This is a genomic window from Candidatus Vallotiella hemipterorum (assembly GCF_910593725.1).
GTDB lineage: Bacteria > Pseudomonadota > Gammaproteobacteria > Burkholderiales > Burkholderiaceae > Mycetohabitans > Mycetohabitans hemipterorum.
Genome location: NZ_OU343031.1, coordinates 230,687 through 288,357, shown reverse-complemented (window position 1 = coordinate 288,357; position 57,671 = coordinate 230,687). Strand labels below are relative to the sequence as shown.

The 57,671-nt window shown below is 42.3% G+C and carries 32 protein-coding genes, 2 tRNA genes and 1 pseudogene; 15 read left to right on the top strand and 20 right to left on the bottom strand.

What is annotated here, in order from left to right:
* Positions 1 to 1,341: 1,341 nt before the first annotated feature.
* Both KW136_RS00960 and KW136_RS00955 read left to right on the top strand, forming a co-directional pair.
* Entirely contained in the window at positions 1,342 to 2,364 is a 1,023-nt protein-coding gene (locus tag KW136_RS00960) for a class 1 fructose-bisphosphatase (protein WP_216796532.1), read from the top strand.
* A 123-nt stretch (positions 2,365 to 2,487) separates the two neighbouring features.
* Positions 2,488 to 2,563: transfer RNA gene (locus KW136_RS00955), tRNA-Thr, on the top strand.
* A gap of 2,475 nt (positions 2,564 to 5,038) precedes the next feature.
* On the opposite strand, the gene htpG is transcribed toward KW136_RS00955, so the two are convergent.
* Positions 5,039 to 6,928, bottom strand: coding sequence for a molecular chaperone HtpG (gene htpG / locus KW136_RS00950; RefSeq protein WP_216796530.1), 1,890 nt, complete (start codon positions 6,926 to 6,928; stop codon positions 5,039 to 5,041).
* A 695-nt stretch (positions 6,929 to 7,623) separates the two neighbouring features.
* Here htpG and KW136_RS00945 point away from each other — a divergent pair.
* The gene (locus KW136_RS00945) at positions 7,624 to 8,082 is read left to right on the top strand and encodes a RidA family protein (RefSeq protein WP_216796528.1); all 459 of its coding nucleotides are present in this window, start codon (positions 7,624 to 7,626) and stop codon (positions 8,080 to 8,082) included.
* A 1,825-nt stretch (positions 8,083 to 9,907) separates the two neighbouring features.
* Here the strand turns inward: KW136_RS00945 and parC are convergent.
* From parC to KW136_RS00930, 3 genes are all read right to left on the bottom strand, one after another.
* Positions 9,908 to 12,229, bottom strand: a complete 2,322-nt coding sequence (gene parC, locus KW136_RS00940; RefSeq protein ID WP_216796526.1) for a DNA topoisomerase IV subunit A — start codon at positions 12,227 to 12,229, stop codon at positions 9,908 to 9,910.
* 78 nt (positions 12,230 to 12,307) lie between these two features.
* On the bottom strand, positions 12,308 to 14,296 hold the full coding sequence (locus tag KW136_RS00935; RefSeq protein WP_216796525.1) for a DNA topoisomerase IV subunit B: 1,989 nt from the start codon (positions 14,294 to 14,296) through the stop codon (positions 12,308 to 12,310).
* A gap of 128 nt (positions 14,297 to 14,424) precedes the next feature.
* Positions 14,425 to 16,395 (bottom strand): ATP-binding cassette domain-containing protein, encoded by a 1,971-nt coding sequence (locus KW136_RS00930; RefSeq protein ID WP_216796523.1) that lies wholly within the window; start codon positions 16,393 to 16,395, stop codon positions 14,425 to 14,427.
* Positions 16,396 to 16,886: 491 nt separating this feature from the next.
* Here KW136_RS00930 and KW136_RS00925 point away from each other — a divergent pair.
* From KW136_RS00925 to KW136_RS00915, 3 genes are all read left to right on the top strand, one after another.
* A tRNA-Arg gene (locus tag KW136_RS00925) sits at positions 16,887 to 16,961 on the top strand.
* A gap of 818 nt (positions 16,962 to 17,779) precedes the next feature.
* Positions 17,780 to 19,654: a glycosyltransferase gene (locus KW136_RS04200; protein ID WP_216796521.1), complete on the top strand. Its 1,875-nt coding sequence runs from the start codon at positions 17,780 to 17,782 to the stop codon at positions 19,652 to 19,654.
* A gap of 1,132 nt (positions 19,655 to 20,786) precedes the next feature.
* On the top strand, positions 20,787 to 21,050 hold the full coding sequence (locus KW136_RS00915) for a double-stranded DNA-specific endonuclease (protein WP_216796518.1): 264 nt from the start codon (positions 20,787 to 20,789) through the stop codon (positions 21,048 to 21,050).
* A gap of 2,863 nt (positions 21,051 to 23,913) precedes the next feature.
* On the opposite strand, the pseudogene KW136_RS00910 reads toward KW136_RS00915, so the two are convergent.
* The 3 genes and pseudogenes from KW136_RS00910 to zwf all read right to left on the bottom strand — a co-directional run.
* Positions 23,914 to 24,969, bottom strand: a pseudogene (locus KW136_RS00910) (glucokinase); the annotation flags it as partial.
* Positions 24,950 to 25,636, bottom strand: a complete 687-nt coding sequence (pgl, locus tag KW136_RS00905) for a 6-phosphogluconolactonase (RefSeq protein WP_216796516.1) — start codon at positions 25,634 to 25,636, stop codon at positions 24,950 to 24,952. The gene pgl and the pseudogene KW136_RS00910, both read right to left, overlap by 20 nt.
* Before the next feature lie 82 nt (positions 25,637 to 25,718).
* Entirely contained in the window at positions 25,719 to 27,176 is a 1,458-nt protein-coding gene (zwf, locus tag KW136_RS00900) for a glucose-6-phosphate dehydrogenase (protein ID WP_216797371.1), read from the bottom strand.
* 1,818 nt (positions 27,177 to 28,994) lie between these two features.
* On the opposite strand from zwf, the gene ribD reads away from it, so the two are divergent.
* The 7 genes from ribD to trmB all read left to right on the top strand — a co-directional run bounded on the left by ribD (position 28,995) and on the right by trmB (position 38,356).
* Positions 28,995 to 30,143 carry a bifunctional diaminohydroxyphosphoribosylaminopyrimidine deaminase/5-amino-6-(5-phosphoribosylamino)uracil reductase RibD gene (ribD, locus tag KW136_RS00895; protein ID WP_216796514.1) on the top strand — a complete coding sequence of 383 codons (1,149 nt, stop codon included), beginning with the start codon at positions 28,995 to 28,997 and terminating at the stop codon, positions 30,141 to 30,143.
* A 15-nt stretch (positions 30,144 to 30,158) separates the two neighbouring features.
* The gene (locus KW136_RS00890) at positions 30,159 to 30,779 is read left to right on the top strand and encodes a riboflavin synthase (protein ID WP_216796512.1); all 621 of its coding nucleotides are present in this window, start codon (positions 30,159 to 30,161) and stop codon (positions 30,777 to 30,779) included.
* Between the two features lie 2,077 nt (positions 30,780 to 32,856).
* Positions 32,857 to 33,969 (top strand): bifunctional 3,4-dihydroxy-2-butanone-4-phosphate synthase/GTP cyclohydrolase II, encoded by a 1,113-nt coding sequence (gene ribBA / locus KW136_RS00885; RefSeq protein ID WP_216796510.1) that lies wholly within the window; start codon positions 32,857 to 32,859, stop codon positions 33,967 to 33,969.
* Positions 33,970 to 34,102: 133 nt separating this feature from the next.
* Positions 34,103 to 34,618 carry a 6,7-dimethyl-8-ribityllumazine synthase gene (gene ribH / locus KW136_RS00880; RefSeq protein ID WP_216796508.1) on the top strand — a complete coding sequence of 172 codons (516 nt, stop codon included), beginning with the start codon at positions 34,103 to 34,105 and terminating at the stop codon, positions 34,616 to 34,618.
* Entirely contained in the window at positions 34,615 to 35,049 is a 435-nt protein-coding gene (gene nusB / locus KW136_RS00875) for a transcription antitermination factor NusB (protein WP_216796506.1), read from the top strand. Before ribH ends, nusB begins: the two co-directional genes overlap by 4 nt.
* 1,019 nt (positions 35,050 to 36,068) lie before the next feature.
* On the top strand, positions 36,069 to 36,632 hold the full coding sequence (locus tag KW136_RS00870) for a YggT family protein (protein ID WP_216796504.1): 564 nt from the start codon (positions 36,069 to 36,071) through the stop codon (positions 36,630 to 36,632).
* Positions 36,633 to 37,633: 1,001 nt separating this feature from the next.
* The gene (gene trmB, locus KW136_RS00865; RefSeq protein ID WP_216796502.1) at positions 37,634 to 38,356 is read left to right on the top strand and encodes a tRNA (guanosine(46)-N7)-methyltransferase TrmB; all 723 of its coding nucleotides are present in this window, start codon (positions 37,634 to 37,636) and stop codon (positions 38,354 to 38,356) included.
* On the opposite strand, the gene KW136_RS00860 is transcribed toward trmB, so the two are convergent.
* The 5 genes from KW136_RS00860 to KW136_RS00840 all read right to left on the bottom strand — a co-directional run bounded on the left by KW136_RS00860 (position 38,346) and on the right by KW136_RS00840 (position 44,148).
* Entirely contained in the window at positions 38,346 to 39,188 is an 843-nt protein-coding gene (locus KW136_RS00860) for an undecaprenyl-diphosphate phosphatase (RefSeq protein ID WP_216796500.1), read from the bottom strand. The genes trmB and KW136_RS00860 overlap by 11 nt on opposite strands.
* A gap of 166 nt (positions 39,189 to 39,354) precedes the next feature.
* Positions 39,355 to 40,692, bottom strand: a complete 1,338-nt coding sequence (waaA, locus tag KW136_RS00855) for a lipid IV(A) 3-deoxy-D-manno-octulosonic acid transferase (RefSeq protein WP_216796498.1) — start codon at positions 40,690 to 40,692, stop codon at positions 39,355 to 39,357.
* Positions 40,693 to 40,711: 19 nt separating this feature from the next.
* Positions 40,712 to 41,596, bottom strand: coding sequence for a Kdo hydroxylase KdoO (locus tag KW136_RS00850; protein ID WP_216796497.1), 885 nt, complete (start codon positions 41,594 to 41,596; stop codon positions 40,712 to 40,714).
* Positions 41,597 to 41,605: 9 nt separating this feature from the next.
* Positions 41,606 to 42,604 (bottom strand): lipopolysaccharide heptosyltransferase I, encoded by a 999-nt coding sequence (waaC, locus tag KW136_RS00845; RefSeq protein WP_216796496.1) that lies wholly within the window; start codon positions 42,602 to 42,604, stop codon positions 41,606 to 41,608.
* 161 nt (positions 42,605 to 42,765) lie between these two features.
* A complete protein-coding gene (locus KW136_RS00840; protein WP_216796495.1) occupies positions 42,766 to 44,148 on the bottom strand; it encodes a phosphomannomutase/phosphoglucomutase in 1,383 nt (460 codons plus the stop codon).
* A 1,142-nt stretch (positions 44,149 to 45,290) separates the two neighbouring features.
* Between KW136_RS00840 and galE the strand changes: the two genes are divergently transcribed.
* Positions 45,291 to 46,298 (top strand): UDP-glucose 4-epimerase GalE, encoded by a 1,008-nt coding sequence (gene galE, locus KW136_RS00835; RefSeq protein WP_216796494.1) that lies wholly within the window; start codon positions 45,291 to 45,293, stop codon positions 46,296 to 46,298.
* Between the two features lie 387 nt (positions 46,299 to 46,685).
* Complete coding sequence (locus tag KW136_RS00830; protein WP_216796492.1) at positions 46,686 to 47,984, top strand: O-antigen ligase family protein; 1,299 nt, start codon at positions 46,686 to 46,688, stop codon at positions 47,982 to 47,984.
* Positions 47,985 to 48,387: 403 nt separating this feature from the next.
* Here the strand turns inward: KW136_RS00830 and KW136_RS00825 are convergent, their stop codons facing one another.
* From KW136_RS00825 to rfbB, 8 genes are all read right to left on the bottom strand, one after another.
* Positions 48,388 to 50,253, bottom strand: coding sequence for a polysaccharide biosynthesis protein (locus KW136_RS00825; RefSeq protein ID WP_216797369.1), 1,866 nt, complete (start codon positions 50,251 to 50,253; stop codon positions 48,388 to 48,390).
* 13 nt (positions 50,254 to 50,266) lie between these two features.
* Positions 50,267 to 51,280, bottom strand: coding sequence for an MraY family glycosyltransferase (locus tag KW136_RS00820; RefSeq protein WP_216796490.1), 1,014 nt, complete (start codon positions 51,278 to 51,280; stop codon positions 50,267 to 50,269).
* Positions 51,268 to 52,251, bottom strand: a complete 984-nt coding sequence (locus tag KW136_RS00815) for an NAD-dependent epimerase/dehydratase family protein (protein ID WP_216796489.1) — start codon at positions 52,249 to 52,251, stop codon at positions 51,268 to 51,270. The genes KW136_RS00820 and KW136_RS00815 overlap by 13 nt, the downstream gene beginning before the upstream one ends.
* Positions 52,248 to 53,072, bottom strand: a complete 825-nt coding sequence (locus tag KW136_RS00810; protein WP_216796487.1) for a glycosyltransferase — start codon at positions 53,070 to 53,072, stop codon at positions 52,248 to 52,250. The genes KW136_RS00815 and KW136_RS00810 overlap by 4 nt, the downstream gene beginning before the upstream one ends.
* Positions 53,073 to 54,048: 976 nt before the next feature.
* Positions 54,049 to 54,972 carry a dTDP-4-dehydrorhamnose reductase gene (gene rfbD, locus KW136_RS00805; protein WP_216796485.1) on the bottom strand — a complete coding sequence of 308 codons (924 nt, stop codon included), beginning with the start codon at positions 54,970 to 54,972 and terminating at the stop codon, positions 54,049 to 54,051.
* Positions 54,969 to 55,520: a dTDP-4-dehydrorhamnose 3,5-epimerase gene (gene rfbC / locus KW136_RS00800; RefSeq protein ID WP_216796483.1), complete on the bottom strand. Its 552-nt coding sequence runs from the start codon at positions 55,518 to 55,520 to the stop codon at positions 54,969 to 54,971. The genes rfbD and rfbC overlap by 4 nt, the downstream gene beginning before the upstream one ends.
* A complete protein-coding gene (rfbA, locus tag KW136_RS00795; RefSeq protein ID WP_216796481.1) occupies positions 55,505 to 56,407 on the bottom strand; it encodes a glucose-1-phosphate thymidylyltransferase RfbA in 903 nt (300 codons plus the stop codon). Before rfbA ends, rfbC begins: the two co-directional genes overlap by 16 nt.
* Before the next feature lie 2 nt (positions 56,408 to 56,409).
* A complete protein-coding gene (rfbB, locus tag KW136_RS00790) occupies positions 56,410 to 57,486 on the bottom strand; it encodes a dTDP-glucose 4,6-dehydratase (RefSeq protein ID WP_216797368.1) in 1,077 nt (358 codons plus the stop codon).
* Between the last annotated feature and the right edge of the window lie 185 nt (positions 57,487 to 57,671).

Below are 57,671 nucleotides of genomic sequence, written 5' to 3'. Positions count from 1 at the left end.
ACTTTAAGGAATAAAACTCTTCACTAGCCTAACTAGGTGTGCTTACACATTCCGAATGCATATCAATAATGTAATCTACAAAATTCTTTGTTAAAATGTTACATATCAAGCTAGTCGGTATCGCCCAGTTTTAGCTATGTATTATGCTCAGTACAATCTAGATTGTACTGAGCATAATACAATTTATACACGCTTAAAATAACTTATACCAGTTACGGTTATCTCTTGTCACGGCATAAATAGAATGCACAGTACAGCAGCTGACATCTACAGATTTCTAGAGTACTTTATTGCTAGTCTCCTAGATTAAGTAAATTAAGATATAGGAATGTATAATTAAACTCATCTTATTCCAACATCTTATAACCTTATAAAACTAGTAGATCTAAAGAATATGTTTTAGGTTACCTATATATGTCCTAATACAGATATTAACATAATAGATTCAGTTTAGGGTCGAGCTAATTTATGGCATACGAATATTAATCTTCCTTCGCAGGGTCCGTGACACAGGCTAAAGGGTAACTAGATAAAGATATTGGGTTAATAATGCGGAGCTTGCCTAACTTTAAAATTAAAAAGATTTACTGCGGTCTTTATATGCATTTTTAGTTTCTCTATAAAAATAGAGATTTATTTATCTGTGAGACAACTAGCTATAGCTTCGTATTCTGGACCAGGCAGTCCAGCATTATTTAACACTATCGGTCCAGTATTTCCACTTATGTGACCCGCTCATTTATAAACCTAACGCATTTAGCAATAAAAGATTAACACTAATATAGTCATCAACGATTTTGTATTGTAGTTATTACTGTTGCACGGAGTAATCTATGCTTATATCATTAGGAGAACTAAGTTATTAACCCTATAAAGAGCTCTGTTATATAACGCCTTAACTATATCAACGATTGTAATCTAAGATAGGTACCACACAAATAGTAGTAGCATGCCTTGTAATTGCATCAATACAGCCTCTTATTGTAATTAGCTGATGTCTAACCTTCTTCTAAAATTTTCAGATCATATTCTGATCTAACGTAGGGTGATATATCTCAATATGGTAATGTAATATAGCGCGCAAGCGTAACGCTAAGCGAGCGCCCTTAAAATTAACTAAGGTAATCACTAACCTAGTTTATCAGGCAGAGCCACATGTCACTTATTTTATATCAATAATGTGCACGATTGGATCTACAAAACCGATCTCAAATCGGTCTGTTATAGTGGGTAGGCTTACCAGCGCGCTACACTACCCACAAGCATTCAGCTCCCTTGTAGATATTAGCATGGTGCTGAGGAGCAGTGAGCGCGCTACTAAACAGTATTTTTGGATTCATTATGGAAGCAACTCGACCCACATTCCCAAGTATAACTCTCACCCAACACTTGATTGAAGAGCAGAAAAAACATAATAATACTACAGCTGATCTTAGGTTATTGATCGAGGTTACGTCGCGCGCTTGTAAGCTTATTAGCTATCACGTTAGAAAAGGTGCGTTGGGTGAAGCATGTGGCAGCGCTAATAGCGAGAATATCCAGGGCGAGATACAGAAAAAACTTGATATCTTATCTAATAATATTCTACTTGAGGCTAATGCATGGGGCGGTAGTCTTTCTGCGATGGCATCAGAGGAAATGGAGGGCATTTATCTAATCCCTGACTGCTTTCCTAGGGGGAATTATTTATTACTCTTTGATCCGCTAGATGGCTCATCCAATATTGATGTCAACGTGTCAATCGGCACAATATTTTCAGTTCTGCGCTGCTTAGATGACCATACCCCAACTGAACAATCTTTTCTTCAAAGAGGCTCTTATCAAGTGGCCGCTGGCTATACTATATACGGGCCACAAACGTCGCTCGTTTTAACTACAGGCTACGGGGTCCACTGTTTCACTCTCGATCAAGAGATCGGCTCATGGATACTAACGCATCGCGATATGCGTATCCCGTGCGACACATGCGAGTACGCGATTAATGCGTCAAACCAGCGACACTGGCACGCACCAGTACAGCGTTATATTAACGAACTAGTGGATGGCATAGATTCTATCCGAAAAAAAGACTTTAATATGCGCTGGATCGCATCAATGGTCTCGGATGTACATCGTATTCTTCATCGTGGTGGTATTTTTATATATCCAGCCGATAATCGTACCCCGAACAAACACGGAAAGCTTCGTCTTATGTATGAAGCAAATCCGATGGCTTTTATCATCGAACAAGCAGGTGGCGCTGCAACTAATGGTAAGAAGCGGATTTTAGATATCCACCCTAAAAGTCTCCACGAGCGTGTCGCTGTATTCCTTGGCTCTAAGAATGAAGTTGATCGTGTAACACGATACCATCTTGAGGACTAAGTACACTATATAATTTAGCCCCTAAAGCAGATAGTACGCAGAAAAAAGCGGCTTATAAAGTTGCCTCAACCAATATAAGGTGTTGTCACTCTTCAAATCCATTCTTATAATGCCGTCTATATTGCCGGTGTAGCTCAGTTGGTAGAGCAGCGCATTCGTAATGCGAAGGTCGGAAGTTCAAGTCTTCTCTCCGGCACCATAAATTTAATGGTATACAAACGTCATTGCGTTATTACTATCCTCTCAGCGCCTAGACACAGTGGCTTCGCTAAAATTGAATTGATATCGTCTAGATCTTTATTCTAATGACTAAGAAAAATCTAGTTGCCGACTAAGTATAACAACCCAAAATTATTTTTTTGTTTGTCTTAGCAATATTAAGATAGCGACATTATGCATAGCACTTGAGAGATGAGGTGTAATTAGTATTACTAATTACGATTAGCAAAACCACTAATTACATTAATAGCTGAGTATTAGAGATATAAATATACTATATTTTATCTGAAATAAAGCTACAAAAATGCCTTACAGGAGCGCAACACCCTAATATTTTTATGCTGAAAATAGCCGTATATTTTATCTACTATTTAAGCTAGTCTTTGCTTTGAAGCAATCTCACTAGATTTATTGGCAATATAAATTTCTTAAAGCGAATTACGTGCTTACTATATCGTCTTTTTAAATTCAAGATAGTAAAAAATTTTAGATTTAGCTGTGTAAATTGCTTAATAATTTAAGTGCTACTCCTACTACTGTAGTAGTATAACGCTATTTATAAAAATATTTATGTAGAATATTATTAGAATTAAAAAACTTAGAACATATTTAATATTAAGATTTGGTTTTAACTGTAGTTAAGCCAGAATGATGTTTCTATTAATAATGATACTAATTAATATACTATCTAATAGTAGTGTATAGCTATCGTCACGTATACTCACGCAGTTCGGGGAACATATATATTCTCTGTATATTTAGAATATTCTCTAAATTAATAGCAGCAACAAATTTAATCAGATATACAAAGAACGTATACGGCAGCTTAAAACTAGTTAGGCAATAAATAATTAGCGTGTATAGATAGCCTATAGTAGTAAATCACTGAGCTTAAAATCTATATCAGAAGATTCGAAGTTATAAGCTAAGTGTTTTAGCTGTTTTAGTAACTCTTAGTATAAAAGATAACTCTATAACTTCAGATGGTAAACACCCCCCATGGAAAGCTGTTAAGGGCTATGCAGCGAGATGCGCTGTGGATTACTACCGCGTCGGCGCTCGTAAAATAAGGGGGCGTTAACTCAGTGACGAGCGCTGAAGCTATACATCCTTTTGATTACCTTCCCTCAATCAATTAGAAAATTTTATCTAATAGATAGCGTAAGTCCAGAAAGACTACATTAATATTATTCCCTCATATACCTTTAATAAGGTAATAATTTGCGAGTCGCGTACTATGGTAAATCGTATAATCGTATATGTTTTGCCAAAAATGAAGAAAGTATCTGAATAAGATAACTATTAATATATTAGGTAACCCCAAGACAGGCGCAGAATCTTTTATAAAAGGTAACAGGATCAAGCGTTAGACTAAATTTGGTCTGATTGCATTAGTTACCTGTATCTCGCTGATAGTACCGTAGTTCGCGTAATTATTTAAATCCTATGCATCGACCGGAAGTAAACGCGTGAATTACTAGATGGCAAGCTGCGCATACTTCGTTCAGCAACGATCACTACTGGATTTAATTCCACTAAATTAATATTCGCGTTCAGATTAAGTTTAATGCCGAAATATAGGTAGCAGACTTATCTTTCTCATAAAATATTTTGGCACAAAATACAGGCTTTATGTTACTCTGCTTAAGAGCAGGCCGCCTATACGTGGTCTATTTTCCTGTATTGTTTAGCATTATATGGCCTATAATAAGGGAATATTGCATTTTTTGGCGTACTTACTATTATCAATTTCCTAACTAACATTTTACCGCATATTAAACCTCCGCTCAAATCATAGCTCTAGTTTTTTAAGCTAGTTAGCGCTAATGAGATTAACAGAGATAAGTACTATTTTTTCTGCTAAAGCATGCATTTCTTCAGTAACGGTACACAGATATTCTTTACACTAAGAAGTTATCTAGCTTCGACTTTTAATGCTGTGAATCCGGACTCTACTTATAAAAATAAAGTATATCAACTATCTTACAGCTTTACTTCATAGTAATTTATATGCATTTATGCTCTGATTTATATATAAAACTATATAATTCAGGCTTGCTTAACATCAACTGCTAGCACTCATTCTAAAGATTTACTTATACCACTACTGAATAATATCTTGATCAATATCAATATCTTGATAGGAAAGCCACCCGGTATTAGAGAGATCGCATAAAGACCACTGACTATTAAACCTTAAAAACTATCTAGTTAATACGGCCCGCAGAAACATTTAGCTGTTATTAGCAGCAATCTAGTGAAAGAATCTTCTACGGCTATATTACTAAATTTAAGATTAAGCAGAGCTAGGACAGCATATAGGCACTATCTAAATACGTTAGCTAGCGAGTTTCTCGATGAAAATTTATATTGGAACTCGCTGCTAACTGTTATGGGTAATTTAAGCGCCGCACAACCTTTGGGACTTATTTATTAGGGGCCGCTTAAGCATACATTACTTACTAGATATCAATAGCATATTAGTTCGCCTGATGAAATTTGCCGGGTCATCGAGTGCCCCCCCTTCTGCGAGCAGCGCCTGATCGAATAGAAAATGGCACCAATCATCAAAGTCTGTTACTGCCGGAGACAACCGGTTAATTAGCGCATGCTCTGGGTTCACTTCAAGTATCGGATGAAAATCCGGAGCCTTTTGGCCTGCGGCTTTTAGCAGTCGTTGCAGGTAGCCACTCATTTCCCCTTCATCGACTACCAAGCAGCTTGGAGATTCAGTCAAGCGGAAAGTCAGACGTACATCCTTAGCTTTTTCCTTGAGTACATCTTTCATCCGATCGATTAATAGCTTTAGATCTTCACAAACTTTTTCCTGGGCATGTTTCTCTTCGTTATACAATGAACCCAGATCTAGATCACCACGAGCGACGCTAGCAAATGGCTTACCGTTAAATTCACGCAAAAATGACATCATCCATTCGTCAACGCGATCGGTTAATAAGAGTACTTCAATATCTTTCTTGACGAATACTTCTAAATGCGGACTATTACAAGCTCCACGATAACTATCGGCCGTCACATAATAGATTTTTGTCTGTTCAGGCTTCATCCGAGCGATGTAATCATCTAGCGACACACTCTGTTCGGCGCTATTGCTGCGCGTTGATGCGAAGCGAAGCAACTTAGTAATGCGCTCCCGGTTTGAGAAGTCTTCACCCAGGCCTTCCTTAAATACCTGGCCGAATTCACACCAGAACTTTGTATATTTTTGCTTGTTATCGGCGGCACTAGCTAGTTCTTCAAGCATTGATAGCACTCGCCTAGTTACACCATCACGGATCGTTTTTACATCATGGCTTTCTTGCAGAATTTCGCGAGATACGTTTAGCGGTAAATCGTTTGAATCTACAACACCCTTAATAAATCTCAGGTAATTAGGCAGCAACTGCTCGGCCTCATCCATAATGAATACGCGCTTTACATATAACTTTAAGCCGCCACGATGGCTACGATTCCACATATCAAACGTAGCGTGAGCTGGTATATATAGTAGCTGGATATATTCGTTACGTCCCTCAACTCGGTTATGTGTCCAGGCCAGTGGTGCCTCGTGATCGTGAGATAAATGCTCGTAGAAGCTTATGTATTGCTCATCGCTAATCTGGCTTTTAGATCGCGTCCAGATTGCGCAGGCTTGATTAATGGTCTCATCCTCATCCCTGATAACTATCTCACTTTTCTCAGCATCCCACTCCTCCTTTTTCATTAGGATTGGTAGACTAATATGGTCTGAGTATTTCTGTATTATAGACTTGAGACGGTGGGAGGAAAGAAGCTCATCTTCACTATCACGCAAATATAGTGTAATCGATGTACCGCGCTGGATACGTTTAATTTGCTCGATGCTAAATTCGCCGTCTCCAGTGCTTTCCCAGCGCACCCCATGATCAGCTGGCAAGCTAGCACGGCGAGATTCTACCGTCACGCGCTCCGCGACAATAAAGCCCGAATAGAAGCCGACACCGAACTGGCCAATGAGGGCTGCGTCTTTTTGCTGATCGCCAGATAACTTAGAAAAAAATTCTTTAGTTCCTGAGCGCGCGATTGTTCCTAAGTGTGAGATCGCCTCGTCACGACTCATGCCAATTCCGTTATCGTGAACCACGATTGTACGTCCAGCTTTATCGTATGAAATCCGGATGTGTAGGTTCGGGTCATCTTCATACAGCCCAGTATCGACAATTGCCTCGAAACGCAGCCTATCTGCTGCGTCGGACGCATTTGAAATCAGCTCTCGCAGGAAGATTTCCTTGTTGCTGTACAGCGAGTGAATCATTAGTTGTAGGAGCTGTTTGACTTCCGCCTGGAAGCTCATAGTTTCTTGTGCCATATTCCGAATCCTTTTATCAGGTTGACATCAACGGACACGAGGGCAGGTTTATTCGTGTTCCTGACAGTGGGGATAACCCAAGAGAAATTCAAGACTTGCCGGGGAACCCACATATAGAAGCATATATACTCCTAAAGAGTCTCTGAAATATTCTATATAAAGGCATATCAGACTCGCATATACTGATCTAGTATCGTTTATTAAGATATATATGCCCTCATGCGCTGCGCGATTCGCTATCTACCTGCCTAGCAACTGTAATCGCATGACAGCTTTTAGTAACCCTCGGTCATCAATTTTCTCTAATCTTTGAGAGCGCTCGTAGCGCACTCTTTTCTCTATAGAAAGCTATTAATTGAAGATAGACGTATCGTATTACTAGTTTTTCCAGGTTGCGCCCTAGTGGGGCTAATATTTAAGTGATACTGTCGACAATCATAAGCACAGTTCGACTTGTTGATATATAGTTTTCTGGGCGTCAATTAGGTAAAAACATTAAGGGATATATAGCACTAACTTAGTTATTGGAGGCGGTGTTATGAGAATTACGCACTGTGTCGTTTATATATTTATTCTCCGCTAAAATCGATAATAGCATTAAGGTTTATAGCTAGAGCATTCTACTAAGCCCAACTCTGATCTAGAGCCCCTTAAATCTAACACTTTATGTTTCTCTATATCTTTGGATATTTACCATGTTGAATGTATATAATCAGCTTAAAAAGCTTGATATAGCTCTGCCGGTGGCTAGCATACCAGTATCCGATTATGTTATGAGTGCACAGGCAGGAAAAACCGTGTTCTTGTCCGGTCATCTCGCCCAAAAGAATGGAGGAGTTTGGGTCGGTAAGCTGGGTGACACAATCAGTATAGAAGAGGGACGACGAGCGGCACGCAGCATTGCCATCGACCTGATTGCTACTCTGCATGCATACCTGAATAATCTAAACCGAGTCAAGCGTATCGTCAAGCTTATGAGCTTAGTTAATTCGACACCAAACTTCACTGAACAGCACTTAGTAACAAACGAAGCGTCGGAGTTGTTCGTGGCAGTATTTGGTAAACGCGGTAAACATGCTCGCTCTGCATTCGGTGTCGCGCAAATTCCGTTAGGTGCTTGTATGGAAATAGAACTTATCGCCACAGTTGGGTAACGATATCTATATTAATGTCCCTAGGCATGTAATTTCGCTATTAGTACCTAGAACTACCTAAAATAGCACAGCAATTTAAGTCAATTAATTATAAAGTTATCGGTCATGGCCGAATCTTAAAGGTACAGATTTCTCAAGCATAGCCAATCTATCTTTAAATAGATTTCGATCGACTGGCTATGCTTCCGATAAGGTCGTATAAACTATAAATTCAGCAACTTAAGCATACGTTACGCTATTCTTAGCGCTCTTTCGTAGATGCATTTGTAATCTTAGAAAATCTAAACTATGTTACCGATAACTTTTATAGTGGATTATATTTTTATATTAGTCGTACGCTCTACATCTAAATGATCATTTCATATCTGGGTAAATATAAGGAGGCACTTACTGAAGACTTGATCTATAGCATGACAAATATCGCTTTATACAAGGTATATATATACCACTATTTATTTAATATTAGAATTAGCCTTGCGAAAAGAAAACAGTTATAAACTGTCATGTCAAGAGATTCGCCAGCTAATATCTAGCCCTTTAGGCGTGTATATATCAATTACAAGGATCTATTTCCAGCGTGTTTAAGCCATTTTATGGTTGCATACCTTCTATGTCTCAATATAAGCCCCGCATGCTTCTTATGGTTGTTTACTTAAGCCTATATAGCGTAGCTATCTAGCTCGAGTCATGTCGAGAAACAAAGTTTTTTATTTGTTCGGGCTTTGTTTATCAAACAGGGCAAATACGCCCTTATAACCATATAAGGGTTTTATTGCTTTTTAAAACAAAAGTGCTGCAGTAATACATGCTGTGCAATTATAGGTATTTGAGAAACGCTCTCATGTTCTAAATGAATTACATTGCTATCTACTAACCTAGTGAGGCATTATTTTAGCGCAGCAAGCAACTATTCAATGCACGTGATCGTCTAAATCTTATTTTACTGGTATAGATAACTCTTTATCTGGGGCCGGCCTTAATAATCGCAGTGAACGCCACCATTCTACAATACACTATAGATCGCTACTACGCACATCAGGTTTACTGCCGAGATATATTTTAAGCAACTTGATGAGGCCAATGTACATATAACCCACTGCATAATACCTAACTAACTTAGTTATTGCTATCGTAACCAGAGCACTAATACCTCTAATAAGCTGATAGCTTACTTCGTTTAATATTTAGCGTTATTTAACCTAGTTCTTAAGGCCACCATCTAAGTGGTAGACAAGACTGACATTTTTGCCTTATGTTGCACTAGTGAACTTATACATAGTATGTACTTCATGCTATGTATATTAAATTTAAGATATTTTTTCCGCAACCTCCTGAGTATTTCTAATAGTAGATTTACTATTATTTTTGTACTATAGTGCAATTTTATTGCAGTATTTTAGATAGGAAAACGCTTTTTTACTTATATCTAGCCAGATACATTACAGATACATTCCTAGTATACTGCGTAGTATTTTGATTGCTGCTGATCATTATGCGGTGCGATCTCAAGATGCGAGAATAGTGGCCTAATTTAAAAATAAATATATAGATATGATAAACATCAATGCCTATTAAATCCAACATAGCCAGGACTAACCTAGTTAGTCCCAGTAATTATTAATAAAGTTAGCATTTAGTATAATTTTATAACGTGTTAGATTCTAGCTAAATCGATTCAACTAGAAGAGCTAGACGGAGACTAAATCAGTCAATATCGAGTAAAATTTTGCTATATGCTGGATGTCGGCGATCGTAAAAATTCCTTTAATAAAGATAGCGCTTAAACACGCTTGCTCTTTTCTAAACTGCATAGAGTGCCTCTAGACTATACCGAAAATATGCCTAACACTTTAAACTTAACCGCTAGTATCTTACCGTGATCCGCTCGCATGCTGACATAGGGAGCAAGAGTATTACCAACTAACCTCTTCTGCCGTGGTACTCCACTTCGACTAACGCCGCTGAGCATTAGCCCAGTTTGACTAATCCCCAGAACCTGAAGCAACCGCACATTGTCATCTTCTGCAAGTAATGCCGTGCCGCGTCCACCGTTTGATAACGTTTTGATTTCGTTTAAACTAAATACTAACAGCCGAGTCTCGCCCTTTGGGCAAAGTGCTAGGCAGGCAATCTGTAAAGTATCCGGACAGACGGGCATTGGCGCGAGTGGCTTCGAGCCGGCAGTGGTTGTCATAAATAACTTGCCGGTCTTCATGCGGCTGACCATATCAGCAACCCGCGCGATAAAACCAAAGCCATTGCTAGATGCGAGCAGTAATAGCTGTTCGAGCGGCGCAGCAAAATAGTGAAGTAGATGTGTTCCAGCTTCTAACTTAATTAAAGAAGTGACTGGAACACCATCGCCTCGCCCGCTGGGCAGTGACGCAACCGGCACTGAATAGACACGGCCATTACTTCCCAATACTACTAGTATATCAATTGTTTGGCATTGGAAGGCCGAATATAAACTATCGCCAGCCTTGAATGTAAAATCTTCCTTGTCTAGCCCATGCCCTTTCAGTGTATAGACCCAACCGCACTGCAAGACAATAACAGTTACTGGTTCATCAACGATGCGTTCTTCGCATATTGCATGCTTATCCTGCTGTATCAGTGTTCGCCGAGTATCGCCGAACTGCTTTGCATCGGCTCGAATCTCCTTAATAATTAACTGCTTCATCGTCACGTCACTACCTAGCAACTCCTCGAGCTGAGTCTTTTCGCTATAAAGCTCACTCAACTCCTTTTCAATCTTATTTTTTTCTAGTCGTGCTAATTGGCGAACACGGATATTGAGAATGTCGTCTACTTGCTGATTCGATAATCCAAAGGTTGCTACAAGTGTTGCTTGCGGTTCGTCCAGCGAGCGAATGACCCCCATCACAGCATCTAAGTTTAGGAAGACAGTCATTCGTCCTTCTAGGATACAAATCCGATCTTGCACTTTAGATAGCTTAAACTGTGTTCTTCGGGCCACAATTTCAAAGCGGTAGCCAATCCATTCTCGGAGAATCTCGATCAGCCCTTTTTGCTGAGGCCGACCATTAGTACCAATCATTACTAAGTTAATTGGTAAACTAGACTCTAAGCTCGTATACGTAAGTAATGTATTAATAAAGTCGGCTTGATCAATGCGACTAGACTTTGGTTCGAATACAAGCCGTACTGGTGCATCCCTACCAGATTCATCCCGCACTGTATGAAGTAGTTTAAGCAGACTCCGCTTACTTCTCAGTTGTTCTGGCGTTAGTGTTTTCTTGTGAACTTTAAACTTTGGGTTAGTTAACTCCTCAATCTCCTCAAGCAGCTTCTGCGACGAGGTTCCGGGTGGTAGCTCCTTGATCACTAGTTGCCACTGCCCACGTGCTAATAACTCCTCGATCTCCCACCGAGCGCGTACTCTGAGGCTACCGCGACCGCTTTTGTATAATAAAAAAATTTCCTCCGGGCTCGAGATAATCTGACCCCCTCCCGAGAAGTCCGGGCCCGGCATTCTCTCTAAGAGGTCTATATGATTTAGATTTGGATTACATATTAGCTGGATAGCGGCCTGCGCTACCTCATACAAGTTATGCGACGGAATCTCTGTAGCCATACCGACTGCAATGCCAGATGCTCCATTAAGCAATACGAACGGTAAGCGCACTGGCAATGACACAGGTTCCTTAAATGAGCCATCATAGTTAGGAATAAACTTAATCGTGCCTTCATCGATCTCATCAAGCAGCAAGTGTGCAATTGGCGTAAGTTTTGCTTCGGTATAACGCATTGCTGCTGGGCAGTCTCCATCTCGCGAGCCGAAATTTCCCTCTCCGTCAATCAGCGGGTAGCGCATCGAGAAATCCTGAGCTAGCCTAACCAGGGCGTCATACGCAGCTGAATCGCTATGCGGGTGGTACTTTCCAAGAACGTCGCCAATCACACGAGCCGACTTAACTGGCTTCGCATTAGCGGTTAGTCCCATCTCATGCATTGCATATAGAATACGACGTTGCACTGGCTTCTGACCATCGGTCACATTAGGTAGGGCGCGACTTTTAACAACAGATACCGCATAGTTAAGATATGCGTGCTCAGCATAATCGCCTAGCGTCAGGTACTTGACATCCGAAGAAATCGAGGTATCTAATTCTAATTTTTTACTCATTTGGTGAAAGTCACAGACTTAATCCCTCCGAATAGCATGCGTATTAGCTACCCTATAAAGTCATATGTACACTCTATCTTAAATACTCACCCGTGCTTCGCTACCCTTTTCCTCGAGCCATATACGCCGTGCAGCGGCTTCTCCCTTGCCCACCAGCATCGTCATGCGCTTGATAGTTTCCTCAAAATTTAGGTAGCCTAGTTGTATAGGCATCAGCCGACGGATATCTGGGTTCATCGTAGTATCCCATAACTGGTCGGCATTCATCTCACCTAGCCCTTTAAAGCGCGAAATACTCCACGCGGAGCTAGGTATGCCATCTTTACGTAGCTTATCTACTACTATCTCGAGCTCACCCTCGTCTAGCGCATATAGTTTCTGAGATGGCTTTTTACCCCGCGCCTGCGTATCTACTCTAAATAACGGAGGCCGTGCTACATATACATGACCCCGATCAATAAGTTGAGGGAAATGGCGAAAAAATAGTGTAAGCAATAGTACCTGGATATGCGAGCCATCTATATCCGCATCCGCTAGGATACAAATTTTGCCGTAACGTAAGCGCGAGAAATCAAGTGTATCATTGCTTGCGTGCGGATAAATACCAATTGCCACAGCTATGTCATGCACTTCATTATTTGCAAAAAGGCGCTCACGCTTAGTCTCCCATGTGTTCAAAATTTTGCCACGCAGCGGCAGAATCGCCTGGAATTTTTTATCGCGCCCCATTTTCGCAGAGCCTCCCGCAGAATCTCCCTCGACCAGGAATAACTCATTCCGCGCTACGTCATGAGATTCGCAATCAACTAACTTGCCCGGTAGTATTGCTATACTACAACTTTTACGCTTTCCGATCTTCTGTCCGGTACTGATACGTACCTGCGCCTGCTTAATAACTAATTCGGCTAACTTACGCCCATGCTCGACATGCTCATTAAGCCATAGCTCTAGACTTGATCGCACTAATAAAGATACCAATCGAACCACATCCCGGTTATTAAGTTTCCCCTTAATCTGGCCCTGGAATTGTGGATCAAGCACTTTTACTGATAGTACGAACGAGACTCGTGCAAACACGTCTTCAGCGAGAAGTTTAACGCTTTTGCGGCTCAAGTTATGAAGCTGAACAAAGCTCTTAAGAGCTTGAAAAAGACCATCACGCAGCCCAGACTCATGGGTGCCACCCGCCGGTGTCGGAATCAAATTAACATACGACTCCCGTAGGAGCGGACCCTCCTCGACCCATGCAATAGCCCACGATGCGCCTTCGCCCTGAGCGAACGTGTTATTAGTCATGCGCAACGATTCAGCGTATCGCTCACCCTCAAATATCGGGATCAACGTAGCATAGCTAGCCAAACCTTCTAGCAAATAGTCCCGTAGCCCATCCTTATATTTCCATGACTGCTGCTCCCCAGTTTTTTTGATGCTCAATACCATCTCAGTGTTAGGCAGTAGTACCGCTTTGGCGCGTAATAAACACTGTAGTTCAGATTGCGGTACATTAGCCGAGTCGAAGTATTTCGGGTCGGGCCATATAGTTATACGAGTTCCGGATTTCTTATCCACACGGCTATCGGCCTCTCGCACAGCGAGAGGCCGCACAACAGTGCCATGAGAGAATCCAATCTCAGCCACCTTACCATCCCGCCATACAGTGACATCAAATCGATGCGATAACGCATTGGTTACAGATGCACCAACGCCATGTAAGCCTCCAGAGAAGGTATAAGCGCCACCAGTAGTTTTATTAAACTTACCGCCCGTATGCAACTGAGTAAAAACAATTTCCAGCACTGTCCCGCCCCCTTCTGGATAGGGGCCAAATGGAATACCTCGCCCGTCATCCTCAACGCTGACTGCATTGTCAGTATGCAGCGTTACGACTATTTTTGAGCCAAATCCGCCTAAAGCCTCATCCGAGGCATTATCAATAACTTCTTGCACGATATGCATAGGATTCTGCGTTCGCGTATACATTCCTGGTCGTTGTTTTACTGGCTCGAGTCCCGTAAGAACTTTAATTGATGTTTCGCTATATGCGGGACTATATTTTCTTGTGGCCATATTGCCAATAAATACCGTTATTATTGTGGATTAGCATGAACAATTCGTTTTTCAGGCTCCACTAAATAATCCACTTATCATAAAAAGCTGCTGGGACTGGGATAGGGGTAGTTCCCGATAGAATTATTTTACCGATTGCTGCGCTTAGATTCTAGAATCTGCCAGCGCTCTAGCTTAGCTAATAGTTCGTCGTCGATAGCCGCATAGTGCTCTGTGAGTCTAATGCTCTCCGCTGGGTCTGTTTCGAAAATAGACCCATCTTTCGTTAGACGGGCACTAATAGACTGCTGCTTTGTTTCGAGCTGCGCAATCCAATCCGGCAACGCATCAAGTTCTCGTTGTTCGTTAAACGTTAACTTAACACTACGCTTCTCTTTTCGTCCTACGACAGCACCGGGGGCGTCATGTAAAGTGCTTTTATTCAGTGTAGGCTTGATATTCATACTAGTCTTTACCGGCGACTCGGCGTTGGCTTCCGATAGCGAATGAGCGCGCGTTGACTGTACCTGCCAGTCCCAAAAATTGCCGATATACTGGCGCCACTGACCGTTTCCTTCTGCTGCGATCACAGATGTGACTACGTTATCTAAAAATGCTCGATCGTGGCTTACGAGTAGAACTGTTCCAGTATAGGCAATTAATAACTCTTCGAGCAATTCTAGGGTTGGAATATCTAGATCGTTGGTTGGCTCGTCTAGGACTAATATATTTGCAGGCCGCGCGAAGAGCCGGGCTAGCAATAGCCGGTTGCGCTCACCACCGGATAATGATTTTACTGGCGAAACGGCGCGTTCTGGCGAAAATAAGAAATCGCCTAGATAGCTTATTACATGCTTACGAGTACCGTTTATCTCCATCCACTCGCCGCCAGGACTAATCGTATCTATAAGGCTACGTTCGGGGTCTAACTGTACGCGCATCTGATCGAAGTATGCGATATGCAGATTCGTACCGATATGTACTCGTCCTTTATCGGGCATAACCTCGCCGAGCAGTAGCTTGAGTAGCGTAGTTTTACCCACCCCGTTTGGGCCGATAAATCCAATTTTATCGCCGCGCATTACTGTAGTCGAGAAATACGAAATGACCGAATTCTTACCGTAGCGCTTGCTTACATCAATAAGTTCGGCGATGATCTTGCCGGATCTATCAGATTGACTAATATCAAGACGAACATTATCCTGTACCCTGCGGCGCTTTGCTCTATCATTTCGCATCTGAACAAGGCACGCGATACGCCCAGCGCTGCGAGTTCGGCGGGCTTCGATACCCTTACGTATCCAAATCTCTTCTTGGGCAAGCAGCTTGTCAAGCTTTGCATTCTTAATGACTTCCTCATCAAGATACTTCGTCTTACGAGCTTGATACGCTGAGAAGTTGCCCGTATAAGATATTAGGCGTCCGCGATCGAGTTCGACAATACGGGTGGCGATGTGATCTAGGAATACGCGATCATGCGTGACAAACAATACGCTACTACGTAGCGACAATAGTAGAGCCTCAAGCCAGCGTATCGAATCAAAATCCAGATGATTAGTTGGCTCATCTAACAGCAGAATATCACTCTGCATCACTAGCGCGCGAGCTAAAGCAACGCGCTTGAGCGCGCCGCCAGAGAGCTGGTCTACCAGCATGTTATCTTTTAAGCCCAATTGCGCGAGCGTAGCCGCAACCCGAGTGTGCCATGTCCATCCATCACGAGCATCTAGCTCGCATTGCAGTACATGCATCCGTTCTAATAATGGATGTTGAGATGGACCTTCGGGACTATCAGCAAGCGCATGTAAAACGCTGTTATATTCATCAAGCAACGTCTGAGTGTGCTCAAGCCCTTCGGCAACCGCATCAAACACACATATACCAGGGCGGAAGACCGGCTCCTGGGGTACGTAAACAGTAGTCAGAGCCTGTGCGCGGTTAATTAAACCATCCTCGGGCTTAATAAGGCCATTGATAATCTTAAGCAATGAAGACTTACCTACGCCATTACGGCCGATCAGACCCACTCGTTCGCCCGGTTCGATTAAAAAATGCGCACCGTCAAGCAGAGCGACATGGCCGAACGCAAGTTGCGCGCCAGTGATAGAAAACAGCGACATTGGAGAAGAAAAAGAATATAAAGTACCTATTGTATCGACTTGAGACAAATATCACCTAATTATAAAGCAGCATCACGTAACTGGTCGCACCAGGCAATACTGTGCTGATAATAAAGGTAATGTCTTAACAGACAGCATGTAAAAAGCTAACAACTGCAGCTGTATTTAAAGGGATTACATCACGACCTGGGTTTGTCGGATTTTCCATGAGATTTGTAACGAAGCAGACAAGGCTATCTAATACGAGTACTAATTGATATACCGAATTTTAGGAAACAGCGCATAAGCTCTATCCTATTAATATTAAATCTCAAAAACGCCAACTCTGCTATGATGTAATTATAGGAGCTATATTGGGATGTCCTAGGACTATGCTCGTGGTATCATCGGGTCGCTTAGGCTTGACGACTCTACAACATTATTGTTTAGCCCGAGTCGCATTGACTGTAAGCAAGTCTCTGTACCTCATATCATTATGATAATGAGGCTCGCTCGCCGTAGCACAATGGATAGTGCACGCGCCTCCTAAACGTGGGATCCAGGTTCGATTCCTGGCGGCGGGACCATGTTACCTAGCATCGTAACAAAATAATATGGATGACCTGTTATTTTTCAAACGCATGAACATTATTTATATAGTTTTTGTACACTATTCCGTATAGGGGCTATACGCGGCACCGCTTAAAAGCAGCGCGAGGCATTTTGTGTAGGCAGATATCTACAGCGTACTGTAGAGCCTCTAAAAAGCATCTAAACGCATGATCTAGTCTAGGTCGGTAACCTCAGTGCTACCCCAAGTTATCTAAACCTCTTCTGATGTCTAGCAAGATGACGGCTTGATTAAAATCGTATAATTTACTACATACAGATGAAGCTACACACTCAGCGACTAAGCGGCTAATATAGTGCGCTATGATACCACATAATGGGCATCGATTGAAGACTTAAATTCGCTTAAGTCAGCATGGTCAGCTTCTGGTAAGCTTCTGGTAAATTTGACCAGAACAAGTACTTTATAGCTAGCTTTTATCAGACAGATCTGACATGTCAAATACGTTATATTTAGTACGTCTGTTCTAGAGCTAACACGATTATCTTTTATAACATAGCTGCCACTAATAACGTCACAACCTTGTTTAGGTTATTATTAGTGATCTTATCTAGATTCGCTATAGTATCGTTGAAGTATTTTAATAACATGACATCGCCAGAACCTAGCTATTGAGTAAGTTAGTATTAGCCAATAGTTCAGGAAACTATTGTATCAGTCATGCAGCGCACTAATAACTGGTGCTATATAGCATTATATATATACTTATGTAGTACTAGTTATATCTTTGATTTTATTACTATTGCTATTTAAATTTCGTCCCCGTTATAGCATATGACTGCGTATCGCGAAGCGCTCAGCGTTATTATTATCACCCTTAATGAGGCCCATGACATTGGGGCATGTCTGTCGGATGTGAGTAGCTTGGCTGATGAGATTATCGTCGTCGACGCTGGTAGTACCGATGCAACTGTAAAGATTTGCCAGTCTTTCGGCGCACTAGTCGTTACAAAAGATTGGCTGGGATTTGGGCCCCAGAAAAACCGAGCGCTAGCGCTTGCGGGCAAGCCGTGGGTCCTTTCATTAGATGCGGACGAGCGCGTAACGACACAGTTAAAGGAATCGATTGAAGAGGTGCTAGCTGGTCGAGACCAATCTAGCTGTATAGCCTATGCGATATCCCGCCGTTCGCAATTCTGCGGCTGCTGGGCTAATTACTCTGGCTGGTCACCGGATTGGGTAGTCCGGTTATTCCGACGTGATGCAGCTAGATTTTCGGATAATATTGTACATGAGCGACTAATATTTGAAGGCTCTACTGGGCGCCTTAATGGCCAATTACTGCATTACAGCTATCGCTCTAGAAAAGAGGTGGAAGATAAAACAATAGCTTATGCGCGCGCTGCTGCTAAAACATTACGCACGCGTCGTATTGGTGCATTGCTTCCCTTTATGCATGGTGGCTTTGCTTTCGTGCGTACGTTTATGTTACGAGCTGGGTTCCTTGATGGATTAACAGGCCTGGGTATTGCGCGAATGAATGCTCGCTCGACGTTCTTAAAGTACTACTATGCGCGGCGTGTAGATCCCACGATACGAGACAGTAACAATACTGACGCGATTCATGGAACCTGGCAGGGTCTGCGTATTGGGCTATCATGCCAAGCGTTAGGCCATTCGGGGGGGCTTGAGCGCTATGTCCGTGACATCATTGGTGCAATGGCTAGGCGGCAGATTTATCCTATTGTCTTCGCTAGAAAATTTGATAAGACACTACCTGAGTATAGTCTTGTCGACATACAAACTATTCGGGTTAACTGGATGCCACGCGCACTACGTGATGCGGCGTTTTCATGGCGGTTACAAGCTCGTCGTGTACGCAGTCAGATTGATATCGTAATTGCCTGCAATCGGGTAGACTCAGGCGACATTGTTATATGCGGTGGAACGTATCCGGGCGCATTACGCTATGGGCGAAATAAGCCAAAGTGGAATGATGGCTGGCAAATTGCACTGGAGCGCAGAATCTATCAAAACGCAGGCGTAATCATTGCGCACTCTAAAATGCTGGAGCAAGAAATTCATCAGCATTTCGGAATCGACCTAGATAAGATTCATGTCATCTATCCTCCAGTACGCAGCGACCGCTTCATGCCGATGATACCGTCACAGCGTGAGGCAATGCGCGCGCAGCTAGGTATTCCAGAAGGACATGCTGTATTTGTATTTGTGGCTAATACCGGAAAAGGATTTGAGCTATTGCGAGCATACTTCAGGGCAACTAGTAAGCCGATCCTACTTTTAGTTACAGGTCGCCCTCCTGCTGATCTATCACCGAATATCCGCTCGCTTGGCTATCGTACGGATATGCAGTACGTGTTCGGCGCAGCCGACTTCACAATTATACCAGCGCCTTATGAACCATTTGGACTGGTAGGAGTCGAATCGATTTTATGCGGAACGCCAGTGCTAATTGCTGGGAACGTTGGATGCTCCGAAGTTATACGAAAAGATGCGCAATGGCGCTTTTCGCACTTGAGCGCAGAAAGTTTCTCTGCCGCAATCGAACAAGCGCTCACGCACTGGCAGAGCCATACTGCACGGCTTACCCAGCCTAACGAGTACCTTTTATACGACTATGACGTAGCTTCACATACTACTCGCCTGCTAGCGTTGGCCTCGGAACTTGCAGATCATCGTTGTACATAGTGTTGCACCCCTACAGTAGTACATTAACCCTTATAGCCGCACTATGCCTTATCCTGACTAAAGCAATATGCGTAGTAAATTTTATATTTAAGCCATATTTATATATGAGTAGAGGCGTTAATATTTAGTAGCACAGGAACGATGTTATGGATAACTATGTTAGACGTTTCCTTGTGGCACTATTTGATAGGCGGTCCACTAGATCTAAGCCTGAAAATAGCAGGTAGTGCTATTAACACTACAGCAATATTTGCTAGATTGTATATGGCAATCGCCATTGGAAAGCTCGGCTTGTTCTTAACGTAAAAGTACATCGGACGCCATAATCAGATATTAAGAAATTCAATGAATAGAAATATTATTCTAATACCAGACATGAATAAGGATAATTGCTAGCTATAGTCTATATGATATAAGCACTGAGCTCATGCGTAAACTACGTATGTTCTGATTGAGAATGGCATCTAGACTTCTCTAGATGATGCGGTGCGATGCGCGGCAAGTTATAGAAGCCAAATGTTATATTTAGGCCTAGCTGGTAAAGCTCATAAAGATTACTGTACACTTCTGCTTCTATAATCAGCGTCGGGAATAATGCAGTAAAAAAGTTACTAACTGGTATAAACTGGAGTATATCTAGCATAGGCACTAACATTTTCTCTGCCCGCTAACTTTTAATAAAAGCATACCGAAAAAGCACGAACACGAACGAGACTAGAATCGCTATGATGCATCCTGTATGTAGTGCATAGCGTATATTTAAAGATAATAGATTAGGTTTAGAGAAATCTTGCAGGCCTCTTTAGATCGATGCTAACTCCATCGGCTGCTTGCAGCTCATCGCGACTATTAAGATGCCGTATATTTAACAGATCTAAATAAAAACTAAAATTGAAACTAAAATTGATTAAAATCCTAGTGTTTGGAATATAGATAGGTAGCCTGCCCGCAGCAAGATTGCTATAAAAACATAACCCATCTTAAGACTTGTTTTACTATTGCCCTGATGCCGCATGGGCTGCGACGCATTTTAATAAGGTTAGCTAAACTAATTACATTCTGTGACGAACACCTAGCTTATCGATTAAGAACCGTTATCATGATAGGCTATTAAATAAATGCAGGGGGCTACATGAAGGGAAATCTCGTCATTATCTGCCGTGACCAAGACGCTCATGAGTTCGACACATTAATGAGCGAATATGGCGTCTTCCAGACTAGATTAGCATCAACTGCGTGGTATCTGAAATTTGACGAGTCGCCCGAAGTAATCCAGGATGAGATCCTGGCACGACTAGGTAAATACACCACGCACTATATCTTTGAAGCCAATAGCGTAACGTACAATACGATCGATAGTGAAGCTGCTGCCGCATTAAATGCGCTATTTGGTTAAGTAACACAGATAAAAAAGTTGTGAAATGCGTAAGCCTACTACCCTTATAGTAGTCAATCTAGCATTCAACGTTTGGATGGTGCGGAAAATAATCGACGGTTACTAACCTGGGGGGCTTACTATAACTCTTAAGGATGTTACATCCAAACATACGAAGTGGCACCCTATCTATCTAGATTAATGTCCCAGAGCAAAATCCTAAACCCTGATTACTGATCTATAAATAATAAGACCACACCACTATTTATGCTATTTCTATTGCTATAAATAGCATACTGCAGATATTTTTTAGGAAATTAGTCTGTAGAGACTTATTCTTTCTTGGCATCGGAGAAGAAATTTTGGGGCTTTTATTCAGGTTTATAGAGAAAATATACGCCGATCTCTACACTGCAACATCAGTCTAAATCATACAAATATTATGTTTGTCTAAACTCATAATTTATGGAGGATTTTTATCATCATATGAAAACGAAAAAATCGTATAGCGGATATAGATTATCCATCTAATATTTTAATAATTTTGATGCATATCTTTTTACTGTATATTATAAATAGTTCTATTTGGAAGGTAGCCTACACTTTATACAGTAATTGTCAAAAAGAAAATTCAACAGGTATCCTGTCAGGATGACCTAATATTTTAACTCAAGTTAGAGTACACATATTATACATAATTTATCGTCAACCCCGTAGTGGATCTGTGTACCTAGCAATAAGCGATTCTTGAATTCCAATGCTTAATATCCAACAATTAATACTCGAATCCAGCATAAGTGTGGTTGCTTACTAAAAAACACTAGCAGATATTTGATATACTCGCATACAGCTTTAATTAAAAACATTAATTTCTTTTATGGAATCGTGTGCTTAATATTAATACTCTTTAGATAAATCACCTATAATAATATAGGTATATAGGTAGTAGCATACTAATTACTAGTTATGCTAGTGCGCAGTGATTTATCTATCTGTATACTACTAGGCAAGTACAAATTAGTGTTATAACATGTAGCAACATTCAGAACCTGCATATTAATTCTCTTAATTCGCGTAGTCTTATCCCTAAACTTACAAAAAGCTTATGCTGTTTACTAGGAGTGAAACTCTATTAATATAGTCACCTAATCCTAACTTAGCCCCTCTAAAAAAATAGTTAATATTAATAATAATAAAGATGGCATACTTCAAGCTGGTCTACATAAGGTATTATTAAGTTAAGAAGATGGATTAATTTCAGATTCAACCCTCCTTCCAGGAACTAAGTATCTATAGTACTCGAACTGTGGTAACTGTCTTAGTATGATTATGGATTAAGTAGTTATAGATAACATATACCGTCACTAACCGCGTTATAGATGCAATATATTCCATGAATATTAGATATTATGCATTAGCGGGGTGGTATTATAGCTAATAACTGCTACGCTACCATCGTAGCATAGCCTGCGCTTCTAGCGCATACGTACATTTAGTAAATATTGCTTTCTATAGCCAGAACTTGAGTAAGTGCTAGCACTTACTGTTTACATAACATTACTTATTTAGTTATTACTAATATAATGACCTTTCGCTTTTATATCATGGCTTACCTACACTTTATTAATAAAAACTAGGCACTGTATAAAAAATCGTATTGCTACTATTGATAGTATAAATTTTACTAAATATAGATAAATAATCCGCAATGAAGCATACTAAAATTACCAAAAAATAGTAAGATAGATCTATACGGAATTACACGGAAATTACTATTAAGCCAGAGATTGTTATCTAGCTTCGCTAAACAACACGATGCAGTTCCGTGTTTGGGAAAAGACTTTAATTAGAATCGGACTACATATATAGATATCTATCATCTTTAAACAGATTACTTTATCGTTAGAATTCTATTCTATATCATATAATATACTATTCTACCCTAATTTTGATGGGTACGATAGTATATTATAACAAAAAGTTTATTCTTTAAGACATACTGATGAAGCTAAAAAAATACATATATAGATTAATATGCGTAGCCACGGATTAGTGGATTCCATAATTGTACAGCTCAAGAGCGCGGCAACTACAGCACCAATTTAAGATATTAAAGCAGACAAAAAACAGTATTATAAGAAATTATCCTATCTATAATTTATTAGTTAGCCTGGTAGTAGAAGGTTAAGTTCCAGAGCATTTTTCTTAAAGTTTATTTGATACCATGGGGTAGTTGAATTCTAGCTACAGCATGTCAATCTATTCTACTAATTAAATAGTTACTGATATCTTACATGCGCAGATATAAGTAGCTATACTCAAGCAATAAAAAATAAATTTCGTGTTATATTAATTTATATAGTCATCTATAGCATATAGATGATGATTCCCGAACTTTTCTAAATTTAGAAAAAGTAATAATTTCTATACTTTTATCCAGTAAAATAAGTAGATATTATATATAATTACATGTTGTTGCTTAGAATAATAGTTTATAAACGCCTAAATAAAAATTATTATAAATTCAATTTATTTAAATAGAGTCTTAAATTGTCCAGGTAATGCAGGTGTTTTGCATTAAGTAGATTACGCACATAATATTTCTGGTTTATGTGCTTGAGACATCTCTTAGATATCTAGCATAGTGTTATGCTCGAACCTTTTTCTAAAGGCAGTCTTGTTGATTTACGTAGTCAAACCTGGCTATAAAACCCTAGCTTGCTAGATACTCTCTAGAAAAGACTAAGCTTGAAGCAAAGTCCTCTCATAAGTTAATTGGCTAATGTCAGCTTGACACAAAATATATGATCAACTTAATAGCCTATCAGAAAGTAATCTAATTCTAGAAAACCCGGCTATTTTATTCATTGGCTCGCGCAGGAACATCATGCACCTGCCAGATGCGCTCGAATACAGCCGATCCTCCGCTAACGCGATGCCAGAGTTGTTCTGCTAGGATTGCAGACACGCCTAGGAAGGCCGGATACTGTGCAGTGATCACAAAGGTCGGAATGTTTGCTAGATACGCCCGGGAACGTCCTTTTTCCTGAAAGCGCGTACGAAATGGGGAAGTTGAAAATAACTCTCCTAGATGGGAGATGACACCCCCGCCGATATAAATTCCACCTAATGCGCCAAGTGTAACTGCAATATTGCCTGTAAATGTGCCAAGGACCGCACAGAAACATTCTACTGCCTCTAGCGCGAGCGGTTCAGCCGCTTGCGCACGCCGAACTACGTCAGCTGGTTCGAGTTGCAGGCTTATCGCATTCTTATCATATGCAGCTAGTGCGCGGTATATGAGTGCTAATCCTGGTCCTGCGCAAATCCGCTCGAATGATACATGAGACCATTTTTTACGCGCATAATTTAATACCCGATCTTCACGCTCATCCTGCGGCGAAAATGTAGCATGTCCACCTTCACTGCCTAGTGCAATCCAGCGGTTATTTGCCGGAATTAAACCCGACACACCTAAACCAGTACCGGGCCCAACTAGCCCGATCACACTATTCCGCCGACGTATACCTCCGCCAATCTGTACGCGTTGTGCATCAAATAAGCATGGTAGGGCCATTGCTAAGGCAGTAAAGTCGTTAACCACTAATAGTGTATCGAAGCCTAGTGCACAACGCGTAGCCTCGATTGAAAAACTCCAGTTGCGATTAGTCATCTGTACCTGATCGCCGTCTATAGGATTAGCGATTGCAATGGCTGCGTGATTTACTCGAATAATTTGATTATCCTCTAGGAATTTATTGATTGCAGAGGCAATACCAGTATAGTCCGCGCAAGGGTACACACGTACATTATTAATCTGACCCGGTCCAAATTCCAGCGCAAAACGCGCATTGGTCCCGCCTACGTCAGCAAGCAACCGCGGCCCATCCGGATGTGGACTCTCATGCGAAATCACCGCTTTAGGCGCACCAGTAAGCATCGACGTTGACTCCCATATCGTTGGCCAGCTTAGAGATGGCATTATGTTGTAAATGCTGCATCGCAGCACGTAGGACATCTAGCTTCCGCTGCCCAGAGATCAATAGAAATAGTCGACTAGTTTTCTTAAGTGCCGACAGTGATAAGCTTATTCGTAGATACGGCGCTTGCCGCGGCTGAATCAGAATATAGCGCTCACCAGTAAGTATAGCTACATCCCATTGTGGGGCGTCAGCAAAGATGGATGCAATATGACCGTCTTCACCCATACCAAGCACGGCCACATCAGGAAGAGTACGTGAGGCATTCTTGTTCAACGCCTTGACATGCACGTTAGGGACTTGATCAATATCGACTAACGGTTGGAATATCGCTTCGCGCGCTGCATTCTGTAGCAATGTATCCCGAACAAGTCGCGCATTACTCTCCGGATGTATAGGAGGGACCCAACGATCATCGACTAGGGTGACATTGATGCGCGCCCAGTTAAGTGGGCATTGCGACAAAGCTTTCAAGAATGGGCGTGGGCTTATGCCGCCAGATACTGCGAGTGTAACATGAGTTGTATCTATGCGCGTGATTAGCAATGACTGCAACGCATTGCTAACTACCTGTACGAGCGCGGCCCGCTGGGCGCACTCATTATTAAAAACGTGAAGCCCAATCACTTTTTCTCCATACTCTCTTAATTACCTACCGACATTGCGTTCGGTCTAGTCTCTGTCATTAAATAAGTGTGTAATGTACCTGCTAGTTTTCCTCTTCTAGCCAGCATGTACCATGCCGAGCTAATAGCGCACTAGCTGCAGCCGGGCCCCATGTCCCCGCCGCGTAACGCCTGGGCGCAGTACCGAGTCGATTCCATTCGGCTAGAATTGGCTCAACCCACTGCCACGCCGCCTCCTGTTCATCCCGATGTACAAATAACGCTAACCGGCCGTTGATCACGTCCAGCAATAAGCGCTGGTATGCTTCCATACGATCTTTCTGGAAGAACTCATCAAAAGCTAGATCTAGGTGCACGCTTTGTAGGTTCATCCCTTCACCAGGCTGCTTGGCGAGGCAATACAACCGGATAAATTCATTAGGTTGTAGACGAATTACTAAACGATTAGAGCCATTTCGTAGAGCCATTGAACCGAAAACTGAGTGCGGAACTGCTCGGAAGTTAACAACAATTTCTGCCACTCTATTAGCAAGCCGCTTTCCAGTGCGCAGAAAAAATGGCACACCAGCCCAGCGCCAGTTCTCGATTTCGACTTTTAAGGCAACAAAGGTCTCGGTCATACTAGATGTACTCACGCCACGCTCATTTACATAGGCAGGCACTGTAATACCGTTCAGAACGCCCATGTGATACTGACCGCGTACCGCAATGCGACTAATATCGCAAGGCTTAATAGGTTTAAGCGCACGCAACACGCGCAATTTTTCATCGCGTAACGCGTTAGTATGCATCGAGTGGGGTGGCTCCATTGCCACAATGGACAACAACTGTAATAGGTGGTTCTGAACCATGTCGCGTAACGCGCCAGTATTATCATAGAAATCACCTCGTCCCTCGACACCTAATTCTTCGGCTATCGTGATTTGAATGCTCTCAACCCACTCTCGGCGCCATAGTGGCTCAAATAGTGCGTTTCCAAAGCGCAAAGCTAGAAGATTCTGAACGGGTTCTTTTCCAAGGTAATGATCAATCCGGTAGATATGGCTTTCTACGAAAATCTCTCCAACTGCGTCATTGATCGTGTTAGACGACTGTAGGTCGTAACCAAGCGGCTTCTCCAGCACTATTCGTGCGTCATTACTTAGGCCCATAGTCGATAGTGCGCGGCATATTGGCACAAATAGGGATGGCCTAGTAGCGAGGTAGAACACCCGAATACCGGACAGCGGCGAGATTATATCTCGAAGCAATGCATAATCCTCTGGCCGCCCGAGATCGACCCGAACAAACAAGATACGCTTGAGGAAGTCGTTCCACGAGGCATCATCGCCAGCCAGCTTTACGTGATTTCGCACATGCGTGTGCATCCATTGCACGTATGCCTCGCGGTTGCTGAGGCCGCGTGCAACCGCAGCAATCCGGCCTGCTGTAGGCAGCAGGCCGCCACAGTGTGCTTGGTATAAGCTCGGCAAAATCTTGCGCATTGCCAGATCACCAGTGCCGCCGAAAAGAATAAACGTAAAGCCTGTATCAACTTGCATTATATGTTGATGGTGACGTTGTAGATATAGCCCTAGTAGGCCGTTGCGTAAAAAGCGCAGGCCCATAGCCTGATAAAAATATTTATAACACCATATAGTTTAACTATAATCTAAATAAAGCGGTACATTTAGTGTGAAGAAAAACCTCTTTATATCAATTAGTTGCGGTTCGGTCTAACAGCTTCTTCGTAAGCTGCTTAAGCGAGCCGTACCTAGGTGATGGCTATCTTAAGCCGGCATACTGATAGTCCAGTAGTCATTCACAGTTAGCCTGGCAATACTGTTAATTGGTATATCAGATCAAGGGGGGCAATTTTAAGAACACGAAGAAAGTAGCAGACAATTCTGTATATATTTTTAACATCTACCTATTTGTGCTGCCGATACAGGGCTCTAATGATATAGCCCCTAGCTAGTTGGTTATCAACGCTAAAAAATCATACGCATATAAGTACGTTAATAGACGCAGTCGATGCTTAGACGAAGAGGTTTCTTCCTGAAAAGTAAGCTGTGATTCAAGGGTATTGATTATGTATGTATTCTCGTATGATGTAGTCCGATGTAGGAGCGGGAGTGATTATAGATATTGTTTTGATATTTATAAAAAACTATTGCAGACGTATAAAAACGCCGCACAGGCCAGTCGCTTAAGAACGAGGCGACCTACTATGGATTCTATCTGTTAAATTCCAGCAAAACAGTTACTGGGTTTTACCGGGCCCTATATACTATGTATAGGCATATTCAAGCCAACAAGCCTTACTTTTCCATATTCTCCTTGTAAAAATCCTGGGGTTTTATAGACTCTAAAAAACTACTATCGTCTGATATGTAATAGTCCCTCGTAATATTTATCTAAGGCTTTATGTCGGTGTAGGTTATGAGTTGTTTTTTTAATTTAGGACTAATGTATCAGCCTATTAGCTAATAGGCCTAAACTGCTTAAAACGCTATCTCTGAATAAGCACGCTAACCCTAGCTTAAAATAATATTTATTAGGCTTTGTATTATAGAATGCTTAAAAATTTTTATGCGCACTACTATGGCTGCTGCTCTCACTTTCCAATCATCACTTCGTTAAAAAATATTTAGTAATACTTCGGCCTGAGTTAATCAACGTTATTTCTCAATAGCCCAATGCTTATCTAAAATGCTTAAGTGTAATAACATGTTAAGCAATTAAATTTAGTAAATAACGCCTCTAAAAGCACACAATCCTTATTGAACTAACCAAGGAGAATATGAATATTCTATAGGCGCGAACTAAATTTCTTTATGCTTTATGGAAACAATGCACTGAGTATAGTAATAAGATAATTTTAGCCTAGATAGGCGAGTTTGTGTAAGGCAAGCGCTGGCTAGATTTTAATTTACGCGTTCGGCGACTTGCATAATATTAGTGCAATACATAAAGCCGTTAAAGCAGTTTTAGCGGGCCATCACTACCTCGGGTTACCGGGTAGCAATCGCTATAGGTCTCAAAAGCTACCCTAGATTCAGGAGCTTGCTGTTTATAAGTGTTTATTTCGGAAAGCTGCCGCATAGCATTGGGTTAAGAACACTCAAACTCTATAAATAGGTACATCTGGCGCCCGACCCGGACTATCTCGGTTATATGTTGAGCTTATATTTAATACCTAAAGTGCTATATAGCTATACCGGTATCGTACGTATTGGAGGCATTCCACTTCAACTCGTTCCGCTACGCGACGCTTGATGCTAGAGTGTAACTTACCCCCCCTCAGAATACGAAGCGAGTTACCTGCTAATTATGTATGACCCTGCGATAAAACACTAAACCCCTCACTTAACTCCGCCATGTTCTCAGACTTTGATCGCCTACATATGCAGCACGCGCTCGCGCTGGCAGAGCGTGGGTTATATACAACATCGCCGAATCCCCGAGTTGGCTGTGTGCTTGTTAAGGATGGGCAAATTATTGGAGAGGGCTTCACGCAGCCTGCTGGGCAAGACCACGCAGAAGTGTGCGCACTAAAAGATGCCCGCTCAAGGGGGCACACCCCTATTGGCTCTACCGCTTATGTAACGCTAGAGCCCTGCAGCCACCTTGGTTGCACACCACCCTGCGCCAATACCATGATAGAAGCTGGAATTTCTGGAGTAATAGCTGCGATGGTGGATCCAAACCCGCAAGTTAGCGGCCGTGGATTAGCTATGCTGCATAATGCTGGCATAGAGGTACATTGCGGACTGCTTGCGCAGGAGGCTAGGGAGCTGAATATCGGATTCATATCTCGAATGACGAGAGGCATTCCATGGGTGCGCCTTAAGATCGCCGCGACACTAGACGGTTGCACCGCATTGCCAGATGGCCAAAGCCAATGGCTTACATCAAACGCCTCACGCATAGATGGACACGCATGGCGAGCACGCTCATGTGCGGCTCTTACTGGTATCGGCACGGTAAGAAAGGATAATCCGCAGATGAACGTGCGTGCAGTACTCACGCCCCGCCAACCGCTTCGCGTATTGGTAGACAGCCGTCTAAACGTGCCGCTAGATTCCAGGATCTTATCTGGCATACCGCCGCTTATTGTATGCGAGAGTGATGATGGAGAATGTGCCCATCGGGCACATTTCTTACGCAAAGCTGGTGCCGAAGTAATTGCATTACCGAACCCGGCCGGCAAGGTTGACTTGCAAGCAGCGCTACGAATGCTAGCTGCGCGGGGTATTAATGAGTTACACGTCGAGGCTGGTTATAGGCTTAATGGCTCACTATTACGCGAAGGCTGGGTTGATGAGTTGCTTCTCTACATTGACCCAGCTCTTCTCGGCAATGCGATAGGCATGTTTAACCTAGTGCCGCCATTAGTGCTCGATCAAAGGATACGGCTACGCTATCATTCAGTTAAGCAGATCGGTGAAGATCTACGGGTCCTAGCTAGGCCAGTATTAGCGTCTGCATCTGATAACTTATCGCACATGGGCGACGCACGCTCGTAATAAAAGGTTCTATGAATGTTCACAGGCATCGTTACAGCGATCGGTCAGATTGAATTGGTTACTCCGCTAGGCCCCTCTATCGAGGAGGGCCTGCGTCTGTCAATCGCCGCCGGCATGCTCGACTTATCGGATGTAGGGTTAGGCGATAGCATTGCGGTGCAAGGTGCCTGCTTGACGGTCGTCAGAAAAAAATCGACGCAGTTCGATGTCGATGTGTCTCGAGAGACTATAAACTGTGCCACCGGCCTTACTAAGCCTGGCAAAGTAAACCTCGAAAAAGCACTAAGCGCCAATAAACGCTTAAGCGGACATATAGTTAGTGGGCATGTCGATGGGCTGGGGCAGGTCAGTCGCCTCGATCCGATTGGGGAATCATATAAATTGTGCATTATCGCCCCCCCTTTACTTGCTCAGTATTTCGCGCATAAGGGATCCGTCACGCTTAACGGTGTTAGCCTAACAATAAATGCCTTGAAAGATCTAAGCAACGGATGTGAATTCTCAATTAACTTAATCCCACACACAATGCGGATGACTACATTACAGCATTTAAAGGTTGGTGATATGCTCAATATAGAAGTCGATATTATTGCGCGTTATGTTGAGCGGATGCTCGGTGCATATCGAGAGCTGTAACTCATTAAATTAATCCACTTGTTGAGAGTTTATAAAAATCTACCGATATTAAGCCAAATATGACCCTCAAGAGATAATCAGGCCTCGAAATAGCCCTATGACGCTTTTGTCAGTATCTGTCAAACTATCTGAATAAAAAATATATGAAAAATCGCTGCTCTGTTTATTACATGTGACATCACATTATATGATTAGCCCCTATAATAAGTCATGCTTTTTACTAATAATTTTTTAGAAAAACAGGCTCTGGTCCGTCGCATACATGTCGTGCCTCAACGCGCAGTTGAGGTCAATTTTAACCACTTAAAATCTTTAATATTTCCTAGTGATGAAAATTTTCTTATCAAGTTTACATATAGGTTTTCTTAAAAAGTTTTTATAAAAGCAAATAGAATATAAATTCCGTAAATATTTTAAATTAAAAATAATTTAAAATATATCGGCGCTGAATGTAGCTTATATAGATAAACCACAGTAGTACATATGCCCTAAAAAATATACTAAGATTAATAATGCTAGAAATTCTTGAACTGTTACTGGCAAAGTCAGCCTTTAACCTCTACTATTAGTACTTTATTCTGTAGATGATTGTATGCCTACTTACAGAGATAAAATGTAGCTACTAATTTTAATAAAACCTAACTAGTATTGGGGTTATAGATAATGTGTTTAGTTTGTAGCAAAGCGAGTGTGGTATGGGATATACCCGAGTTTATTTAAGTTCTAAGGAGAGGGTTCAGATCGATAACACCATGTCCTTAATATACAGATAACATAAAAACCTATATCTTCTTATAGGGGGCCCCATGATTATCTAAGCGATAGCCCAGCGCCCAGCCTATTGCTTAGATAAACTGTTAAGACTTTTAAAGTCTAGTTAGAGTTTATTGCTATTCTGCTATACAAAAATTTATTCTGTATATGTCAGGGACCGTATACAGAATAAATTTCTCACCCCTTCCAGGATACGAAAATTTGGTTATATCTTAATGCTAAATAGTATGCAAAGCCGCTGCTATCGATAACTTCCCATCAGATTTACAGGTGCTAATAAAAGCATACTCTTACTATTTTTAGTGCGTCGGCATAAAAAATTATTACCAATGTTATAACAATAATTACTAGGAAGACAAATATGCATACCGAGCCGTTACTGTTGTAGAGCGTTATGCTAAAGGCGTCTAACTTATAATCGCCTTCTATCAAACACTTTGAAAATACGTATCTAGTACAAATAAATGGTAGCTCGTATGTATAGACCATGAAGTAGTGTACTATATATTCGCTTGAGCTAGTACTCTAAATCATACGTTAACCATTTCTAGCGCCCCCCCTTATTCTAATCAAGCAAGAGGTATAACAGGCTCGGCTACAGTGGTTTGTTTAAAGCTATCTAGGCGAGCTTAGCTAATTAATCTCTTAAAATGGCTAATATATATGTCTAACTGAGCAGCCTATAGCTGAGTGTTCAATTTTGTAGTTAGATTTCTTAAATCTACTTTGTTTAAATAATGTATACAATATAAATGATGTTTATACGTGTTATTCCAATAAATAACTCATTAAAAAAATTAACTGTTGTAATAGACTTTTATCTAGCAATTATTCCACCTTATTTTACTATAATACAAAGGTTTCTATTAAATTATGTGGACCGTAAAGTCTCCTCAGTATCTTGAGATGAGGACATGGTGCCACTTTGGCAGAGAGCACGCTGACTAGAAAAAACTTTTTTATCTAACTCTATAGTAATCTGTTAGGCTATGTGTAGCCTTATTAGAACATTTTTAGGGATTACTTGTATAGATAAAACTATACTAGCATCATAGCTATAGTCCGTGGATAGAATACCTCAAAAAACAGTCACAAGTCACACCTACCTTCCTATCATCATGTGTATCTCGCCGCATCATATAGTGCCATTTAATGAGGTCCTCAATCTTCGTAGAGCCCTGCATTTGCATACCAAGCAGGAGCCGCTCTAAGGCTAGCTGTATAGCAGCCGGTATAGAAATCAGATGTTAGCTCGATGCTGACGTAAAATAGTAGCTTTATTACTGTGCCATCATTGTTTACTATGACACCCGCTTCAACGCAAGAGATCATTGCCGAACTTAGGGCTGGCAGAATGATCATTCTTTTTGATGAACAAGACCGTGAAAACGAGGGCGATTTAGTGTTAGCCGCTGATTTTGTTACGCCGGCGGCAATTAATTTCATGGCTCGCTATGGCCGTGGTCTGATTTGCCTGACGCTGACGCAGGAGCGCTGCCGCACATTAAATCTACCGCTAATGACATATCGAAATGGCACGAAATACGGCACAGCATTCACGGTTAGCATTGAGGCCGCGGAAGGCGTTACTACCGGAATCTCCGCTGCTGATCGTTCTCGAACAGTCCAGGCAGCTGTCGCACGCGACGCTCGAGCCGAAGATATCGTCCAGCCTGGACACATGTTTCCTATTATGGCACACCCCGGCGGGGTACTCTTGCGTCCTGGCCATACCGAGGCCGGTTGTGATCTAGCAGCGCTAGCTGGGCTTACGCCAGCATCAGTAATCTGCGAAATAATTAAAGACGATGGCACGATGGCACGATGGCATGACCTCATTGAGTTTTCCTCGAAGCATAGCTTAAAGGTCGGTACGATTGCGGACTTAATTAAGTACCGTAGTCGTACTGAATCAGTTATCGAACGCATAACGCAGCGTATAATGCACACTGCTTATGGGCCATTTAATGTAGTACTTTTCCACGATAAGCTAAACGCTGCACCGCATTTAGCGTTAGTACGTGGGCAACCATCGCCTGAGATTGAGACATTAGTACTAGTACATGAATCATTATCAATCTTAGACCTGCTTGAAACGGGTATAAGTGCACACGCCTGGACATTAGATGCAGCGCTACGCGAGATTGCTCAGCGCGAAATAGGGGTTGTAGTGTTGCTAAACGTGCGCGAGTCAGGCGACCGGTTGCTAAGCATACTCCAGGCACTAGATCAGCAGATTAATGAAGCTAAACTCAAGTGCCGCTCAATGGAGCTTAAGACATATGGTATCGGCGCACAAATTCTTCATAAGTTGCATGTTGGGAAAATGCGGTTATTAGAGAATCCGAGCCGTATAAGCGGCATGTCAGGATACGGCCTTGAGATAACAGGTTTTGAGCCCGTGCTAGCGCGGTAAACACAGATTCCCATGTAATAGTATACATTCGCATAAATAGGTCGACGCACTCTGTACCTACCTATTTGTTAGGATCTTAGCCCGATGACTAGCGGGATCCACCTTGCTGAATACGTATTAACGGGGAACATTTATGGAAATTGGACAATATAAACCGAACCACCACGGTAATGGCTTAAGGATTGGCATCGTTCAGTCGCGCTTCAACGAGCCAGTTTGCAATGGGCTAGTCGAAATCTGCCTTGAGGAACTTCAGGGCCTTGGTGTCATAGGTGAAGACATTCTGCTCGTTACAGTGCCCGGCGCACTAGAAATTCCGCTTGCGCTGCAGAAGCTTGCTGAGACTGGTCAGTTCGACGCACTAATCGCCCTGGGCGCAGTGATTCGAGGTGAAACCTATCATTTCGAGCTCGTATCTAACGAAAGCAGCTCGTGTATTAGCCGTATTGCGCTAGATTTTGGTATACCGATCGCAAACGCAGTATTAACTACTGAGAATGACAAGCAAGCTCTCGTGCGAATAAGCGAGAAAGGCCGTAATGCAGCTCGCGTTGCGGTAGAAATGGGGAATCTATCGTCCGCTCTTGATTATCTTAATCAAGATGATCAAGAGCGGAGCGAGGCGGCAGTAGAGGAGCATAGAGTATGACAACAAAAAATGCCCGTCGCCGCTCCCGTGAGCTAGCTACACAGGGTGTATATCAGTGGTTGTTATCAGGGGCATCGGAAAGTAAAATAGATGCCGCGATGCGCGAGCAACCCGGCTTTAACAAAGCAGACTGCAACCATTTTAGTTCTCTGTTATATGGTGTTATCCAGAAAGCAAAAACGCTAACTAAAGCGCTCATTCCATTTCTAGATCGTCCGTTTTACCAGCTGTCGCCAGTCGAGCAGGCAGTGTTGCTAATAGCAGTATACGAATTCCAGAATCATATTGATATCCCGTATCGGGTTGTAATTAATGAGGCCGTGGAGTTAACCAAAACATTTGGTGGCTCCGACGGCTACAAGTATATAAATGGCGTTCTAGATAAGCTAGTAGTAACCATACGCTTTAACGAAGTAAAAAATCGCATTTAAGCAAGCAGTAAAGCATCCGCAGATACTCAGAGTAAATACGAAGCGACGTTCCGCCTAAACCACACTCTTCGTATCTGACTGGAACACCATTAGGGACGCAGAAGATTAAAACACATCGTTGGATACATACTGCTCTCGCACTGGTTTTGAACCTATGGTGTGCTACTCTTATACATTCATTTTCAATGAATAGTAGTTTATGTGCTGTACTTATTCGGATATATGCAGTAGCGCTGGCTACACTATGTCTCCTGCACAAGCATTAAGTTAATATTCTGCAGTATTTTAGGTATCTAATGCATACCGGTTTGCGGTACCGTATTACCCAATTTACTCACCTTACATTATAAATTCTAAGCTTATACCTTATGTGTTAAATCACATACTAGTGCGTTTTTATTAATACCCGGAAGGTCATATGTGTTTAGGATATGAGAGTAGAGATGACACAAATTCTAAGTCAAGCACTTTTAAAGTAAGGCTAATAAAGAATCGAAACGATTTACGCCCGGAATCACTGTAATATTTATTGATAAACGCCTTGCGTCTTAGCATATTTAATGCTTCTTAATGAGAGAAACATTATAGATATGGTGCAATAATACTTTATTAGAGCGGCATATGACTAGCTATTATGCGCGTTGTAGTCATCACTTACGTCAAGTAATACGCTACCCACCGTAATTAGTCATTAATTGTAATAGTGCAAATATAAATGTTTTTTATACAAGGTTATATTCGGTTGTGTAAAACACTGTACGGGATTTATTGCCGCTTATTTAAGTTGACATATTTATACGCTGGTGCGCTGATTCTTATCGAAGTAACTAGTTTTAAGCGCAATTAAGTCTATAGTCTATAGTGAAGGCGGCTGACTTATCAGCGTATAAAGAACATACTATTTATCGAGGATAGAGTGGTACGGATTTTCCGGCTTTCATGAAATCCTACCTTAATAACACCTCATAACATCTTGCACCCTCCAATTCGTCAGCTAAGTTCATCTCAGGGAAAATAATATGTTTGGAACTATTGCTCGTTTTTTACTGCATACTATTTTCACGTTATTTGGTACTGCCCTGCTGCTACGTGCGTGGTTTCCTATAGTTAAGCTAACGCCCTATAGTCCACTCTTACAAGCTATCTTCCAGGCTACTAACTGGCTGGTAGTACCGTTGCGTCGGATAATTCCAGCCTCGCGTTGTATTGACTGGACCAGTCTATTTGCCGCTTGGTTATCTGCAATTATCTTTGTTGTTATGATGGTCGTTGCCTCCGGTGGTAACCCAGCCCTGCTGTTTCCTGTCGGCTTCGTTATCGCGACCTTAACGATGATTAAGTGGGTATTAAATTTAATAATTCTGTTAACGCTAATTATGACACTACTATTATGGTTTAACCCGCTTTCTCCAGCAATAAAGATTCTACTTCAATTGACTACTCCATTATTCCATCCGATTCGCCGCGTAATACCTCAACTAGGCCGAATTGACTTTTCGCCATTAATATTGATTATAATCATAGAGATATTATTAATTATAATCACACATATTACAGTATCTGTAATAACGTTTAGATTCTAAGATTAACGCGCTATCAGCTTCAGAGTAGACGCACTATAGCTTGTATTGTGTATTGACACTAATCAAAATCGTTGAAGCTATACTTAACATACTTTTTCTATCGTCTTGAATACCATTGTTAGTACGCTTGACTATTCAGTCGGTATAGAATTTGATCTACTACTATCCCATTCTAGCACCTCTAAAAATCCAGAACGTTAGTTACATATAAGTACTTTGATGTAGCTGAGTAAAAAATTACTATGTTTGATCTATATATTTGTTTAACACTCTATTTAGTTTTTTATATATCCTTATATTCTATATTATTAATATACCTACCTGATAGGTAATTCTATATTATATATATACAAAGCATATGTGCCATACACTCTAAAAATTGATGTGCTGTTAATTATTTTTTTGAACCACAGAAAACTCTGCTAAATTTTTTTCGGGCGTTGTATAACAGCCATTACTCCAGATTTCTAAGTTAGAATATAGGTTAAACTCCTGTCATACGCTCAATTTTTACTACACTCCTACTCCAGTAGGGAGGTCAGTTTATTCTGTTTCGGAAACGTACTCCTTAAATTATTATTTAGATCCCACCCTAAAGATTGGAGTATACAGCACTAGAAAATATAAAAGATCAGTACTTCTCCATCAGAAACTTAGGTAAGTGCAAGCGCTTTTCTCTATATCGGGAACCGAGTGGTGGTATAGTTCACCTCAATAGGTTTAGTTGTGCTTATGCTAATTATCATGTAAATAATCTTATTGGCTAGTGTTATCTGCTCTAACAAGACGACTTGAGGATAGACTATGAGGATAATAATGATCGCTTAATATCCGCATAGATTTGAATTTATCGGCTCCAGGTTATCCTATATGGTATGAGTATCGTCAAAAACGGCCCGTTAAAAATACAGTAAGTAGCTTATGCCCCCATGTCGATTGCCATGATAATCGGCTCAGGACAAACTCGCTAATACTAAGGCCTAACAGATACCACACACAGTATGATCCACTCTATCCCAATCCATACAACCCCGCCTCATATCCGTAGCTTTGTAACGCGAGTAAGACGTCTCTCTAGTACTCAACGGGATGCATTGGAGAGGCTAGGTCCACAATTTAAACTACCCTACATGAATACTCAGCTCGACTATAAGATAAGTTTTGGTCGCGATGCGCCACTTATACTAGAGATCGGTTTTGGTATGGGTACGACAACCGTTGATATCGCCGCACAGCGGTTAAGTGATAACTTTCTTGGAATTGAGGTTTATGAACCAGGTGTAGGAGCACTTCTCAAGTTAATCGAGGAAAGACAATTAAGCAATATTCGCGTGATTCAGCATGATGCTGTTCAGGTGGTCAATCATATGCTTGCTAGGGATAGCGTGGATGGTGCGCATATTTTTTTTCCTGATCCGTGGCATAAAGCTCGTCACCACAAGCGGCGGCTAATTCAGTTGCCATTCGCCAAGCTACTTGCATCGCGCCTGCGTGCTGGGGGTTATTTACATCTAGCAACAGACTGGCAAAACTATGCGGAGCAGATGCTTAACGTACTACACGCAGAACCAACGCTCGTTAATATCTCGAATCATGAGAATAGTTATATATTGCGCCCGGACTATCGTCCGATGACAAAATTTGAGCGCCGCGGACTCTGCCTTGGTCACGGTGTGTGGGATTTGCTTTTCATAAAGCGTTTAGAATCGTCAGTTAGTAGTTAAACTTGAAGCCTTCACAATAGCTAATAACCAGCACAAATAGTCCAAAAAAAATTCGATACCATGCAAATAAAGTAAAATCATGCGTCGAAATATAGTGTAACAACCAGCGTACACATGCGAATGCGCTAGCGAATGCAGCTATGAATCCAACAGTAAATAGCCTAGCATCTGATGCACCTAGAATATCATATGCCCCAATAAGCTCGTATACAGTAGCGCCAAAGATTAATGGGATAGCAAGGAAAAAAGAGAATTCGGTCGCGACACACCGCTCTAAATTGGTGAGCATTCCTCCAACAATCGCTGCGCCTGAACGTGACGTACCCGGGATTAATGCAAGGCATTGCGCAAGCCCGACTTTTAATGAATCGATAATAGTTAACTCATCGATCGACTGTATGCGGATACGATACATATCGAAGGCGCGCCGTCGATATGCCGACTCTACCCACAGAAGGATGATGCCGCCTACGATCAGCATAATTGCCACTGGTACTGGAGAAAACAGCAGCGCCTTAATAGACTTCTCGAACAATAGTCCTATAATAATTGCAGGCATAGAAGCAACAATCATGTTCAGGACAAAACGCCGAGTTATCTGCTCAGTAGCTAAACTCCAGACTACTTGTTTAATACGCTTTCGATACTCCCAACATATCGCGAGAATAGCGCCAAACTGAATCACAATATCGAAGACTTTGCTTTCCTCACCATCGAAATTAATTAATGAGCCCATTAAAATTAAATGCCCTGTACTAGATATAGGAAGAAATTCCGTTAGGCCTTCTACTAGGCCAAGTACTAAAGCTTTAAGTAATAGAATCAGATCCATCTAAGGCACCCCTCAAAGAAGCAACCTAGGCGCGGTCGGTAACTTGCCATCTCTACTACTTCTTAACGATCTGTATGCCGTCTCTTATATAGAGGTATATTGTACGGGTTAGTATTACCATCTAGCAAACTAGGGTAGTTTATATTTGAATGGGTGGATGGAGTAGTTAACTTACTAAGTCGAGTCTCTCGCTTATTGGTCTCAGTTTTCTAGCTGGGAGTAGCATCTTGAGCGCATTTACCGTACGAAGTACTGCACCTCGGTGCCGAGCTGCAAATGCAGATCCAGCTGCACCCATTTCTACGCAGCGCGTACGATCTGTAAGTACTATACGTACAGCCTTCGCTAACGTGGCTGAATCCTGTACTCGCAGTGCTGCACCGGAGGTAACCGCGTCGATACTCGCCTGTGCAAAGTTAAATGTATATGGTCCGATCACAATCGGTACACCCACAGCACATGCCTCAATCAGATTATGTCCGCCGAATGGCAGCAAGCTTCCGCCGATAAAGGCTACGTCTGCAGATGTATAGTAGGCTCGCATCTCTCCCATCGAATCACCGAGTAATACCTGAATATCGTCCGGTAGCGGCTTAATAGTAGTCGCCTCGCATAGTGATGTAGAGGCCCACTCCGAACGACGCGCTAACTTGAATCCTGAGCGTTTAACTAGTGCCGCAACCTTATTAAAACGCCAGGGATGCCGAGGCACTATCATTAACAGTGCATCGGTAATGCCAAGCTGGTGGTATGCATTTAATATAAGATCCTCTTCACCCTCGCAAGTGCTACCTGCTATCCATACTGGGCGGTGGCCAATTGCTATATGCCAGGCCTGGCCGCGCTGGACTAACTCGGGTGTAGCCTCTGTATCAAACTTCATATTGCCAACTACTACGACATTACTCGCACCAAGTGTACTCAATCTCCGTGCATCAGACGGGCTCTGCGCAAGCACACGTGTAAAGCCGCTGAATACTTGGCGCATCGCTGCACCAAGACGCAAAGCACGGTAGTATGAACGTTCTGACATTCTTGCATTAGTCAGCACCAGCGGCACACCCGCATTGCGACACTCGTCAATCAGAGTCGGCCATACCTCGGTTTCCATCACGATGCCTAATGCGGGACGCCACGCCCTAAGGAAACGCCGTACCGGACCGGACATATCATATGGCAAATAGCAGCGCAATACTCGTGTTCCAAACAGTTGCTGGCTTAACGCGCGGCCACTTGGAGTCATATGCGTAAGTAGCACCCGAGAGCTAGGATACTCATCAAGCAGTACCTTAACTAGAGGTTGAGCTGCCTGCGTTTCACCGAGCGACACCGCATGAATCCAAATCAGGGGGAGATCGTTGCAAGCTGTGTAGCTTGCTGTATAACCAAATCTCTCACTAATATGCTCGATATAGCCTCGATCGTGCCGCGCACGAATTAATAAACGCAGTACAACTAGTGGGGCAGCAATATACCAAAGTATGCGATATAAAACTTTTAACATTAATCTGTTAACCAACAAGTTAGATGAGCATTCGGCCTGTAATGCGTTCTAGAATACTCAATGGGGAGCGATGTGGCTGTGCCATTGAGCGTACTGGTAAAAAAAAGGTCTGCTCAAGCATAAATTGACCAGACATCACGGCATGTGATACCTGGTCTGAAAAGCACATCCAAACACTCCCTGGTAAAAACTTTACCGTCTGCTGCTGTGCATTGCGCTGGTAATCTAGGTCAGACTTCATCGCGTTATGAAGATGCACCATAAAATGGTCATACCTGCTGCGCCGCGTTTTAGTTATATGTAGCAGCTTCAGCAGCCATGCAGCTCCAGGCATCGGCTTAGGAATACGAAAACAAAACCTCTGCACTACGTCCTCGAATGGCTCGCCAACCCGCCATACGCGTGGCTCACCATGCGAGTTAATATTTGCGAATACACGCAGTATTCGTTCGCCATAATTTGGCTGAGATGGAAATGCATCTATATGTAACCGGCTGTCGTCTTTATGCCATGATGTTTTACGTGTTTCTACACGATGCAACCTCAAGCTAGTGGCTGAGATACGCAGCTTACCCATATATTCTGGAATTAGTTGGCCGACTAATTCGCATGTATTATGTTGATAACGTGACAGTAGGGCGTGTATGGCCAACCGTATAGATTCATCGCCTAACACGCCGCACAACACACTACTATTAGCCTCAAGACTAATATTTTTGCGCTTTGGATCGGCAATCTTGGAATCCATTAAAGTTTGCTCGCTTCTTGTAAGAAGAAATCTTAAGCGTGGAAAGTATAGTACCTTGCCGGACTCCAGCAAAGCTAGACATCTTGTACTCAATACTGATCGGTATTGTCCGAACCAATCTACAAGATTAATATTAATAATTTGCGATGGTCTCATAAAATATCGTTACAGCAATCCGAAGCCAGCTAACACGTCCTTAACCTCAGAAAGGTTCGGCCATGATCCTGCCGCCTCTAGGTTAATAATATCTGAGGACCAATAGCCGCCAGTACGCCATGCTGTTGCGAAGTTGTACAACTCTATCGTTGGTTTCTTAAGCGCTGCAGAGATATGAACTAGACCTGTATCAACACCAATAGTTACTGCTGCGCCGTCAATTAATCCTGTGACTGCTGGTAGCGATAAGCGCGGCGGTATAAACGCAGCAGTACCGAGTTCTTGTGCTAGTTGTTCGCTGCTCGCGTGTTCAACAGTGCTACCCCAGGGCAGTACGATCGCAGAGCCGTGGCGAATAAGCGCCCGGCCTAACTCAATCCAGCAGTTCTGTGGCCATTGCTTGTCTTTGCGCGAGGTCGCGTGCACGAATACCACGTATGGTGACGGTAAGTTTAGACCCATATGCATCAGTTCGTGGACAGCTCGATACCGATCAATACCGAAATCGATATTCTGTGTATCAACTTGTAAAAGAGGATCACCAAGTAGATAAGCGGCTAATTGTCGAGAGCGCTCAACAACGTGCGTATGCGGTTGAATCTGAACATGCGTTCGGTAAAACCAGCGTACTGGCCACTCATAACTAGCTCCGTCAGTGCGATTACCTAATCCAGCAAGGTTACCTCGTGCCCAGCTTGCGACCCATGCGCTTTTAATTAACCCATGACAATCGATCACAAGATCATATTCTTCAGTCGCTAATGCGCGCCTAAATTGACGAATTTCACGCCACGTCGCTAGCGAAAGTAAATTCCGTCTCCAGCGACGCAAAGAGAATGGGATAACGCGCCGTACACCATGAACAAGCTTAACAAGCTCAACGAAACTCTCCTCAACCAACCAGTCAATAATCAAATCTGGATGGCGTCGCCGGATATCAGCGACCAGAGGCATATTGTGGACTACATCACCCAGCGATGACAGTCGAACGATCAGAATTTTTTGCACGCAAACAAACAAGCTAAAGGAACTACCGTGGAATTTTACTATCACGATAAGAGTGCTACATTATAGGATGAAGCAGATAGATTTATAACCTATAATATCTAATCTAGATATCGCATATAGATAGCTTTTGTGGGGTTAAAAGCTAGGGTATATCTATTTATTTAAAATGGAAACTTTATATCTGGTTTCTGCGCAACAATAACTCGCTTAAAATCTTTTTGGATTCGCTTAAGCGCTATATTATTATCAGCCTCAAATCGAATTACAACCACAGGTGTAGTATTAGATGCGCGTGCGAGCCCAAAACCGTCTGTATACTCTACACGTAGACCATCGATCAATATTACCTCCTTAGCACCGAAAAATGTCGCATGCTTCTGCAGCTTTTTAATTAGCTCAAAGTTCTCGCCCTCATTAAGCTTGAGCTGTAACTCAGGCGTCGAGATAGAGTTCGGTAAGCTGTTTAGTAACAAACTGGGATCAGCCACGCGTGCTAGGATTTCCAGTAGTCTCGCACCAGCATAGAGTCCATCGTCGAAACCATACCAGCGATCCCTAAAAAACATGTGCCCACTCATTTCTCCAGCTAGGGGCGCACCTATTTCTCGCAACTTTGCTTTTATTAGAGAATGGCCTGTTTTCCACATTACTGGTTCGCCACCTTGCTCGCGCACCCAGTGAGCTAAATTACGTGTGCACTTTACATCATAGATAATCTTCTCGCCTGGATTTCGCGATAGAACATCCTTAGCGAACAACATTAGTTGCCTATCTGGATAAATAATCTGGCCGTCTTTAGTTACAACGCCAAGTCGATCTCCATCCCCATCAAACGCTAAGCCAATGTCTGAATCAGACTCCTTCAGGGCACGGATAACATCTTGTAGATTTTCCGGGTGTGCCGGATCTGGGTGGTGATTTGGAAAATGTCCATCCACGTCGCAAAACAGTTCAACTAGCTTGCATCCAAGCGCTCTAAACAGTCTTGGCGCAAGAGACCCTGCGACTCCATTGCCCGCATCAATAACGATTTTTAATGGCCGAGCTAGATGGATGTCGGACACAATTCGCTCAACGTAGGAATTGCATATATTATACTCGTTGTAGCTTCCTCTAGCGGTAGAAAAATTTCTGTCCACTATGCGTTTATGTAACACCTGAATCTGCTCACCATAGATCGCAGCACCACGCAACATCATTTTAAAACCGTTATAATCAGGCGGATTATGGCTGCCAGTGACGATGATGCATGAATCTACATACTGCCCTGCTATCGGAACACTAGCTGCGAAATATCCTAGAGGCGTCGGTACTAAACCAATATTAATAATATCTACGCCTGCGGCGAGCAGACCCACGGCTAGTGCTGAGGACAACTGTGGACTCGACAAGCGCCCATCTCGACCAATTATTACTGTATTAGCACCTTGCGCGCGCAGTTCGCTGCCGAACGCACGACCGATCTGCTGTGCGATATTACTATCGAGTGTTTTGCCGATGACACCACGAATATCGTAAGCTTTAAAAATCGATTTAGAAATCATAAAGAAGAAACTATTAAAAAAATTTGAGAGACCACTTAAGCATGAGCAACGTAATATGCGCAATCTATTTATAGGACTGCTTATAGAGATTTTCCGGTTTAGAGAGATCTAATGATCAATTAGATCTATCCACCATTTAGAAGTGATGATCCTGAACATTGGGTTACGCGCTCGCTATTTCGGCGAGGAGTTATTCATCAAGTAAGCGGCATGTATTACTACCTATATTAGTGACACTGACTTAAGTATGCGGTAGGATAAGATCCTAGCCCCAAAAAGCGTTTATAGCGGTAGAATGGATTGAATGCAATCCGCGTAGCGCGAGCGCTCTACGCGCCCTTTATATAGGGCACAGTTCGGCCTAGCGCATCTGATGAACTAATATGGGAGCATAAGTCACTATAATAACCAACAGAGCTAACTAGCAGAATAACACTAGACAAATTCTGGTGTGTCTAACTACTAGTGTGCATAGCAGTGGCGTCATATAGTTTTATATAACATAGATAATAATTATATCTTTTGTACTTTTTATTTAGCACCGCTAAATATTAGTAGTGCCGATGTAACTTTCTGGCTTAGTTAGACTCAGCTGTACGTTCCTATTCCCGAATCTAAGCCAAATGATACTCAAATACTACGCGTTATCGGTCGAACCAAGAAGCAATGCAGCCGAACAACGGTTGAACAAGAACTAGATTAGTACACTTATGCTTACGCATACACTCGTACCGATATTTATCTATTGCATCACTAACTTATCTAGGCTGTTACATAATATAGAGCGGCTAGACGCGAATCCGCATGTAGCAGCGGTCGGCAATGAATATAAGCGTAGATTATCGTGTAAAACGGATTACCACTATTCAAGCTATGTACTATTACGGCGGAAGGCATAGACTTGTTTCTGTAGTTAATGTATTTACGTATGTAGTACTAGTGCTGTTAAATGGCCTATGTAGATTGTCTTAGACACTACGACTTTAAAACTTTCTGCTTTAATCTAGCTAATCCGACTAGTAGCCCGAACTAGGCGGGAGCTTTTTATATTGTGCAGCACCATCTTGAAATATTACAACCTATCAAACGCATATTATTTAATATGCATTAAAACCATGAGAACAACAACGGCAAATCAACGCATGATTTTAGTTACAGGCGGCTCTGGTTTCATCGGCTCGCATACCTGCGTCGAGTTGCTAAACGCGAATTATAATATTTCAGTAGTCGACAACCTAGTCAATAGCAAATTTGACGCGGTGCAGCGTGTTGAGCAGATCACTGGTAAGAAAATTCGATTTTATCAAACTGATTCTTGCGATGACCAGGCGCTTAGACAGGTCTTTAAACAATGTCCGATCCACGCGGTAATTCACATTGCTGCGCTTAAAGCTGTGGGCGAATCAGCACAAAAACCGCTGGAGTACTATTCGAACAACATAAACAGCCTGCTGGCGCTGCTGCGCGTAATGAATGAGTATAGTGTAAGGCACCTTGTATTTAGTTCATCAGCTACTGTGTACGGTAAGCCACAAAGTGTGCCGATTAACGAGTTATTCCCGTTATCCGCAACTAACCCGTATGGGCAAACTAAGCTAATGGCCGAACAGATTCTTCGTGACTTGGTATATTCGGATTCTAGTTGGAGGGTCGCTATGCTGCGCTACTTTAATCCGGTTGGTGCGCATAAGAGCGGATTAATTGGCGAAGACCCGAACGGTATACCAAATAATCTGATGCCATTTATAGCGCAGGTAGCAATCGGCAAGCAGCCTCGCCTTCTAGTCTTTGGTGGAGATTATAATACTCGGGATGGCACCGGTATCCGGGATTATATTCATGTAGTCGATCTTGCGCGTGGACATCTTGCTGCACTTAATACGCTGTTCGATCAAAGTACCAGCTTTACAGTAAACTTAGGTACTGGTCAGGGGTACAGTGTGCTAGAGATTATACGTGCTTTTGAGCGAGTCAGTAATCGCAGGATTCCATACGAGATCGTCGGCCGACGATTAGGAGACGTTGCTGCCTGTTACGCAGATCCAGAAGCCGCAGAGAAAATTATGGGTTGGCGCGCGGCGTATAGCATCGAAAAGATGTGTATAGATTATTGGCGTTGGCAAGTAAATAATCCAAACGGCTACTCCTAAGCCTCTCAAAGAGACGGTAGAATATATAGCTCGCCTTACTACTGCTGACTTAATTTAACCACTAGTTACGCTCGTCATTATCTATTACAAAGATAGGAATAGTTATCTTTTGATGATAGAGATGATTTTCAGGGTGCGAAAATTCTATACCTACCCTGTGACAGGTATAGACGGCATTGTCATTATGATTAGACCAGCCAGTAGCGCTATATATAAAGAACCTGACCTGGTAGTGTCAGCGTATATATTATCTGCTAAATAATAACGGGTGGCATAAAAGAGATGGGAGTGCGCTGATACAGACATTTTCTCTAGACATCTACTAGATCTGAGTATATTTAAAATACGTATTCTACGCCTAAAAACATAACCTACACTCCCATATTAATGAACCTAAACCGATTGGTGAGATGGGTTGCTATAACTGCGATTATTCTTTCCGCAACATTAATGCTTTCAATGAAGGGGGGGGTTAGCTATTGCTTCTTTGTGATTTTTGCTCTAGCAATAATTTATCTAGCTTCAGCGGAAAATCGCCGTTATGCGCTGGTAATACTGTGCACACATCGACTCTATGTTATAAGCATGTCAGCTTTACCAGTAGTGACTACTTTTCAGGTGCTGGTACTCCATGAGGGCCGGCTTGCTGCCCTAGATCCGATGCTGCGGCTTATTCTTGTTATTCCAATATTCCTGTTTCTTGTATCCTTGCCAGCCTACTTGCTGCGCCGTATTGAATGGGGTTTCGTAACTGGTGCATTGCTTACCGGCGTGTGGGCCCTATACGTGCTAGTTAATCCTAGCGCATGGCAACAACCTGGTCGCCTTGGCAATTCATTTATAAATCCAATTCCATTTGGTGATACAGCACTACTCCTAGGATTCCTAGCAGTTACCTCGCTTGACCGGAATACCTATGTTAACGGCATAGAACTAAATCTCAAGATACTAGCTCTTGTAGCAGGATGCTTGGCATCGTATTTTTCTGGCTCACGGGGCGGATGGATCGCGCTCCCATGGCTAATCTGGGTAGCTCTAAGTAGACGGCGCTGGATAGAATCTATATGCTCGCGTATTATAATTAGTGCCGCTCTATCTGTCTGTTTGATGTTGGCTAGCATAGCGCCGTTAGTACGTGAACGATTCAAGGAAATTGGCACTGATCTTTATAAATTGGAACATGGTCAAGTTATGACCTCAACGGGGCAACGGCTTAAGCTATGGCAGGCTTCACTGCAGCTCTTTGTCGAACATCCAATATTCGGAGTCGGTAAGGGCTGCCTGGAGCCTGCACTAATCATGCTAGCTGATCGCGGTAAAACTCCACGAATCATCGCTAACGAACATGCGCACAATGAGTTTTTATCGATTCTGGCAGAAACTGGGATTTTCGGCACAATATCGCTATTACTACTCTATATCGGAACATTCCGATTATTTTGGTGTGAGCGCGAGCATAAAAATACAACTATTTCTACAGCCGCCTATCTCGGCCTAGCTTTAGTCGGTAGCACGGTTATTTTCGGGCTGACAATTGACGTATTACCACTTGTGATGAATTCAACGTTTTTTGCTCTAATATCCGCTACTTTACTCGCGACTATCGCTAGTCAAAAGAGGGAATTGGCATTATGCTTACATAGTAATAAAACGCGTATCTGCATAACTACTAATAAACCTCTCTAATTATCTTTATTTAATAAAAATTCAAGACAGATTTAATGGTATATAAGAACTGCTCGATTGTTAGGATCATGGATGACCAACATAGGCAAAGATAGTGATCACATAAAACGCAATAGCGTAGTTTATTAAGCCAGCTGTACTATATCCAGACGCAGACTTTAATTTTTATTGGCTGGCTGCGTCAGCATACGACGGATAAACAGATATTTAGATATTATTACCATAACAAAGGAATACTTAAATCCTATGCTTATCGGGCGCGAGTACAGGTCATTTTAATATAAAATAGTACCCCCATTAGGTACGCTACTACTCTATCGGTAGAGTAGTAGCGTATAAAAATTGATAAATATACCTCTACTTATACACATAATACCAATGTAACATCATACTAGAGGTTTTGTTAGTAAAGCACCGACTTCTTGACTGCTGGGCTTGGCATCGGGCAATATTCAGGTATCCATCGGCGCAAATCCCAACGTACCTCATCATCGGACGGCACGCGATACTGCGTTAGCCATGGAAGTAGCGTGTCTAAAAAATTCTCGGGTACTTCTCTCGCCTTGGCAATTCGTAGCTTCGGGTGAGGTGTTCGGGCCGTTGTTTCTTCATCAGCTAGAAGCTCTTCATAAAGTTTTTCGCCGGGCCTTAAACCTGTAAAAACAATCTTGATCTGATCTTCACTAAAGCCATATAGGCGAATTAGATCGCGCGCTAAATCGACAATTCGTACTGGCTGACCCATGTCGAGTAAGAAAATTTCCCCACCCTGTCCTATGCAAGAAGCTTGGAGTACGAGTTGAGAAGCCTCAGGAATGGTCATAAAAAAGCGCGTAACTTTAGGATGTGTAACTGTTATCGGGCCACCGCTTGTGATCTGTTCTTGGAACTTTGGAATAACGCTACCGGTGCTACCAAGCACATTGCCAAATCGCACCGTTTCAAGCTTTGTTAGCTTAGTTTCTTGTTGCATTGCTTGACACACCATCTCCGCCATTCTCTTACTTGCTCCCATGACACTTATGGGATTTACTGCCTTGTCAGTCGAGATTAGTACAAAACGATGTACGCCATGCTGAATAGCTGCACGTGCGACTCGGTATGTTCCTAGCACATTATTTCTTATAGCTTGCCATACGTTAAGTCCCTCCATTAATGGAACATGCTTATATGCAGCCGCATGGAACACAATCTGTGGCGCATAAAAAGACATCACTTGCTCGATAAATATGGAATCTTTTGCATCACCTAATATTGAGATGAACGATACCCCGGGATACTGATCGCACAACTCCTCATTTAGTCGATAGATTGCATACTCTGATATATCTACGGCTACTAATTGCATAGGTGAAAATCGAAGAATCTGTCGGCATAGTTCTGAGCCGATTGAGCCGCCAGCCCCGCTTATCATTACGACACACCCTTTCAGAAGGGACTCTACATGCAGTGTATCAATCAATACCGGTTCCCGTCTTAGTAAGTCTTCAAGATCGATTTGCCGGACCCTAGATAATGATGTTTGGCCATGAGTCAATGTAGTAAGCCGAGGTAACACTAGCGTACGAACCCCGGCACGCACACAAATTGTTGCAATACGCCGATGGTCTGCTGCAGAGGCCGATGGAATCGCAATAATAACGTGTTCAACCTTTAGATTACCAGCAAGTCGCTGCAGCTCACTGATTGAACCAAGCACCGTATAGCCATACAATTCTCGGCCATTTTTAATTGGATCGTCATCTAGCAAACCTATAAGACGCCACTCTCCGGAGTGCCTTAACTCACGTACAATACCAGCACCAGCATTACCCGCACCTAACACGAAAATAGGCTTACCTTGCCCTACTAGCCCACCGTATAGATAAAGCTCCTTTGCTGAGCGATAAATAGCCCGGGCACCGCCCATACCAAGAAAAAGTGGCATGGGCGAGATTGCTAGTACTAAACATGGAATAATGGGTAGCGGTTGAATAATTATAGAGCCGATTATAACAAGCAGAGAGCCAGCTAAAATTGCCTTAGCAATACGTAGCAGATCTAGTAAACTAGCAAATATCCACATACCACGATATAGACCGAGCAGGCGAAAAGTACTGCCGTAGAACGGTAGAACCCAGACTAAAGCGCGAAGCCCACCTGTCATAACATCTGGGGGCACCGATCCATTAAACCGAATAATATATGCGCAAGTCCAGGCAAGAGCAACTGTGCATAAATCAAACGAAAAAACAGCAAACGAAAGACATCGAGCCTTAAGATTAAGCATCATCGTTTATATTTCAGTGGCTAGATTTAGATGTATAAGACTGCCAGCGCTTATCAATTTTGATCCCAATCATAATAATTACTAGCATCCAACTTATCACTATTATCCACTGATACATAGGGTCAAATCGTAAAGCGATTACCGAAAATATTATGCCGGCCGCTGTTACACAATACCAAATTAACGCGGTAATAGCATGCCCGAGTCCGTAACGTACCATCCGCTGATAGTAGTGCTCTCTGTGCGGAAGCCAAAATAACTTTCTACGTACAACACGCTGTATTAAGGTAACAGAAGCATCACCGATAAATGGAGAAAATATAAGCACTGGAAACCATACGGGCCATACCCCCCCTTTACAGCCTAAATAGCCAAATGCCCCAGCAAGAAACCCTAATGGGATAGCTCCAGTATCTCCGAGAAAAATCTTGGCCGGATGAAAATTAAACAGTAGGAATCCCGCAGCTGCTCCTGCAACAGCACTACAAGCCATTGCGAGCTGTACGTCTGATTGTTCGCTAATGAGCGCCCCAACAGCATAGCCACTAAAACCTAATAATGTCATACCTCCTGCTAATCCATCAGCTCCATCCATAAAATTATATAAATTGACTGCCCAGGCTAGTAAAAACACGATAGCTATCAGTATCAACCCCGGCATAGGCGCTCGATAAATCACAACTAATGCAGAAACAGTTACCAGATGTCCCGCAAATCGTATTCGAGCAGACAAGCCTTGGCAATCATCGATTTGAGATAAAGCTGCAAGCAGTAAAGCAGCTAGTGCTATCAGTCGAAATGTGGGTATAGCGAACCAAATAAGGACTACTACCACTGGAATAATTCCTAATCCACCGATGCGTGGTGTCGGTTTAAAGTGTAATGTTCGCTCGTTTGGTATATCGGTAGCTAGATACTGCGCTAATCCGGTTTGAAGAAGAAAAGCTAGAACCATAGATACACTAGAAAATGCTATCGTCGCAAGAAATAAACATGCACCCGAACCATACAGATTTAGAATCTGCATAGATCATTATATTTTCGATACGTTGTGCAATACCATAGAACGGTTTGCAGAAGCCCTTCTTCAACCGAGTACGGAGCATGCCAACCCAGCTGGTCAATAAGGTGTGATATATCGAGTTGCAGGCTATTGACTAGACGATCTGCTAATGTAGCGTGTCCTGCTAACCAGCTGGCAGCTTTTAATACCGGCACCGGGACAGAAAAGAGTCGCATAGTCACATTAAATTTCCGCGATAGGATTCCAATTAATTCTGCTAGCGTTAGATCCCGTCCATCGCTAACATGAAACGTCTGGTTAGCCGCAAGCGGATGGATAGCACAGCACATCAGCGCATGCACAAGATTGTCTACAAATACCATGCTACGATGGGCGGTAATCGCACCTAGCGGTAAAGGAATGCTTCGGGCAACAGCATGCATTAGTTTTAAGAAATTAGCACGTACTTCGGGTCCATAAACTAACGGCGATCTTACAATCACAATTTCCATGCCAGTATCTCGGCCAAATTGGAGAAGAGCACGTTCAGCCTCAAGCTTAGATAAACCATAGGGATCGCATGGTAACGGAGGGTCTGTTTCTTTTAATGGGTTACCGCCATCAGTTTCTGCTACTGCCTTTATGCTACTAACGAAAACAAATCGATACCCTCCGATATTGTGAGCAATCCTAGCCATGCGTAGTGTACCGTCGACATTGGTTCTGCGATAGGCCACTAATGGATCAGTTACTTTATCTCGTATTGCATGTACACGGGCCGCTAAATGGATAATGCAGTCGCCATATGTATTACGTGGCCATGTGCGTTCAAGTCCGACAAAATCTGCGCCAATGTTCACCCATTGGTGAACGCTCCCGCATAGGGGGTATTTTTGACGGGATAGACCAATAACGAACCCGCCGTGTTCGGCTAAAATTCTGCATAGTCTTTGCCCAATAAAACCTTTCGCGCCGGTGACAATAAAGCGGGTCATAGCCACTTCCAGCCGAAGCGGTTAAAAAAATTACAAGCCGAGACGGTGAACATTCCAATATGTTTGAGGTTTTTTCGTGCAGCTTTTCCACCGTAGTGCACTATGCAAACTGATGGAACGTAAGCTACACGCGCAACGGTATGGGTACGCAAACTTAGGTCATAATCTTCAAAATATAGGAAATAGCGCGAGTCAAAACCGCCAAGTTTTTTTAAAACATCCATATGAAATAGCATAAAACAACCACTAATTATTAGCGGGTCCCAGACAACGTTATGCCTGATGAGGGCGTCATGCATTTCATAGCGAGCAAGCCGAGAATAAAAGTATTTCATAATTGGTTTTGGCATAAAACCGCGCAGTAGCAGATCTACGACGGTAGGATACCGTCGACAAAGATACTGTAGCTTACCTTTATCATCAAGAATACGTGGTGCGACAAGACCAACATCTATGTGATTATCGAAAAAATAGATTGCCTTGCGCAATGCATCCTTATCAATCCTGACATCAGGATTTAAAATTAAGTGATACTGTGATCGTACCTTAGAAATAGCAAGGTTGTGGCCCTGTCCATAACCTATATTGCCATGGCCAGACAAGACTAAAATCTCAACATCTGAATTCGCAAGCGCTGCTCGATAAGCAAATTCGCTCAAATCCGAGCCATTATCAATAAGTATTAGAGTTGAAAAAAGCTGATTTCCTGCTTTCGTAAGCGAACTCTTTAAAAACTTAAGAGCAATACCCAAAGTCCTCAAAGTTTCATACAGCCTCTGCTTTTGTGGCCAGTAGACGACGATTGAAATGGAGATAAGCATTAATATTCATAATATACACGTTAGTCACGCATCGCGGATCTTTTTAATAGGCCCAACGCTGTTATAGGTACCCCCATTTCACAGTTGAATACATTATTAGGGTATACCTGATAAATTATATGATAAAGTCTACTATTTAGCGCTAAACTAGACGGGCAATTGCGTTAATAAAATAGTTTTTACATCTTTAGGTTTAAGTTATCCCTTAAACTCAGGTAGTAATAGACAAATAATTTTCTCGTCTAGGGTGCAGAAGTTAAGATACGGATGTATGAAATATGAAGAGCCGTAGCTGATAAGCCTATATTTGTATTAAGTATTAAATATTAATTAATAGAATTCTAGAAGAAATATGCGAAATAAGGCAGTGTAAATATGTTCCATGATTACAAGAATAAGGAACTAGAAGCAAGAGATATCAAGATTATTAAAGATATGCATAGAATTATATAATTTAAGGGCTAATATATCGCTTAGACATGAAAAGCTGAGTAGCCTTATCATCTAATATTGGTTAGCAATATCTATCCGAGATATATTGTCGCTCTATCTAGCTAGTGACGCAAAGCGCTAAAGATAAATAGACCTATAACTAGGCCTATAAATAGGTATCTTAGGTGGCTAAATCTGAGATTTAGATGAATAAAATTTCTAATTACTACATCTCATCGCTATAACCCGTTGGGGTTATAGCCTTAATAAATATGCTTAGCTTTATTCCCCATCACACCCCACTATCACCTAGACTCAAGGGAATAGTTTCTAGTTTAGAAAACAACTATAAATCAATTGTAATTAGCTTGCTCTAATTTTAGATACTTACGCCAGAATCATAATAAAACTTTAAACGCTCCCGATACCAGAATGGTGCATACCAAGCTATTAATTCGCTCTATGAAAAACGTTATCACTATACTTTTTAATAAATTTATTAGGGGTTAGATACCTACAGAGTAGGTTTATAAGCCAAAGGGGGTTACCTGTAGTACTTACCATGAAATCGTAGACATGCTTGCAAAGCAAGATCCCATCGCGGTGTCTGTAAATCAAATACGCGCTTTAACTTATCATTAGACAAACAAGAATTAATAGGTCTCTCTGCCTGCACAGGAAATTCAGATGTAAGAATTGGTATAATATTGGGCACACGTTCTATAGTAATGGCATCAAAAATAGATTTTGCAAAACCATGCCATGAAGTTGATCCAGTCGCAGTCAAATGATAAAGACCTGAATGCTTTTGCCACCATTGTCGTGTATCATGTGCGGCTAGTGATTTTGCTATAATATGTGCGGTCATCGTTGCAATAGTATTGCTCCATGTCGGAGAGCCAAATTGGTCATCTACAATTTTAATTGTAGCTTTCTCTTTTCCGAGACGGAGTATTGTCGATAAAAAATTTTTGCCACGCATGCCGTAAACCCAACTCGTTCTCAGGATTAGATGGTGTACGCCTGAGCTTGCAATTATTTGTTCCCCAGCCAGCTTGCTTACGCCGTAAAAATTCCTGGGATCGGCTTTATCTTCCTCAATATACGGAAAGTTTTTGTCGCCATTAAAGACATAGTCCGTGGAATAGTGAATGATTGCAGCTCCCACCCGCCTTGCTTCATCAGCTAATACACTGAGAGCTTTTGCATTGACCTGCATTGCTAAGCCAGAATTTTTTTCTGCTGCATCAACAGCAGTGTAGGCGGCCGCGTTTACAATAACTACTGGTTTTATAGCTCGTATAACTCTACGCATCTGAGATGGTTCGAACAAATTAAAAGCAGTCCTATCAAGGGCAATTATTTTGCCTATTCCCTGCATAGCGCAGACTAATTCAAATCCAACTTGCCCTGTCGCACCTGTTACTAGGATTGCCGCTCTGCTAGGCAGCTTTTTACCGGCTATCATACATATAACTCTGCTGTGCTTAATTGCTTACCATTCGCATCCTTTTCAGTAACAATAGGCCTACCCTGTAGGGGCCATTGAATACAAAGCTTTGGATCATTCCACAGAATTCTACGCTCAAAATTAGGATACCGGTAATCAGTAGTTTTATACAAAAACTCGGCGTAGTTTGATAGCGTTAAAAAACCGTGAGCAAACCCAGGTGGAACCCATAGCTGTCGCCGATTCACAGCGGATAGATATACTCCCTCCCACTGTCCAAATGTAGGAGAGCTTTGCCGAATATCTACTGCGACATCAAAGACTTCTCCATATATAACGCGAACAAGCTTACCCTGAGCATGACTAATCTGGTAATGCAGTCCCCGCAAAACACCATGCACAGAATGCGAGTGAGTGTCCTGGACAAAAACTGCTTTGGAATCAACTAGTTTTGCGAAATCACTCGCATTAAAGCTTTCAAATAAAAAACCACGTTCGTCATTAAACACCTGGATCTCAATGAGTTTGACATCAGGCAGAGAAGTCGCGCTTACTTGGATTGCCATGCGATCTGCTCAGTTAGAACTTTTTGTAAATATTGCCCGTACTGATTATTCAAAAGGGGTGCGGCAAGCTTGCGCAATTGGTCTATTTCAATCCATCCTAGACGATAGGCAATCTCTTCGGGACATGCGACGACAAGCCCCTGACGTTTTTGGAGCATTGCGATGAATGTCGCGGCGTCGATAAGCGACTCGTGTGTTCCAACATCAAGCCACGCAAAACCACGCCCCATTACTTCAATATTTAGCTTACCAGAGTTAAGGTATGCACGATTCACATCGGTGATTTCAAGCTCACCGCGTGATGAAGGTTTGATTAAGGCTGCGATATCACAGACATTGTTATCATAAAAATATAATCCTGTGAGCGCATAGTGAGAGCGAGGTGTATCGGGTTTTTCTTCGATAGACAGCGCACGGAAATTGCTATCAAAATTTACTATACCATAGCGCTCAGGCGTATGTACATGATATGCAAACACTGTAGCACCCTCCTTTTGCGCACTAGCACACACTAATTTCTTTACCAAGTCGTGACCATAAAAAATATTATCACCTAATATAAGGGTCGAAGCATCATTACCAAGAAAACTCCGACCGATGATGAAAGCTTGGGCGATACCACCGGGGAATAGCTGTACGGCATACTGTATATTCATCCCCCACTGTTCACCATTTCCCAGCAAAACCTTGAAACGCGGCATATCATTAGGAGATGAAATTAAAAGTACATCTCGGATTCCAGCCATCATCAGTGTCGATAGCGGATAGTAGATCATTGGCTTGTCATACACTGGCAGTAATTGTTTAGAAAGTGCCAGTGTAATAGGGTACAAACGCGTACCAAATCCGCCGGCAAGAATAATTCCCTTACGTTTAACTTTCCTCATGCTTAACGCCCTTGGCTCTTACGCACATTGGTATATTTAAACTCAATCCACTTTCGGTACTCGCCGGACTGTACTTCGTTGACCCAATGTTGATTATCAAGGTACCACTGCACTGTTTTTCTTAAACCACTTTCGAATGTCTCTGCAGGTTTCCAGCCAAGTTCAATCTTAATTTTACGCATATCGATTGCATATCTGTAATCGTGGCCTAGTCGATCCGAAACGGAGACGATTAGATCTCGATATGAGCTATGAGCCTTCGGGTGTAACAAATCGAGTAAGTCGCATACAGCCTGCACGACCTCAATATTCTTCTTTTCGTTCTGGCCGCCCACATTATATGTTTGGCCAGGTGTTCCATGGGAAAGCACTGTACGTATTGCAGAGCAGTGATCACGCACATACAGCCAGTCACGAACGTTCTGCCCATCTCCATAAATCGGAATCGACTCACTATTCAGTGCTTTAAGAATTGTCAATGGAATCAGCTTTTCTGGAAAATGATAGGGACCGTAATTGTTTGAGCAGTGCATTGTAATAACGGGTAAACCATACGTGTAATGATATGCACGTACGAGATGATCTGACGCAGCTTTAGTTGCCGAATATGGACTATTCGGCGCATATGGCGTCATTTCACAGAAATGTGGATCACCTGGCAATAATGATCCGAATACCTCATCAGTTGATATATGCAGAAAACGGAATGCAGCTCTTGCGTCGTCGTCGAGACGATCCAAATATTCTCGAGCGGCCTCGAGCAGCGTAAATGTACCCACCACGTTAGTTTGTACAAACTCTTCCGGGCTATGGATAGATCGATCTACATGGCTTTCTGCGGCAAAGTGGATTACTGCGCGCGGTGCGTAGCGCGAAAACAATAAATCTAATGCAGAGCGATCACTAATATCGACTTGCACAAAGCAATGCAAGGGATTGCCAGTAAGAGACTTGAGTGTGCAAAGATTACCGGCATATGTTAATTTATCTACATTAATTACAGTCTCGTTTCTGCGTTGTAACCAATCAAGAACGAAATTAGCGCCAATAAAACCAGCCCCCCCAGTTACAAGAATCATTAAACCACCTTCATCTAAGCTATAATGTACGCACATAAGCCCGCTACCTTTCTAAAATTAGGGTGCGAATTAGTGTATAAATAAATATTTAAGCGTAGATTATAGAGTAGAGAGGCGGTAACCCCTGACCTTGAGCAAGATTGCAAGCCTATTTTACGCAGTAAGTAACACAGTAGACATTACCA

Bases quoted from the DNA above. Each gene is read 5' to 3' on its own strand.
- KW136_RS00960 (WP_216796532.1), top strand. From the start codon at position 1,342: ATGGAAGCAACTCGACCCACATTCCCAAGTATAACTCTCACCCAACAC.
- htpG (WP_216796530.1), bottom strand. From the start codon at position 6,928: ATGGCACAAGAAACTATGAGCTTCCAGGCGGAAGTCAAACAGCTCCTA.
- KW136_RS00945 (WP_216796528.1), top strand. From the start codon at position 7,624: ATGTTGAATGTATATAATCAGCTTAAAAAGCTTGATATAGCTCTGCCG.
- parC (WP_216796526.1), bottom strand. From the start codon at position 12,229: ATGAGTAAAAAATTAGAATTAGATACCTCGATTTCTTCGGATGTCAAG.
- KW136_RS00935 (WP_216796525.1), bottom strand. From the start codon at position 14,296: ATGGCCACAAGAAAATATAGTCCCGCATATAGCGAAACATCAATTAAA.
- KW136_RS00930 (WP_216796523.1), bottom strand. From the start codon at position 16,395: ATGTCGCTGTTTTCTATCACTGGCGCGCAACTTGCGTTCGGCCATGTC.
- KW136_RS04200 (WP_216796521.1), top strand. From the start codon at position 17,780: ATGACTGCGTATCGCGAAGCGCTCAGCGTTATTATTATCACCCTTAAT.
- KW136_RS00915 (WP_216796518.1), top strand. From the start codon at position 20,787: ATGAAGGGAAATCTCGTCATTATCTGCCGTGACCAAGACGCTCATGAG.
- zwf (WP_216797371.1), bottom strand. From the start codon at position 27,176: ATGCAAGTTGATACAGGCTTTACGTTTATTCTTTTCGGCGGCACTGGT.
- ribD (WP_216796514.1), top strand. From the start codon at position 28,995: ATGTTCTCAGACTTTGATCGCCTACATATGCAGCACGCGCTCGCGCTG.
- KW136_RS00890 (WP_216796512.1), top strand. From the start codon at position 30,159: ATGTTCACAGGCATCGTTACAGCGATCGGTCAGATTGAATTGGTTACT.
- ribBA (WP_216796510.1), top strand. From the start codon at position 32,857: ATGACACCCGCTTCAACGCAAGAGATCATTGCCGAACTTAGGGCTGGC.
- ribH (WP_216796508.1), top strand. From the start codon at position 34,103: ATGGAAATTGGACAATATAAACCGAACCACCACGGTAATGGCTTAAGG.
- nusB (WP_216796506.1), top strand. From the start codon at position 34,615: ATGACAACAAAAAATGCCCGTCGCCGCTCCCGTGAGCTAGCTACACAG.
- KW136_RS00870 (WP_216796504.1), top strand. From the start codon at position 36,069: ATGTTTGGAACTATTGCTCGTTTTTTACTGCATACTATTTTCACGTTA.
- trmB (WP_216796502.1), top strand. From the start codon at position 37,634: ATGATCCACTCTATCCCAATCCATACAACCCCGCCTCATATCCGTAGC.
- KW136_RS00860 (WP_216796500.1), bottom strand. From the start codon at position 39,188: ATGGATCTGATTCTATTACTTAAAGCTTTAGTACTTGGCCTAGTAGAA.
- waaA (WP_216796498.1), bottom strand. From the start codon at position 40,692: ATGTTAAAAGTTTTATATCGCATACTTTGGTATATTGCTGCCCCACTA.
- KW136_RS00850 (WP_216796497.1), bottom strand. From the start codon at position 41,596: ATGAGACCATCGCAAATTATTAATATTAATCTTGTAGATTGGTTCGGA.
- KW136_RS00840 (WP_216796495.1), bottom strand. From the start codon at position 44,148: ATGATTTCTAAATCGATTTTTAAAGCTTACGATATTCGTGGTGTCATC.
- galE (WP_216796494.1), top strand. From the start codon at position 45,291: ATGATTTTAGTTACAGGCGGCTCTGGTTTCATCGGCTCGCATACCTGC.
- KW136_RS00830 (WP_216796492.1), top strand. From the start codon at position 46,686: ATGAACCTAAACCGATTGGTGAGATGGGTTGCTATAACTGCGATTATT.
- KW136_RS00825 (WP_216797369.1), bottom strand. From the start codon at position 50,253: ATGCTTAATCTTAAGGCTCGATGTCTTTCGTTTGCTGTTTTTTCGTTT.
- KW136_RS00820 (WP_216796490.1), bottom strand. From the start codon at position 51,280: ATGCAGATTCTAAATCTGTATGGTTCGGGTGCATGTTTATTTCTTGCG.
- KW136_RS00815 (WP_216796489.1), bottom strand. From the start codon at position 52,251: ATGACCCGCTTTATTGTCACCGGCGCGAAAGGTTTTATTGGGCAAAGA.
- KW136_RS00810 (WP_216796487.1), bottom strand. From the start codon at position 53,072: ATGCTTATCTCCATTTCAATCGTCGTCTACTGGCCACAAAAGCAGAGG.
- rfbD (WP_216796485.1), bottom strand. From the start codon at position 54,972: ATGATAGCCGGTAAAAAGCTGCCTAGCAGAGCGGCAATCCTAGTAACA.
- rfbC (WP_216796483.1), bottom strand. From the start codon at position 55,520: ATGGCAATCCAAGTAAGCGCGACTTCTCTGCCTGATGTCAAACTCATT.
- rfbA (WP_216796481.1), bottom strand. From the start codon at position 56,407: ATGAGGAAAGTTAAACGTAAGGGAATTATTCTTGCCGGCGGATTTGGT.
- rfbB (WP_216797368.1), bottom strand. From the start codon at position 57,486: ATGATTCTTGTAACTGGGGGGGCTGGTTTTATTGGCGCTAATTTCGTT.